Source organism: Pseudomonas sp. URIL14HWK12:I6 (assembly GCF_000514195.1).
Classification (GTDB): Bacteria; Pseudomonadota; Gammaproteobacteria; order Pseudomonadales; family Pseudomonadaceae; genus Aquipseudomonas; species Aquipseudomonas putida_A.
The window spans coordinates 112327-169997 of the sequence record NZ_AZVL01000011.1; the positions used below are offsets into that span (position 1 = coordinate 112327).

At 59.0% G+C, this 57671-nt stretch carries 47 protein-coding genes and 1 pseudogene (2 of these 48 only partly in view); 17 read left to right on the top strand and 31 right to left on the bottom strand.

From position 1 onward, the window contains the following. The 3 genes in view from H043_RS0116250 to H043_RS0116260 are tightly spaced (at most 33 nt apart) and all read right to left on the bottom strand, a layout consistent with a single transcriptional unit that may run on beyond the window. Positions 1-680, bottom strand: partial view of a hypothetical protein gene (locus H043_RS0116250; RefSeq protein ID WP_256214252.1) — the start only. 2611 nt of this gene lie to the left of the window's left edge; the window shows 680 of its 3291 coding nt (coding positions 1-680); its start codon is at positions 678-680; its stop codon lies off the left edge, out of view. A gap of 33 nt (positions 681-713) precedes the next feature. Beyond that, on the bottom strand, positions 714-1577 hold the full coding sequence (locus H043_RS0116255) for a DUF4123 domain-containing protein (protein ID WP_027612731.1): 864 nt from the start codon (positions 1575-1577) through the stop codon (positions 714-716). Next, positions 1568-3622, bottom strand: coding sequence for a type VI secretion system tip protein VgrG (locus tag H043_RS0116260; protein ID WP_027612732.1), 2055 nt, complete (start codon positions 3620-3622; stop codon positions 1568-1570). Before H043_RS0116260 ends, H043_RS0116255 begins: the two co-directional genes overlap by 10 nt. Before the next feature lie 374 nt (positions 3623-3996). On the opposite strand from H043_RS0116260, the gene H043_RS0116265 reads away from it, so the two are divergent. After that, positions 3997-5298, top strand: coding sequence for an OprD family porin (locus tag H043_RS0116265; protein WP_027612733.1), 1302 nt, complete (start codon positions 3997-3999; stop codon positions 5296-5298). 142 nt (positions 5299-5440) lie between these two features. On the opposite strand, the gene H043_RS0116270 is transcribed toward H043_RS0116265, so the two are convergent. The 12 genes from H043_RS0116270 to H043_RS0116325 all read right to left on the bottom strand — a co-directional run bounded on the left by H043_RS0116270 (position 5441) and on the right by H043_RS0116325 (position 18742). Beyond that, complete coding sequence (locus tag H043_RS0116270) at positions 5441-6061, bottom strand: hypothetical protein (RefSeq protein WP_027612734.1); 621 nt, start codon at positions 6059-6061, stop codon at positions 5441-5443. Between the two features lie 43 nt (positions 6062-6104). Beyond that, positions 6105-7043 (bottom strand): carbohydrate kinase, encoded by a 939-nt coding sequence (locus H043_RS0116275; protein WP_027612735.1) that lies wholly within the window; start codon positions 7041-7043, stop codon positions 6105-6107. A gap of 13 nt (positions 7044-7056) precedes the next feature. Further along, entirely contained in the window at positions 7057-8553 is a 1497-nt protein-coding gene (gene xylB, locus H043_RS0116280) for a xylulokinase (RefSeq protein WP_027612736.1), read from the bottom strand. A 131-nt stretch (positions 8554-8684) separates the two neighbouring features. After that, a complete protein-coding gene (locus H043_RS0116285) occupies positions 8685-10160 on the bottom strand; it encodes a mannitol dehydrogenase family protein (RefSeq protein ID WP_027612737.1) in 1476 nt (491 codons plus the stop codon). A 17-nt stretch (positions 10161-10177) separates the two neighbouring features. Beyond that, positions 10178-11281 carry an ABC transporter ATP-binding protein gene (locus H043_RS0116290; RefSeq protein WP_027612738.1) on the bottom strand — a complete coding sequence of 368 codons (1104 nt, stop codon included), beginning with the start codon at positions 11279-11281 and terminating at the stop codon, positions 10178-10180. Positions 11282-11445: 164 nt separating this feature from the next. Further along, on the bottom strand, positions 11446-12276 hold the full coding sequence (locus H043_RS0116295) for a carbohydrate ABC transporter permease (protein ID WP_003225143.1): 831 nt from the start codon (positions 12274-12276) through the stop codon (positions 11446-11448). An 8-nt stretch (positions 12277-12284) separates the two neighbouring features. After that, on the bottom strand, positions 12285-13211 hold the full coding sequence (locus H043_RS0116300; RefSeq protein ID WP_003225141.1) for a carbohydrate ABC transporter permease: 927 nt from the start codon (positions 13209-13211) through the stop codon (positions 12285-12287). Between the two features lie 153 nt (positions 13212-13364). Further along, positions 13365-14675 (bottom strand): sugar ABC transporter substrate-binding protein, encoded by a 1311-nt coding sequence (locus H043_RS0116305; protein ID WP_027612739.1) that lies wholly within the window; start codon positions 14673-14675, stop codon positions 13365-13367. A 341-nt stretch (positions 14676-15016) separates the two neighbouring features. Beyond that, positions 15017-15922 carry an AraC family transcriptional regulator gene (locus tag H043_RS0116310; RefSeq protein ID WP_027612740.1) on the bottom strand — a complete coding sequence of 302 codons (906 nt, stop codon included), beginning with the start codon at positions 15920-15922 and terminating at the stop codon, positions 15017-15019. Between the two features lie 68 nt (positions 15923-15990). Then, positions 15991-16860: a phosphatidylinositol-specific phospholipase C domain-containing protein gene (locus tag H043_RS0116315; RefSeq protein WP_027612741.1), complete on the bottom strand. Its 870-nt coding sequence runs from the start codon at positions 16858-16860 to the stop codon at positions 15991-15993. 144 nt (positions 16861-17004) lie between these two features. Beyond that, positions 17005-18297, bottom strand: a complete 1293-nt coding sequence (locus tag H043_RS0116320) for a glycosyltransferase (RefSeq protein ID WP_027612742.1) — start codon at positions 18295-18297, stop codon at positions 17005-17007. A gap of 82 nt (positions 18298-18379) precedes the next feature. Further along, the gene (locus tag H043_RS0116325; RefSeq protein WP_027612743.1) at positions 18380-18742 is read right to left on the bottom strand and encodes a response regulator; all 363 of its coding nucleotides are present in this window, start codon (positions 18740-18742) and stop codon (positions 18380-18382) included. Between the two features lie 262 nt (positions 18743-19004). Here H043_RS0116325 and H043_RS0116330 point away from each other — a divergent pair, with 262 nt between their 5' ends. The 5 genes from H043_RS0116330 to H043_RS0116350 are packed head-to-tail and all read left to right on the top strand — an operon-like array spanning position 19005 to position 25558. Continuing rightward, on the top strand, positions 19005-22505 hold the full coding sequence (locus H043_RS0116330) for a response regulator (RefSeq protein WP_027612744.1): 3501 nt from the start codon (positions 19005-19007) through the stop codon (positions 22503-22505). After that, complete coding sequence (locus tag H043_RS0116335) at positions 22505-23338, top strand: protein-glutamate O-methyltransferase CheR (RefSeq protein ID WP_027612745.1); 834 nt, start codon at positions 22505-22507, stop codon at positions 23336-23338. Before H043_RS0116330 ends, H043_RS0116335 begins: the two co-directional genes overlap by 1 nt. Next, positions 23335-23928: a chemotaxis protein CheB gene (locus H043_RS0116340; RefSeq protein ID WP_027612746.1), complete on the top strand. Its 594-nt coding sequence runs from the start codon at positions 23335-23337 to the stop codon at positions 23926-23928. Before H043_RS0116335 ends, H043_RS0116340 begins: the two co-directional genes overlap by 4 nt. Continuing rightward, entirely contained in the window at positions 23922-25136 is a 1215-nt protein-coding gene (locus tag H043_RS0116345) for a hybrid sensor histidine kinase/response regulator (protein ID WP_027612747.1), read from the top strand. Before H043_RS0116340 ends, H043_RS0116345 begins: the two co-directional genes overlap by 7 nt. A 44-nt stretch (positions 25137-25180) precedes the next feature. Beyond that, positions 25181-25558: a response regulator gene (locus tag H043_RS0116350; protein WP_003225116.1), complete on the top strand. Its 378-nt coding sequence runs from the start codon at positions 25181-25183 to the stop codon at positions 25556-25558. Between the two features lie 116 nt (positions 25559-25674). Here H043_RS0116350 and H043_RS0116355 read toward each other — a convergent pair whose 3' ends face one another. From H043_RS0116355 to H043_RS0116365, 3 genes are all read right to left on the bottom strand, one after another. Next, positions 25675-27345, bottom strand: coding sequence for an ATP-binding protein (locus tag H043_RS0116355; RefSeq protein ID WP_027612748.1), 1671 nt, complete (start codon positions 27343-27345; stop codon positions 25675-25677). After that, a complete protein-coding gene (locus H043_RS0116360) occupies positions 27342-28844 on the bottom strand; it encodes an ATPase domain-containing protein (protein WP_027612749.1) in 1503 nt (500 codons plus the stop codon). The genes H043_RS0116355 and H043_RS0116360 overlap by 4 nt, the downstream gene beginning before the upstream one ends. A gap of 140 nt (positions 28845-28984) precedes the next feature. Then, positions 28985-30040, bottom strand: a complete 1056-nt coding sequence (locus H043_RS0116365) for a tetratricopeptide repeat protein (protein ID WP_027612750.1) — start codon at positions 30038-30040, stop codon at positions 28985-28987. A 160-nt stretch (positions 30041-30200) separates the two neighbouring features. Between H043_RS0116365 and H043_RS0116370 the strand changes: the two genes are divergently transcribed. The 3 genes from H043_RS0116370 to H043_RS0116380 are packed head-to-tail and all read left to right on the top strand — an operon-like array spanning position 30201 to position 33523. Further along, on the top strand, positions 30201-32348 hold the full coding sequence (locus H043_RS0116370) for an FUSC family protein (protein ID WP_223849587.1): 2148 nt from the start codon (positions 30201-30203) through the stop codon (positions 32346-32348). Continuing rightward, positions 32338-32538, top strand: a complete 201-nt coding sequence (locus H043_RS0116375) for a DUF1656 domain-containing protein (RefSeq protein WP_027612752.1) — start codon at positions 32338-32340, stop codon at positions 32536-32538. The genes H043_RS0116370 and H043_RS0116375 overlap by 11 nt, the downstream gene beginning before the upstream one ends. A gap of 4 nt (positions 32539-32542) precedes the next feature. Further along, positions 32543-33523: an HlyD family secretion protein gene (locus tag H043_RS0116380; protein WP_027612753.1), complete on the top strand. Its 981-nt coding sequence runs from the start codon at positions 32543-32545 to the stop codon at positions 33521-33523. Between the two features lie 58 nt (positions 33524-33581). Here H043_RS0116380 and H043_RS0116385 read toward each other — a convergent pair whose 3' ends face one another. Genes H043_RS0116385 through mexE form a run of 3 tightly spaced genes read right to left on the bottom strand, consistent with a single transcriptional unit; the run spans position 33582 to position 39460 of the window. Further along, on the bottom strand, positions 33582-35003 hold the full coding sequence (locus H043_RS0116385) for an efflux transporter outer membrane subunit (RefSeq protein ID WP_027612754.1): 1422 nt from the start codon (positions 35001-35003) through the stop codon (positions 33582-33584). Beyond that, positions 35003-38191 (bottom strand): efflux RND transporter permease subunit, encoded by a 3189-nt coding sequence (locus H043_RS0116390; protein ID WP_027612755.1) that lies wholly within the window; start codon positions 38189-38191, stop codon positions 35003-35005. Before H043_RS0116390 ends, H043_RS0116385 begins: the two co-directional genes overlap by 1 nt. Positions 38192-38206: 15 nt before the next feature. After that, entirely contained in the window at positions 38207-39460 is a 1254-nt protein-coding gene (mexE, locus tag H043_RS0116395) for a multidrug efflux RND transporter periplasmic adaptor subunit MexE (protein WP_027612756.1), read from the bottom strand. Positions 39461-39755: 295 nt separating this feature from the next. Between mexE and H043_RS29165 the strand changes: the two genes are divergently transcribed. The 3 genes from H043_RS29165 to H043_RS0116410 all read left to right on the top strand — a co-directional run bounded on the left by H043_RS29165 (position 39756) and on the right by H043_RS0116410 (position 43917). Next, positions 39756-41162, top strand: coding sequence for an McrB family protein (locus H043_RS29165; protein WP_049827894.1), 1407 nt, complete (start codon positions 39756-39758; stop codon positions 41160-41162). A 2-nt stretch (positions 41163-41164) separates the two neighbouring features. After that, entirely contained in the window at positions 41165-42493 is a 1329-nt protein-coding gene (locus H043_RS0116405; protein WP_027612757.1) for a hypothetical protein, read from the top strand. A 245-nt stretch (positions 42494-42738) separates the two neighbouring features. Next, a complete protein-coding gene (locus H043_RS0116410; RefSeq protein ID WP_027612758.1) occupies positions 42739-43917 on the top strand; it encodes a sugar transporter in 1179 nt (392 codons plus the stop codon). Between the two features lie 276 nt (positions 43918-44193). Here the strand turns inward: H043_RS0116410 and H043_RS29170 are convergent, their stop codons facing one another. Continuing rightward, on the bottom strand, positions 44194-44694 hold the full coding sequence (locus tag H043_RS29170) for a helix-turn-helix domain-containing protein (protein ID WP_256214264.1): 501 nt from the start codon (positions 44692-44694) through the stop codon (positions 44194-44196). 23 nt (positions 44695-44717) lie between these two features. On the opposite strand from H043_RS29170, the pseudogene H043_RS29175 reads away from it, so the two are divergent. Continuing rightward, positions 44718-45017: pseudogene (locus H043_RS29175) on the top strand (hypothetical protein); the annotation flags it as partial. Positions 45018-45145: 128 nt separating this feature from the next. Here H043_RS29175 and H043_RS0116425 read toward each other — a convergent pair. The 4 genes from H043_RS0116425 to H043_RS0116440 form a co-directional block, all read right to left on the bottom strand. Continuing rightward, positions 45146-46168, bottom strand: coding sequence for a transketolase family protein (locus tag H043_RS0116425; RefSeq protein WP_027612759.1), 1023 nt, complete (start codon positions 46166-46168; stop codon positions 45146-45148). Next, positions 46165-47013, bottom strand: coding sequence for a transketolase (locus H043_RS0116430; protein ID WP_027612760.1), 849 nt, complete (start codon positions 47011-47013; stop codon positions 46165-46167). The genes H043_RS0116425 and H043_RS0116430 overlap by 4 nt, the downstream gene beginning before the upstream one ends. Before the next feature lie 17 nt (positions 47014-47030). Beyond that, entirely contained in the window at positions 47031-48329 is a 1299-nt protein-coding gene (locus tag H043_RS0116435; protein ID WP_256214265.1) for an MFS transporter, read from the bottom strand. 99 nt (positions 48330-48428) lie between these two features. Beyond that, positions 48429-49178 carry an SDR family NAD(P)-dependent oxidoreductase gene (locus H043_RS0116440; protein WP_027612762.1) on the bottom strand — a complete coding sequence of 250 codons (750 nt, stop codon included), beginning with the start codon at positions 49176-49178 and terminating at the stop codon, positions 48429-48431. Between the two features lie 190 nt (positions 49179-49368). On the opposite strand from H043_RS0116440, the gene H043_RS0116445 reads away from it, so the two are divergent. Continuing rightward, positions 49369-50286 carry a LysR substrate-binding domain-containing protein gene (locus tag H043_RS0116445; protein ID WP_027612763.1) on the top strand — a complete coding sequence of 306 codons (918 nt, stop codon included), beginning with the start codon at positions 49369-49371 and terminating at the stop codon, positions 50284-50286. 62 nt (positions 50287-50348) lie between these two features. On the opposite strand, the gene H043_RS0116450 is transcribed toward H043_RS0116445, so the two are convergent. From H043_RS0116450 to H043_RS0116465, 4 genes are all read right to left on the bottom strand, one after another. Beyond that, positions 50349-50981 carry a LysE family translocator gene (locus tag H043_RS0116450; protein WP_027612764.1) on the bottom strand — a complete coding sequence of 211 codons (633 nt, stop codon included), beginning with the start codon at positions 50979-50981 and terminating at the stop codon, positions 50349-50351. 183 nt (positions 50982-51164) lie between these two features. After that, the gene (locus tag H043_RS0116455; RefSeq protein ID WP_027612765.1) at positions 51165-51473 is read right to left on the bottom strand and encodes a YciI family protein; all 309 of its coding nucleotides are present in this window, start codon (positions 51471-51473) and stop codon (positions 51165-51167) included. A 27-nt stretch (positions 51474-51500) separates the two neighbouring features. Continuing rightward, entirely contained in the window at positions 51501-52130 is a 630-nt protein-coding gene (locus H043_RS0116460) for an FMN-dependent NADH-azoreductase (protein ID WP_027612766.1), read from the bottom strand. A gap of 58 nt (positions 52131-52188) precedes the next feature. Then, positions 52189-52893 carry an alpha/beta fold hydrolase gene (locus H043_RS0116465; protein WP_256214256.1) on the bottom strand — a complete coding sequence of 235 codons (705 nt, stop codon included), beginning with the start codon at positions 52891-52893 and terminating at the stop codon, positions 52189-52191. Positions 52894-53136: 243 nt separating this feature from the next. On the opposite strand from H043_RS0116465, the gene H043_RS0116470 reads away from it, so the two are divergent. After that, on the top strand, positions 53137-54162 hold the full coding sequence (locus tag H043_RS0116470; protein ID WP_027612768.1) for a GlxA family transcriptional regulator: 1026 nt from the start codon (positions 53137-53139) through the stop codon (positions 54160-54162). Between the two features lie 279 nt (positions 54163-54441). On the opposite strand, the gene H043_RS0116475 is transcribed toward H043_RS0116470, so the two are convergent. Further along, on the bottom strand, positions 54442-55356 hold the full coding sequence (locus H043_RS0116475; protein WP_027612769.1) for a LysR family transcriptional regulator: 915 nt from the start codon (positions 55354-55356) through the stop codon (positions 54442-54444). A gap of 269 nt (positions 55357-55625) precedes the next feature. On the opposite strand from H043_RS0116475, the gene H043_RS0116480 reads away from it, so the two are divergent. Together H043_RS0116480 and H043_RS0116485 are read left to right on the top strand one after the other, a co-directional pair. Further along, on the top strand, positions 55626-56648 hold the full coding sequence (locus H043_RS0116480) for a zinc-dependent alcohol dehydrogenase family protein (protein WP_027612770.1): 1023 nt from the start codon (positions 55626-55628) through the stop codon (positions 56646-56648). A 548-nt stretch (positions 56649-57196) separates the two neighbouring features. After that, a protein-coding gene (locus H043_RS0116485) for a hypothetical protein (RefSeq protein ID WP_027612771.1) crosses the window boundary here: on the top strand, positions 57197-57671 show its start. Its footprint extends 995 nt past the window's final position; 475 of the gene's 1470 nt are visible here — the first part of the coding sequence; the start codon lies at positions 57197-57199; its stop codon lies off the right edge, out of view.

Here is a 57671-nt window from a genome sequence, read left to right on the forward strand (position 1 = left end):
TTGCCGCTTTCGTAGGTGTAGCCAGCAATTTTTGCCTGTGCAACTGCAATCGCTTTCAGCTTCTTCCATTCGTTGTAGAGGCGCTGCAGTTTCTGGCCGTCAGAGTTGGCTTCAAGCAGGCTCGCTTGCTGTTGATTGGCAAGCTCCCGATTGCGAGCGTATTCGCTTTGGTCTGGCAGTTTGTCCAAAGCAGCGGAGTTTCGGGCCTCTCGGCTGACAGCCTTCAATCGCATAGCCATGGTGGGCTGCGCGATATCGGGTTCCTGAGCCTCGATTTCGAGCATTCGGCTTTTTTGCTCGCCTTGCAGGAAATTACTCAGTTTGGGCTCCAGAAAGTACTCTAGAAGCCCTGCGGTGTTCATACCTTTGAGTCGTTCTTCCGGAGACTTGCTGGCGCTGATGTGTTGCTCGAGTTCATTCATCGCCTCTTTGATCGAGCTGGCCGCTCGTTTAGGCAACAGGTAGAACATTTTTTCCTTGGTGGCGTAGATCACTTCGCCATATTCCGTCGAGCAAGGCGTCTTCACGTTGTCGAACGCGTTAGAGCAACTGTCAGGCGCTTCAGGCTGGGGATCAAGTTCCAAAGCTGGCTTGCTTTCTACCGGTACCGCTGAAGTCGATACGTTCGCACTTGGTCCGTTGAGATCTACCTTGGGTGCTTCTGAAATTTCAGTTTCCATTTCGCTTCCATTCATTCTTTACGGACGGGCTCATCAAGCAGCGCTGTTAGCGAGTTTCTGCAACTGCTGCACTTTGATGAACGACTCTTCCCTGGATTGCAGGATGGCCATTGCCTGTGGCTGCGTTTCGAGCAGCGGGCCGTTGGTGATTTGGCCCAGTTTCAGTAAATGACGCCCTTCGTAAATGTTGTGGGCAACCAGCACATTGAGGTTTTCCACGAGGTTGGGCAGTTGTTCGTCGGTAGGTTCACCGTAGGCAGCGTATTGCTCGTCTGCCCAGTAAACCCATCCAAGATGCTCCTGAACCTTTGGCGCTGCCGGTGGCAGGTTGAACGCTGAAACGTCGCCCAGCCATTCAAGTTCCGAAAGGGCTCGCCAACTGAGCCAGCGACTGCGATTGCGCCCGAAGTGAACCGGTGCCGGGCTGTATACGTCTTGCCAAGGGCCGAAGAGCTGATGCGAACTTTCACCGGCGGTGTAGGCCAGCGCGGCCCACAGACTTGGCTTGTGATAACTCAACAGACTTTGACCGCCGGAGCCATCGTTGGCACGCAGGAGCCAGCGGGCGTGTGCAAGTGCTTTGACTGGATCTGCTGTGGTGAGTGCGATGCCGGCAAAGTTCTCTTCGCAGAGACCTGCCGCTTCTGCAGCGAGGCGACTGCCCCACGGTGCGACCAGCCAGAGAGGGCCGTCAGCGGCGATTTCGGCGAAGTCGGTGTTGAGGAACAGGCCTTGAGTGTCGACGGGTTCGCCGACACGGTAGAGGCGGCTCATGGCTTCTGGCTGACGGACGCGATCAATGATGAAACACAGGCTCAGGTCGGAGCTTTCTTTCGGCAAATCCTCGAAGGCGTAGCGTGGTGCTTCGAGGAGGGCGCTGAGCGTTTTTACATGCATGTGCAATCCTTACGGCTGCAAGCGCCGTTGCTTTGTTTGCCGCACAACGGCGTGATACCGGACTCGTTGAGGCGTTTGGGCAGCGGGATGAGCACTTTGCCCGCCTTATCCGCATCCGCCACCTTCATCGGCCCTGGCAGCAACGGCGCGGCCGGCGTACCTACACCCGGTGCACCGCCGGTATTGACCTTCACCTCGGCACCGCTGATGGTCACGCCACCGGCGTCGACCTTGACGAAGCTGCCGCCGGCTTTGGCGGTCAGTTCCATTGCGCCTTCGACGACGACTTTCTGGCCGGCGTAGTAATGGATTTCGCTGCCGGCTTCGACGAATTGCGCTGTGCCTACTTTGAGGTGCTGGGTGACTGCGACGGTCAGGTGATCATCTGCGCGCATTTCACTGACACGATTCAAATGGGTGATGCGGTGCTCTTCGACTTTGAATTCGCTGTAGGTGTTGGCCTCAACCGTGTCATGCCGCTCATTGCCCACGCGGATCTTCTGGTCGTGCTCGATGTTCTCGTCCCAATCCCGCTGCGCATGGATGTAGATCTGCTCCACACCCTTTTTGTCTTCAATCCGAAACTCGTTGTAGCCCTTGCCGCCCGGGGAGCTGAGGGTTTTGAAGGTGCTGCGGGTTTTGTTTGCCGGCAGCTCGTAGGGGACGACGTTTTCCTTGTGGTACAGGCAGCCGGTGACGAGGGGCTGGTCGGGGTCGCCTTCGAGGAAGGTGACGAGGACTTCCATGCCGATGCGCGGGATGGCGATGCCGCCGTAGGCGGCGCCGGCCCAGCCGCTGGCGACGCGCAGCCAGCAGGTGGTTTTGTCGTCGGACTGGCCGTCGCGATCCCAGTGGAACTGGACTTTGATGCGGCCGTACTGGTCGCAGTGGATTTCTTCACCGGCCGGGCCGGTGACGACCGCGGTCTGGCTGCCGAGGACTTTTGGTTTCGGGTGTTCGAGGGCAGGGCGGTAGTGCGCGTCCCACGGGGTGGCGAGGAAGCTGTTGCGGTAGCCCTGGTGGAAATCGCTTTTGTTGTCGGTGACGTCGCTGGTGACGTTTTCACCGAGCACTTGCGGTTGTTTGCCTTCGTGGAAGACTTCCAGCAGCAGCCACAGGTCGTTCCATTCAGCGCGCGGGTGTTCGGCCAGGGTCAGGAAGTGGCCGCTGGTCAGGGTCGGTTCGTCACCTTTGCCTTCGGCGAGTTTGTAGTCGCTGCGATGACGTTCGAGGGCGCGGGTCGAGAGGAATTTGCCGCGCTCGCGGGTGGTGAAACGACCGGGGTAATCGTAGTCCTCAAGATCCGGGGCGAACTCGGATTTGACTGCACCTTCGGGCAGGATCTTCGGTTTTTCGAAGTCGTAGTCGCGGCGGCTGACGCGGGTGGTGCGGGTTTCCAGGCGCAGGTTGAAGCGCTTGATCACCGGTTTGTCGGCGCTCATGCCGGAGTCTTGCTGGTAGCTCACGGCCTTGAGTTTGCGGAACACCGTCTGATCATCGCCGAACACCAGTTTGTGCCCGCTGCTGCTGTGCTGGAAGTGGAAGTGAATGCCTTCCTCTTCGCACAGGCGCTGGATGAAATGCAGGTCGGACTCGTCGTACTGCACGCAGTAGTCGCGCTGCGGGTGCTCGGCGTTGAGCTGGAAGCTGTAGGCGTCGGCCAGAATGCCGCGATCTTCCAGCACCTGGGCGATGATCTTCGGCACCGTGAGGTTCTGAAAAATCTGCTGGTCATGGTTGTGCCGCAGATAGGCCAGTTGCGGTACCAGGCTGATGCTGTAGCGGGTCAGGGTCTTGCCGGAATCGCCTTGTTCGATGCGATACACCAGGCCATGAATCTTGCCTTCGCCGGTGGCGCCGAAGGTCAGGACCCCGGGCTTGTGCAGCAGCTCTTCGAGTTTCAGGTCGGGGCGGGCGCTGACCAGTTCGAGGTCGAAACGGAAAGGCTCGTTGAGGGCTTCGCGACCAGTGAAGCTCAGCACTTGCAGGTCGGCGGAGGCGCCTTCGAGGGTAAGGGTAATGTGGGTAGCGTTGGCGTCCAGCATGCCTTGAATTCCGTCCATTGAATAAGCAGGTGACGGATGATGGAGGATTAGACCGCCTCGTTCAAGGCGCAAATGCCGTAGGGACGGGGCCCGTGGGGTATAGGGAAAACCCCTATGCCGGCGTTTTCACCCAATGAAACCGGGGATTTCGCAGTCGTGAGCCACTGGCCAGCACCTGGTTTGAGCCCATCGCAGGCCGAAGAATCGCCAGTCAGTTTCAGACTAAAGTCGCCTTCAGACCGTCAAAGCCATCTGCCATCATTGCCCCTCACCCCTGCGTGTCCACTTCTTCCCGGCTGTTTTTGACCCGGGACGGGAGCTATTTTTCTGGCTGACTGCGCCCCGGCGCAAACGCTGTACTGTTGGAGTTTTTCATGCGTCCCCCATTCCTTCTCATCACCCCGCGCCAGTCGTTTGGCTTCGGAGCCGTTGTGCTGTGCGCCGGTTTTGCTGCGCAGGTTCAGGCCAGCGGTTTTCTCGAAGACACCACGGCGAAAATCGAATCGCGCACGGTGTATTTCAACCGCGATTTCCGTGATGGGCACACCTCCAGCGACCAGGGTGCTTCCAAGCGTGAAGAGTCGGCGCAAGGCTTTATTCTCAATCTGCAATCGGGTTACACCGAGGGCACGGTCGGCTTCGGTATCGATGCGCTGGGCATGCTCGGCTTTCAGCTCGACTCCAGCCCTGATCGCAGCAACAGCGGCTTGCTGCCGTCCAGCGGCGACAATCCGCGCGGCTCGAAGGGTCAGTATGCAAAAATGGGCCTGACCGCCAAGGTCAAGGTCTCGGACACGGTGTTGAAGTACGGCGCGCTGCTGCCGGATCTGCCGTTGCTCAAGTACAACGACGGCCGCTTGCTGCCGACCATGTTCAACGGCGCCATGCTGACCTCCAGGGAGGTGAAGGATTTGACCTTCATGGCCGCGCGTCTGGACAAGTACACCGCGCGCGACTCCACCGATTCGCAAGACATCCGCGTGCACTGCAAGAACAAGCGCTACGCCTGTAACACCACCGCCGATCATTTCGACATGTACGGCATCGACTACAAGATCAACGATCGCCTGACCGCGCAGTATCACTACGCCGAGCTGGAAGACATCTATCGCCAGCACTTCATTGGTTTGCTCGGCAATCAGCCACTGGGCGATGGCGTGCTGAAGGCCGATCTGCGTTTGCTGAAAAGCGCCGACAGCGGTGATGCCAAGGCCGGCTCCATCGACAACCGCGCCTTGAGCGGCATGCTCTCGTACGGCATCAGCGGCCACACCTTCAGCGCCGGCTGGCAGCGCATGAACGGCGACAATTCGATGCCGTACCTCGATGGCAGCAATCCGTATCTGGTCAACTACGTGCAGGTCAACGACTTCGCCGCAGCGCAGGAACGTTCCTGGCAGCTGCGTTATGACTATGACTTCAAGGCCATCGGCATCAACGGCCTGAGCTTCCTGACCCGCTATGTCAACGGTGATCACATCAAGGTCCCGGGCAGTGATCAGGAGGGCAAAGAGTGGGAGCGCGACAGCGAGTTGAAGTACGTGATCCAGACGGGCACGTTCAAGGATGTCAGCCTGCGCCTGCGCAATGCGACTTACCGCACCAACTATGAAAAGTTTGCCCGGGATGTGGATGAGACCCGGTTGATTGTGAGTTACAACTTTTCGGTGTTGTAACCCTGAGAACTATGGCGCCTGGATGACCGCTATCGCGAGCAGGCTCACTCCTACAAAGGGATTTTGGTAGACGGGGATAGCGTGTTCGCCATCGATCCCTTGTAGGAGTGAGCCTGCTCGCGATTGGGCCTGATAGTCATCCCTACAACCAATGCCAGAACCGGCTCCAGAAGCCGCGATTCAGATCCTCTTTGCACCCGGCATACTGCCGCGCATACACATCGGAACGCGTCTGCACTTTGCGCGCAGTCGGCATCAGCCAGGCCTTGCTGGCGTAGGTCTTGTTGCGGAAACCGCCCCAGCCTTCGTGGTAGTTCAGGTACTGGTTATAGGCGTCGTATTTGTACACGCCGTTGATCGAGGTGGTCTTGTCCATGTACCAGCCGACGAAGTCGATGGCGTCATCGAAGTCTTCGCGGTCGGCCCAGTTGCGCCCGGTACTTTTCTGGTAATCGGCCCAGACTTCATCCTTGGCCTGGGCATAGCCGGAGGCCGTCGACACCCGGCCCCACGGAATCACCCACAACAGGTATTTACGCGGCGTCTTGGCGTCGTAGCGGTAGCCGGACTCCTGATACATGATCGCGAAGGGCACCTGGATCGGTACGCCCCAGCGCTTTTGCGTGACTTGCGCCGCGTCGTACCAGTCGCTCTTCTCGCGGAAGATCTCGCAGATGTCTTCCGGCGAACGCGGCGGCGAGGTGCCGCAGCCGCTGAGTAGTCCCGCCAGTATCAAAAGTCCCGCCGTCCGCCCCGACATCAAACCGTCATCCCCATGCGCGCAAAAAGGCCGACAGTCTACGCGCTCAGCTCAACTGGTGACGATAGGGCAAATCCGGACCGGTCTTGCTGCACGTAAGGGCGGCCGCCTGTACGGCAAACCTGAGCATCGCGTCGATCTGCTCGCGGCTGAGTGCTTGAACCCCTTCGACCGAGTCCAGTTCTTGCTCGGTCAGCCAGGTGATCAGTGCCGCCTGGAAGGTATCGCCGGCGCCGACGGTATCGGCGATCTTCACCGAGCACGCCGGTACTGACCACGAACCATGAGCGCGGCTGAACACCGTTGCGCCTTCGCCGCCACGGGTCAGAAATACCAACTGGCAGCGATGCTGCAGCCAGCCTTCGATCACGCGTTGTGGATCCTGTTCGGGATACAGCAGGCTCAGGTCTTCGTCGCTGACCTTGATCATGTCGGCCAGTTGCACCAGGGTCGCCACGCGCTCGCGCCACAGGTCGATGTTCGGTTCCGGGTTGAGGCGCACGTTGGGATCCAGGGTGATCAGGCGCTTGCCGCTTTCGCGCTGCACCAGGGTCAGCAGGGTGTCGGCGATCGGTTGCACCACCAGCGAGAACGAGCCGATGTGCAGACCACGGACTTCAGCGCCCAGTTGCGGCAAATGTGCAACGCTCAACTGGCGATCAGCGCAGCCCTCGCCGCGAAAACTGTAATGCGGCGAACCGTTGGCACCGACCGCGACCATCGCCAGCGTGGTTGGCGCGGCGAAGTCGATCAGGTAGTCCGCACGCACGCCTTCATCCTGCAGCACTTGCTGCAAACGCCGGCCGAGATAGTCGGTAGACAGCCCGGCAAACAGCGCCGAATCCACGCCCAAACGGCGCAAGCCGACCGCGACGTTGAACGGCGAGCCGCCGGCAATCGCCTTGAAATTGACCTTCGACGCCAGACCGCTGGCATCGTCTTCGCTGAAGAAATCGAACAGGGCTTCGCCACACACCAAATACATAATTGTTTGCTCTTTATAGGGTTGCGACATGCTGTTGATAGCGTTCATAGGCCTGCTGGAACGCCGCAACATTGGCGGTGACCGGCAGGGTTTCACTGTGCAGATCGAGCTTCACGCAGCGCTGGCACAGATCGGCCAAAGTGTCTTCGTGGCCGTTCGACCATGACTTGCACCACGCCGCCTGAATCGCCGCGCCAAGGGCTGCGGCTTCGCTGTGTTCGGTGCAGATCACCGGGGTGTTCATGATGTCGGCTACGATCTGCCGCCACACTGCACTTTTCGAACCGCCGCCGATCAGGCAAATGCTGCGGCTTTGTAAACCATTGTGGCGTAACAGATCCAGCCCATAACGCAAACCGAAGGTGGTGCCTTCGACCACGGCGCGACACAGGTTGGCCTGGGTCAGGTTGCTCAGGGTCAGGCCGTGCAGGCTGCCGGTGGCATGGGGCAGGGCGGGGACGCGCTCGCCGTTGAGGAATGGCAGCATGCTCACGCCTTCGGCCCCGATCGGCGCCTCGGCCACGAGCTGATTGAACTGCTGCAGATCGAGGTCGAACAGCTCGCGGATGGCACCGGTGGCGTTGGTCAGGTTCATGGTGCAGATCAGCGGCAGCCAGCCGCCACTGGACGAGCAGAACGTCGCAACCGACGCATCCGCGCTAACCTGCGGTGCCTCGGCGTACGCGTACACCGTGCCGGAGGAGCCGAGGCTCATGGTGATCGCTCCCGGCTGAATGTTGCCGGTGCCGATGGCGCCCATCATGTTGTCGCCACCGCCGCTGGCGACCAGCGCATTCGGGCTGAGGCCGAGCTGTTCGGCAATCGCCGGCAGCAGGGTGCCGACCGCTTGATGCGCGTCGATCAGCTCCGGTAACGCGGCTTGCAGGCGACCCGTGGCGTCGATATCGCGCAGCAGTTGCAAGTCCCACTGGCGGCTGCGCACGTTGAAATAGCCGGTGCCGGAGGCGTCGCCGTATTCGCTGCAGGCGCGGCCGGTGAGCCAGAAGTTCAGGTAGTCGTGGGGCAGAAGGATGCGCGCAATACGCGAGAACACCTCCGGGTGCTGTTCCTTGGTCCACAGCAGTTTGGACACGGTGTAGCCCGGCGCGATGACCACGCCCAGGCGCTCCAGCGAACCTTTTTCACCGCCCAGGTGTTGGAGCAGACGGTCGTTTTCATCCGTGGTTTCGGTGTCGCACCACAGCTTGGCCGGGCGCAGCACCTGGCCCTGATCGTCGAGCAGTACCAGACCGTGTTGCTGGCCGGAAACGCCGATGCCGAGGATCGCCTGACCGTCAACATTGGCTGCGAGCAAGGCGCGGCGGGTGGCGAGGGCGAAGGCGTCGAGCCACTGTTGGGTGTCCTGCTCGCGCCGGCCGTTGGCGCCGCTGATCATCGTGTGCGTGGCCGCGCCTTCGCCGAGCACCTGACCGCTGGTGGCATCGAGGATGATCGCCTTGGTGCCCTGGGTGCCGCAGTCGATGCCGAGGAAGAGTTGTCGGGTGGTCACAGTGAGGTCCTCAGGGTGTCAGGTTTGCCAGGGTGAGGCTGCCATTCGCGAGCAGGCTCGCTCCCACATTTTGAAATGCGTTCACCTGTGGGAGCGAGCCTGCTCGCGAAGGCGGCAGTAAAGTCACCGCATCATTCAGTCAAGACCCGCTCCAAAGTGCGCGTCACACCCACCTCACGCAAGCTGTTGCAGCACCATTCAAATGCCGCCACAAACGCCGCCGAACGCGGTATCGCCGTGCCGAAGATCTCCTCAACCGCCAACAACCGCTGAGTGATCAACGCATCATCCGCTACCAGTCCCTGACAAAACTCTGCCCGTGGATCGGGAATCGTATAAGTGTCGCCATTCTCATCCACGCCCTTCAAATACAACGCCCAGGCCGCCACCACCAACGCGGCACGCTTGGTTTCCTTGCCGTCGGCAATCAAGCGATTGATCGTCGGAATGGTGAACTTGGGAAACTTCGACGAGCCATCCGAGCACACCCGCTCCAGCTGGTCGGCAATCGCCTGATTGGAGAACCGCGCCACCAGCGTGTTTTTGTAGTCGGTCAGGTCGATGCCCGGCACCGGCGCCAGTTGCGGGGTGACGTCGAGGTCCATGTAGGCGCGCATGTAGCGCACGAACAGCGGGTCGTTCATGGTCTCGTGGACGAAACGATAGCCCTTCAAAAAGCCCAGATACGTCAGCGCCAGATGGCTGCCGTTGAGCAGTTTGATCTTCATTTCTTCGTAGGGCGAAACGTCATCGGTGAACTGCACGCCAACCTGTTCCCAGGCCGGGCGCCCATTGACGAACTTGTCTTCCAGCACCCATTGCACAAAAGGCTCGCAGACCACTGGCCAGTTGTCGTCCACACCGTGTTTGTCGGCCAGTTGCAGACGATGCGCGGTGCTGGTCATCGGCGTGATGCGATCGACCATGGCGTTGGGGAAACTGACGTTCTGCGCGATCCAGTCGCGCAGCCCCGGGTCACGCAGGGTGGCGAAGGCCAGCAGTGCCTTGCGGGTCACCGCGCCGTTATGCGGCAGGTTATCGCAGGACATGATCGTGAACGCCGGTGTGCCCGAGCCACGGCGTTTTTCCAGCGCCGCGCAGAGGAAGCCGAACACGGTTTTCGGCGTTTGCGGATGTGCCAGATCGTGTTGAATCTGCGGCAGGTGCGCCATGAATTCGCCGTTGCTGTCGTCGATGCAGTAGCCGCCTTCAGTGATGGTCAGCGAGACGATGCGGATCTGCGGATCGGCAAGTTTGTCGATCAGCGCCTGCGCGCCATCCTCGGCCAGGAGCATGTCGCGGATCGCACCGATCACCCGCACTTCGGTGTCGTCGTTATCGCCGAGTTCGAACAGGGTAAACAGGTAATCCTGCTCCTTGAGGTCGTCACGGGCGCGGCGGTCTTCCGCGCGCAGGCCGACCCCACAGATCGCCCAGTCCAGCGCCTGGCCGGTGTTCATCAGCGCATCGGTGTAATACGCCTGATGCGCGCGGTGGAAGCCGCCGACGCCAATGTGCGCGATGCCCTGACGGGTGTCGCTGAGGTTGTAGGCCGGCAGTTGCACCTCGGGGGCGAGGCGATGCAGGTTTTGTTCATTCAGTTTCATCGGGCAGGTCTCGAAATTCAGGCCGCGGCGCGAAGCGGGCGGGTCAGCGCCACGCCATCGGCGTCGAACAGGTGGCAATGGCTGGCGTCCAGGTGCAGGTTCAGTTGCTCGCCGTAGCGGCTCGCCAGGTCACCGCGCACGCGCATGGTCAGGGCTTCGCCGGCGTTGGTGGTGACGTGGCAGAAGGTGTCGCTGCCCAGGCGTTCGCTGACGTCGGCGGTGACTTGCAGGGTGCAGTCGCCCGGTTGTGTCAGCTCCAGATGTTCCGGGCGAATGCCCAGGGTCACGGTGCTGCCGACGCTCAGGTTGGCGGCATTGAACGGCAGGGTGATGCGCGTGCCGGCGTCCAGCGAGACTTCGCAGCTCTGGCCGTCGATGCGGGCGATCTTGCCTTTGAGGAAACCCATTTTCGGCGTGCCGAGAAAACCGGCGACGAACAGGTTGGCCGGGTTGTGATAGAGGTCCAGCGGCGAGCCGACCTGCTCGATTTTGCCGCCGTTGAGCACCACCACTTTGTCGGCCATGGTCATGGCTTCGACCTGATCGTGGGTCACGTAGATCATCGTGGCTTGCAGGTCCTTGTGCAGACGCAGCAGCTCCAGACGCATCTGCACGCGCAGCGCGGCGTCGAGGTTGGACAGCGGTTCGTCGAACAGGAAAATTTTCGGATTGCGCACGATGGCGCGGCCGATGGCGACCCGTTGCCGTTGGCCGCCGGACAGCTGTTTCGGCTTGCGCTCGAGCATCGGCCCGAGTTCGAGAATGCGCGCCGCTTCGCCGACCTTTTTCTCGACTTCGGCTTTCGGTACACCGGCCAGGTCGAGGGCGAACGACATGTTTTTCTTCACGGTCATGTGCGGGTACAGCGCGTAGGTCTGGAACACCATCGCCAGATCGCGCTTGGCCGGGCTGACTTCGGTGATGTCGCGGCCATCGAGTTCGATGGTGCCGCCGCTGACCTCTTCCAGCCCGGCGATCAGTCGGAGCAGGGTGGATTTGCCGCAACCGGACGGGCCGACGAAGACCACGAATTCCTTGTCATTCACCTCAAGGTCGATGCCCTTGATGATGGAGAAACCTTCGAAGCCTTTTTGCAGATTCTTGATTTTCAGGTTGGCCATTTTGATGGGCCTCCACTTAAGTTAATTCAATGGCGCCGGGCATGCTTTTGGTGGGAGCGGGCTTGCTCGCGAAGGGGCCGTGTCAGTCACCATCATTGTTGGATGACCCACCGCTTTCGCGAGCAAGCCCGCTCCCACAGGGGAAGGTGTTGGTTCTGGAATATTCATTTCACGGCACCGAATGACAGGCCGCGCACCAGTTGTTTCTGGCTGATCCAGCCGAAGATCAGGATCGGCGCGCAGGCCAGGGTCGAGACCGCCGACAACTTGGCCCAGAACAAGCCTTCGGGACTCGAGTAGGAGGCGATCAGCGCGGTCAGCGGCGCGGCTTTCGACGAGGTCAGGTTCAGCGACCAGAACGCCTCGTTCCAGCACAGAATCAGCGACAGCAACACGGTTGAGGCGAGGCCACCCTTGGCAATCGGTAGCAGCACGCGAACCATTTCCTGCCACAAGGTGGCGCCATCCAGGCGGGCGGCTTCGAGGATGTCTTTGGGGATGTCCTTGAAGTAGGTGTAAATCATCCACACCACGATCGGCAGGTTGATCAGCGTGTAGATCACGATCAACGCGATGCGCGTGTCGAGCAGACCGAAACTCTTGGCCAGCAGGTAGATTGGCATCAGCACGCCCACCGGCGGCAGCATCTTGGTCGAGAGCATCCACAGCAGCGTGCCCTTGGTGCGCTGGGTTTCGTAGAACGCCATCGAGTAGGCGGCGGGCACCGCGATCAGCAGGCACAGCGCCGTGGCACTGAAGGAAATCACCACCGAGTTCCAGGCAAAACTGAAGTAGTCGCTGCGCTCGTTGATGTGCAGGTAGTTCTCCAGCGTTGGCGTGAAGATGAACTGCGGCGGCGTGGCGAAGGCGTCGATTTCAGTCTTGAAACTGGTCATCACCATCCAGAAGATCGGGAAGAAAATCACGATCGCGATGGCCCAGGCCAGGGTGCCGAGCAGCAGGCTTTGCAGCCGGCGGGATTGTTGAAGAGTCATGGCGGGCCTCAGGCTTTGTCAGTCAGGTTTTTGCCGATCATCCGCACCAGAATGATCGCGGCGATGTTGGCGATGACCACGGCAATCAAGCCGCCCGCCGAGGCCATGCCGACGTCGAACTGCACCAGCGCCTGGTTGTAGATCAGGTAGGCGAGGTTGGTCGAGGCGTAGCCGGGGCCGCCGTTGGTGGTGGTGAAAATCTCGGCGAACACCGACAGCAGGAAGATCGTTTCGATCATCACCACCACCGCAATCGGCCGCGCCAGGTGTGGCAGGGTCAGGTGCCAGAAGATCGCCACCGGACCGGCACCATCGAGGCGCGCTGCTTCTTTCTGTTCCTGGTCGAGGGACTGCATGGCGGTCATCAGGATCAGGATCGCGAAGGGCAGCCATTGCCACGAAACAATGATGATGATCGACAGCAGCGGATAGTGCGCCAGCCAGTCCACCGGCTCGGCACCGAACAGCCGCCAGACGTAGGCGAGAATCCCCGACACTGGATGGAAAATCAGGTTCTTCCAGATCAGCGCACCGACGGTGGGCATGATGAAGAACGGCGAGATCAGCATCACCCGCACGATGCCGCGGCCGAGAAATTCGCTGGCCTCGAGCAACGCGCTGATCAGCACACCGAACACCACGCTGATCAACAGCACGCTGCCCACCAGCAACAGGGTGTTGGTGGCGCCGGGCAGGAACCCGGAGTCGGTCAGAAAGTAAGTGAAGTTCTCCAGCCCGACGAATTCGTTGACGCCCGGATCGAGCAGGTTGTAGCGAATCATCGAGAAGTAAATGGTCATGCCCAACGGCACGATCATCCACAGCAGCAACAGGGCCACCGAAGGGCTGACCAGAAACCAGCCGGGATTGCGTACGCGGACTTTGCGCTGGGGTTGCGACAAGTCGAGGTGGGCTTTGGCAGTTGAAGTATTCATGGTGATCACAACCGAGTCATACAGACCTATGGAGATCTAATGTAGGAGTGAGCCTGCTCGCGATAGCGGTGTGTCAGCCACCAATGGGGTTTGATGGAAAACCGCCATCGCGAGCAGGCTCACTCCTACAAAAGGCAGGAGCGAGCAGTGTGGTTACTTGGGATAACCGGCGCGCTTCATCTCGCGTTCGGTGGTTTGCTGCGCGGCAGCCAGGGCTTGATCCACCGTGGTCTGGCCGATCAGCGCCGCCGAGAACAGCTTGCCGACCTGGGTACCCACGCCCTGGAATTCAGGAATGGTCACCAGTTGAATGCCGATGTAAGGCACCGGTTTCAGCGTCGGTTTGCTCGGATCTGCCGCTTTCAGCGATTCCAGCGTGACCTTGGCGAACGGCGCGGCGCTCATGTACGCATCGCTGTAGGTCGAGGCGCGGGTGCCCGGCGGCACGTTGGCGATGCCGTCAGTCTTGGCCACCAGCTCGCCGTATTCCTTCGAGGTGGCCCAGGCGCTGAACGCTTTGGCGGCGTCCTTAGCCTTGGAACTGGTCGGAATCGCCAGTGCCCACGAATACAGCCACGCCGAACCTTTGTCAGTGACCTGATGCGGGGCGAAGGTGAAGCCGACGTGATCGGCAACCTTGCTCTGGGTCTTGTCGGTGACGAACGAGCCGGCGACGGAAGCGTCCACCCAGATCGCGCACTTGCCGCTGTTGAACAGCGCGAGGTTCTCGTTGAAACCGTTACTGGAGGCGCCCGGCGGGCCGGACTTCTTCATGGTGTTGACGTAGAAATTCAGCGCGTTTTTCCATTCCGGCCCGCTGAACTCAGGTTTCCACTGCTCATCGAACCAGCGTGCGCCGTAAGCGTTGGCGACGGTGGTGATCAACGCCATGTTTTCGCCCCAGCCGGCCTTGCCACGCAGGCAGATGCCGTACTGTTCTTTGTCTTTATTAGTGAGTTTTTCGGCGAAACCGGCGATCTGTTCCCAGGTCGGGCGCTCGGGCATGCTCAGGCCGGCGTCCTTGAACAGGTCGGTGCGGTAATAGGTGATCGAGCTTTCGGCGTAGAACGGCAGGGCATACAGCGAACCCTTGACTGACAGGCCTTCACGCACCGACGGGAACACGTCGTCGAGGGCGTAAGAAGCCGGCAGATCCTTCATCGGTTCGAGCCAGCCCTTGGCGCCCCAGAGTGCCGCTTCGTACATGCCGATGGTCAACACATCGAACTGCCCGCCCTGGGTGGCGATGTCGGTAGTGAGACGCTGGCGCAGGACGTTTTCTTCCAGCACCACCCAGTTGAGCTTGATCTCCGGATGCTCGGACTCGAAAGTTTTCGAGAGCTTCTGCATGCGGATCATGTCGCTGTTGTTGACGGTGGCGATGGTCAGGGTCTGGGCGCCAAGGCTGACGCTGCTGAGGGTCATGCAGGTGAGGGCTAGCAGAGCTTTTGCAGTGGGTTGCATCGTGCACTCCTTTTCTGCGTCCGTTGGGAGGCAGAAGGACAGTTATTGTTTTTGTGTCTTCCGGTGCAGGAAGAATGTGCGCTGATTACAGCCCTCAATCGACGGGCTGACAAATCATCCGTCGCACTCAAATCAATACTTTTTTGCACTGGTGTTTGTTGCAGTAGACGCAGGGAAGGGCTTTTCAGTGGGAAGGGGCTATCGAATCAGTACAGGTTTCATCGCATCAGATGCTCTTTGTGGGAGCGGGCTTGCTCGCGAAAGCGCTGTGTCAATTTGCAGATCAGTTGACTGATATCACGCTTTCGCGAGCAGGCTCACTCCTACAAGGGGCGGTAATATCAGCCGAGGTTTTGTTCGGTCAGACGCTGTACAGCGAGGCGTCGATAGTGCGACGGCGTCATGCCCTTGAGTTGCTGGAAGCGCCGGTTGAAGTTGGAAATGTTGTTGAACCCCGACTCGAAACACACCTCGGTCACCGGTTTGTCGCCGTCAGCGAGCAGTTCGCAGGATTTACTGATGCGCAGCCGATTGACGAACTCGATGAAGTTGCGCCCGGTGGCCTGTTTGAACACGCGGCTGAAATAGGTCGGCTTCATCCCCAGATGCTCGGCGACTTCTTCCAGAGTCAATTCGCGGGCGTAATGGTCGAAGATGAAGTCGACCGCTCGGTTGGTGCGGTCGATGTTGTGCTCGTCGGCCAGTTGCGTGTTAGTGGCGCCGGACAGCAATTGATAATCGTCAGTCGCCGCCAGCAGCTCCATCAAAATGAAAAAGTGTCCGAGACGGGTAACGCCGCGCGTGTCGGCAATTCGCTGCATCAACGTCATGGCCTGACGGATCGTATCCTTGTCGCGAAATTCGATGCCGTATTGCGCACGCTCCAGCAGCGGCGCCAGGGTCTTGAGTTCGGCGAACACCTGGTGCCCGCTGTCGAACAACTCATCGGTGAAGTTCACCAGCATGTCGCGCTTTTCCACCACCTCGTCGTCGGCCACCTGGCTGATCCAGTTGTGCGGCAGATTGGGCCCGGTGAGGAACAGTGTTTGCGGATAAAAGTTGCCGATGTAGTCGCCGATGAAGACCTTGCCGGAACTGGCGACGATCAGGTGCAGTTCGTATTCCTTGTGAAAATGCCAGCGCACTAACGGGCACGGAAAACCATGCTGACGGTAGATGATGGACAACCCGTTATGGTCGTCCATCAGTTCGTAGGAGGGATCAGTGATTCTGGTTGCCCGAGTCATGTCCGATGCGTCTTGTTGTGGTGTTCAGGTGCCCATCATGCACGCGCGCCACGGACAGTTCCAGCGCCTCAGCCCCGGGCCTTGCGTAGACCTTTGGACTGGTTGACCTGCTGGCAATGGCTGATCAGTGGAGTGCCACCGATGAAGTCGGCATTGATAATGCTGCACTTCGGCGCCCATCCCGAGTCTGGGCCAAACCATTGATCGAGTTCGTCGGTGATCCGCTTGACGCCGGCCAGTTCGCCGTAGCTGGTGGCCGACAATGACCAGAGGCTGCCGGGTACCGGCGGGTTGGCGAGGGTTCGGGTGATGTGTTGCTTGAGTTGCTCTGGCGAGGTGATGTCCGAGCCGCTCCATTCATGGCGGATTTTCGGCCAGTACAGGGGCGAATTGAAATCCGGGTGCGAGTCGCTTGCCAACACCACGCGTTGTAGCGAGCTGGCCCTTTTAAGTTGTTCAAGGGTCAGATGACCGTTGTTTCGGGGAATAAGCCGCGAAGCCAGCTCCGTGGTGATGACTTCATGGAAACCCTTGTAATCGAATGGCTGATCGTTGGTGCCCTTGAGTTCATGTAAGTCCAATACGATGAATTCGTTCGGATTTTCATTGAGGAAAAAATTGAGACTTTTTACCAACTCGCTCAAGGAGCGTCCCTGGAGCAGTTTCACGCCATGAAAGGTATGAAACTTCCTGATGCCCAGCCAGTGTTCATCGGCGTGCAGACGCAAGTCGAAGGCACGCACGCCTTCATTAAGTTGCTGAATGAACGGACCGTCCTGACAGACAAACCAGTTCTGGGCGGGTTGGAGATAAGCCGGGTACGGAAAATCAAAATCCAGCCCGGAGTTATGCGCGCCGGGCCAGACCACTTCGCCAAGGGTCAGTCGGTCCATATCCGGTGTAGCCGCCATCCAGTTTTTGAAAGGGTAATTACTCATGGTGCATTCCGTTGCAGATAAAGTTTAATTTCCGACCAGTCAACTTGTTTGGTCAGTTCGGAAGTTATTCTTTGGTGCAAACGGAAAAAGTACAAGCCAGCACTCTTTGCAAAGTATTGGCAATGTGGTTTTGCACTTTAATTATCAACTTTTCTGGTTCTTTGCTTCGATCCACTGCGCCATGTATTGAGTGCTTTTATGCAAGTGGTGACGCAACATGCTGCCAGTAAAGTTGGCGCGACGTAATGCTGACAAGTTGTCGCGGCAATTTTGCAGGCGAGCGATCAGCGCCGGGCCGTGATCAGTCTGCCGATAGCGCGCATTCAACAACGCGACGCCGGCCTGCTGTGCATCAGCCCAGCGCAGTCTGTCTTCGTGCAGCGCCACAGCGGCGTCGGCCAGGGCCTGGGCCGACTGAGCCATCGCACCGGGCCAGGGCAATGCGCCGCCCATGCCTTCGGCGCCGATGGGCGTCGTGACATTGGGCGTGCCGCAGAGCATCGCATCGACGATCTTGCCCTTGATCCCAGCGCCGAAACGCAAAGGCGCCAGGCAAACCCGGGCTTGCGACATCACTTGCAGCGCATCTTCTGCCCAGTTCATCACATGAAACCCCTGCGCCGCGTTGTGCAGGGCTGTGGCCTTGGGCGGCGTATAGGCACCGTAGATATGCAGTTGGGCGCCGGGCAATTGCTGGCGGATCAGCGGCCAGATGGCGGTCTTCATCCACAGCACGGCGTCCCAGTTGGGCGCGTGACGGAAGTTGCCAATACTCAGAAAGTGCGCCCGCTCTTCAAAGGGGACGAACGAATCGCGCGGCGGTTCGAGCATCAGCGGGCACCAGTGCAGCAGGTCGCCAGGGACTTGAAACTGTTCGACCAGCAACTGAATTTCAACTTCGGAAATCATCAGATTCAGATCGCAGCGATACAACGCGGCGATTTCCCGTTTGGCCAGGTCCGTATCGGCCATCAACTCGAACTCTTCGCGCAGCGCCGGCGCGAACAGTGCGCTGAAGTCCTGATTGTCCGGGTCGTCTTTCAAACGTTCCTTGAGCCGTTGGTGGCGGGCGTGGCGCAGGCTCTGCAGGTCGGACGTCTCCAGTACGCGCAAGGCATTCGGGCATTGCTTTTCGACGCGCCAGCCGAACTGCTCTTCCATCATGAACTGGTCGAACAGCACGATATCCGGGGCCAGTTCACTGATGAAACTATCGAAGCTGCTGTTGTTCAGTTCGATCGGCACTTCGCGGATGCCCAGCGCGGTCAGGTCAGCCTTGTGCTCGCCCGGACCGGCCGGGCTGCTGAAGGTGATGTCCCAGCCTTGCTGCAAAAACGTCTCGAGGATCTGCATCACATGCCCGCTGGCTGCCGAAGAGCGCGGTTCGGGCCAGACGTAACCGATGACCAGAACTTTGGTGGCGGGTGATGCAGTCATTGACGGGTAATCCTTGCAGGCAGGCGGCTGAAAATGGCGCGCAATTAGAGCACATCTGCAGCCGCTGCCGGATCAAAGCCAATCACTCGGTCAGAATGCCCTTGACCTTGTCACGCAGTTGATCGATCGAGAAGGGTTTGCCGATCACGTGCATGCCGGCGGGAACGTCGATGTTTTCGGCGTAACCGCTGGCGAACAGAACGGGCAGGGTGGAGCGCAGTTCACGTGCCTTGCCGGCCAGTTCACTGCCTGTCATGCCCGGCAGGCCGTAGTCAGTCATCATCAAGTCGATAGCCTTGCTCTGATCCCCGAGAATCTCCAGCGCAGACTCGCCGTCATCGGCCTCCAACACACTGAATTCCAGCTCCTCGAGCACATCGACGATGAGCATGCGTACGATGTCGTCGTCTTCTACTACAAGGATGGTGGACGCTGGGGTGGACATAGGGATAGCTCTCAAGAAATGAAATCGGAACGGCGACCGGTCGAAAATGCCGGGCTCTTGCATGAGTAAGTGGCGCATGGCCACAAGTTCCCGAGCGGATACGAAAAAGATTAGCTGCAAATCGGGGCGGCAAGGATACCCGTTGCCTGATCGGGAAGTGCAGCAAATGTAGGAAATTGCCATCATGGCGGTGAGAAAAATGGATCCATAGTACCGTTTTGGGGCAAACTCCCGGGTTTCGACAGTTCGACAAGGCTGCCCCATGTCCACTCGGTCTACAGTTGACGAAACACGGTTCCGTAAACTCCTGACGCGCAACATCAGTCTGCCTTTGGGCGTCGGCGCGATCAGTGCAGTGTTTTTCATTTCGCTGATCACCTATTTGCTCTCGGTGATCCAGTGGGTGGAACACACCGACCGGGTGATCAATAACGCCAACGAAGCGGTGAAACTCACCGTTGATCTGGAAACCGGCATGCGCGGCTTCCTGCTCAGTGGCGACGAGCACTTCCTCGACCCGTACGAGACCGCCAAGCCGCGGATCAACGTGGCGCTCAATACCTTGCTCGAACTGACCGCCGACAACCCGGTGCAGACCGATCGTCTGCGTCGTTTGCAGGCATTGCAGACCGAATGGAGCAATTACGCGCAATCGATGATTGACCTGCAGCGCTCCAGCGGCGACTACCGGGGCGCGGTCAAGGCCGGGCGCGGCAAGCGCCTGACCGATGAGATCCGCAAGCAGTTCGAAGACGTGATCGACATGGAGCAGCAGTTGCGCACCACGCGCAACGAAGAGGTGCGCCGTACCACGATCTGGAGCATCACTCTGTACCTGCTGTTCATCGCCGCGATCAGCGGTTTGCTCGCGTATGTCGGTCGCCGCGATCTGGTCAGCCTTTCGGACAGCTACAGCGCCAACCTTGCGGCGCAGCAAGCCAGCGCCGAGCGTCTGGAGCGCCAGGCGTGGATGCGTAGCGGCCAGACCGAACTGGCGGAACAGGTGCTGGGGCAACTGACGCTTAACCTGCTGGGGCGCAACATCCTGCAGTTCTGCGCACAATATCTGGGCACTGCGGTGGCAGCGCTGTACGTACGCGAAGAACACGGCGGCCTCAAACGCGTGGCGTCCTATGGGTTCTCCCGCGAACAGGAAGAAAAAGATCAGCAGATCTACAGCGGCGAAGGCATCGTCGGCCAGGTTGCCCAGCAGGGGCAACTGATTCGCCTGGATTCGGTTCCGGCCGACTACTTCAAAGTCAGCTCCGGCCTGGGCGCAGGTCTGCCGCACAGTGTGCTGGTGGTGCCGACCAGTGATGATGACCGGGTCAACGGGGTGATCGAACTGGGCTTCCTGCGCCCGCTCACCGACCGCGATATCGATTTGCTGGAACTGATTGCCGGCAACATCGGCACCTCGATCGAAGCGGCACGTTATCGCCAGCGCCTGCAGGAAGTGCTGGCCGAAACCCAGCAGCTCAACGAAGAGTTGCAGGTGCAGCAGGAAGAGCTGAAAACCGCCAACGAGGAGTTGGAAGAACAGTCGCGGATTCTCAAGGAGTCCCAGGCGCATCTGGAAACCCAGCAAGTCGAGCTGGAGCAGACCAACGAGCAGCTGGCCGAACAGGCGCAGACTCTGGCCGAGCAGCGCGACGCCATGGACCAGAAGAACACCGAACTCAATCAGGCTCAGGTGCAGCTCGAAGAACGCGCCGAAGAACTGCAGCGTTCGAGCAAGTACAAGTCCGAATTCCTCGCCAACATGTCCCACGAACTGCGCACGCCGCTGAACAGTTCGCTGATCCTCGCCAAGTTGCTGGCCGAGAACCCGCAGGACAATCTGACGGCCGAACAGGTCAAGTTCGCCGAGTCGATCTATTCGGCGGGCAACGATCTGCTGAACCTGATCAACGACATTCTCGACATTTCCAAGGTCGAGGCCGGCAAGCTGGAAGTGATCCCGGAAAACACCAGCGTCGCGCGTCTGGCCGACGGCCTGCGCAGCGTGTTCGAACCGCTGGCGGCGGACAAGCAACTGACGTTCAGCGTCGAGTTGCAGCCGGATGCGCCAATCATGCTGTACACCGATCGCCAGCGTCTGGAGCAGGTGATCAAGAACCTGCTGTCCAACGCCGTGAAGTTCACCGAACACGGCGCGGTCAGCCTGACCATCGCCGGCCAGCCGAACGAGCGCATTGCGTTCATCGTGCGCGATTCGGGGATCGGTATCGCCGCAGATCAGCAGGAAAGCATCTTCGAAGCGTTCCGTCAGGCTGACGGCACCACCAACCGCAAGTACGGTGGCACCGGTCTGGGCTTGTCGATCTCGCGCGATCTGGCAGCCTTGCTCGGCGGCTCGATCAGCGTCAGCAGCGCGCCGGGGCAGGGCAGTGTGTTTACCCTGGTGCTGCCGCAGCAATACAGCGAGCCGGGTGACAGCCCCGCGATCCCGCTGACCTTCACGCCGCCGGTATCGGCCCCGGCCCCGGTGGTGCAGCCGCCATCGATCGCGGTGTCGCCGCTGGCGCCGGTGCACATCCCGCGCTTTGCCGACGACCGTGGCAAGGCGCCATTCGCCACGCGCTGCATTCTGGTGGTGGAAGACGAGCCGAATTTCGCCCACATCCTTTACGACCTGGCCCACGAACTGGGTTATCAGTGTCTGGTGGCGCACGGAGCGGATGAAGGTTATGACCTGGCCCGCGAGTTCGTGCCGGACGCGATTCTGCTCGACATGCGTCTGCCGGATCACTCCGGTCTGACCGTGCTGCAACGCCTGAAAGAACACGCCGAAACCCGGCACATCCCGGTGCACGTGATCTCGGTCGAAGACCGCGTTGAAGCGGCGATGCACATGGGCGCGATCGGTTACGCAGTCAAACCGACCACCCGCGAAGAGCTCAAGGACGTGTTCGCCCGTCTCGAAGCCAAGCTGACCCAGAAGGTCAAGCGCGTGTTGCTGGTCGAAGATGACGATCTGCAACGCGAAAGTATTGCCCGCCTGATCGGTGACGAGGACATCGAAATTACCGCCGTCGGTCTGGCGCAAGACGCGCTGGAGAAACTGCGCACGACGATTTACGACTGCATGGTGATCGACCTGAAATTGCCGGACATGCTCGGCAACGATCTGCTCAAGCGCATGTCGACCGAGGACATCTGCTCGTTCCCGCCGGTGATCGTCTACACCGGACGCAACCTGACCCGCGATGAAGAGGCCGAGCTGCGCAAGTATTCGCGCTCGATCATCATCAAGGGCGCGCGCTCGCCGGAACGCCTGCTGGATGAGGTGACACTCTTTCTGCACAAAGTCGAATCGCAGTTGTCCCATGAACGGCAGAAGATGCTCAAGACCGCCCGCAGCCGCGACAAGGTCTTCGAAGGCCGCAAGGTGCTGCTGGTGGACGACGATGTGCGCAACATCTTCGCCCTGACCAGTGCGTTGGAGCACAAGGGCGCAGTCGTGGTGATCGGCCGTAACGGTCGCGAAGCGATTGATAAGTTGAATGAAATCGAGGACATCGACCTGGTGCTGATGGACGTGATGATGCCGGAGATGGATGGTTTTGAAGCCACCATTGAAATCCGCAAGGATCCGCGCTGGCGCAAACTGCCGATCATCGCAGTGACGGCCAAGGCCATGAAAGACGATCAGGAGCGCTGCCTGCAGGCGGGCGCCAACGATTATCTGGCCAAGCCGATCGATCTGGATCGCCTGTTCTCGTTGATTCGCGTGTGGTTACCGAAGATGGAACGCATTTAGTGGATAGCAGTCACTCCGCGGAGCGCAACAGCGAAATCGAATTACGCCTGTTGATTGAGGCCATCTACCTCAAGTACAGCTACGATTTTCGTGATTACTCGGGCGCTTCGATCAAGCGCCGGGTGCAGCACGCCTTGAGTCAGTTCGAATGCGCAACGATCTCGGCGTTGCAGGAGAAAGTCCTGCACGATCCCACGGCGTTCATGCAGTTGCTGCAGTTGCTGACGATCCCGGTCAGCGAGATGTTCCGCGATCCGTCGCACTTTCTGGCGATCCGCAAGGAAGTGGTGCCGCTGCTGCGCACTTATCCGTCGCTGAAGATCTGGATCGCCGGGTGCAGCACTGGCGAGGAGGTTTATTCGATGGCGATCCTGCTGCGCGAAGAAGGCCTGCTCGACCGCACGATCATCTACGCAACCGACATCAACCCGCGCTCGCTGGACAAGGCCAAGCAGGGCATTTTCTCGATGGAGAACGTGCGCGCCTATACCGCCAATTACCAGCAGGCCGGCGGTCAGCGTTCCTTTGCCGATTACTACACCGCAGCCTATGGCTACGCGATCTTCGACAAGAGCCTGTGTGAGAACGTGACCTTCGCCGACCACAGCCTGGCGACGGACAGCGTGTTCTCCGAAACGCAGTTGATTTCCTGCCGCAACGTACTGATTTACTTCAACAAGAAACTTCAGGACCGTGCCTTCGGTCTGTTTCACGAATCGCTATGCCACCGTGGCTTTCTGGTGCTGGGCAGCAAGGAAACGCTGGATTTTTCCGGTTACTCGAATCAGTTCGAACCGTTGGTCAAACAAGAACGGATCTACCGCAAATTATGAACGATGCCGTGGATTTGCCTCGTGTCGAGGCTGTCGTGGTGGGCGCTTCGGCCGGCGGGGTCGAAGCGTTGCTGACCTTGCTGGCGCCGCTGCGCCAGGGTTACGTGCTGCCGATCATTGTGGTGTTGCACCTGCCGGAGGAGCGGCGCAGCCAGTTGGCCGAAGTGTTCTCCCGGCGCCTGATGCTGCCGGTGGCAGAGGCGACCGACAAGCAAGACATCATGCCCGGCACGGTTTATTTCGCCACGCCCGGATATCACCTGTCGGTGGAGCAGGATCGCAGTCTGTCGCTGAGTCTTGAAGACCGCGTGCACCATTCCCGTCCGGCCATTGATTACTTGTTTGAATCCGCCGCTGATGTTTACGGCGAAACCCTGGCTGCCGTGTTGCTGACCGGCGCCAATCACGATGGCGCTCGCGGCCTGGCGCAAGTCAAGCAGCGTGGCGGACTGACCATCGTTCAAGACCCGCAGGACGCACAGGTCGCCACCATGCCTCTGGCTGCGCTGAAAATTCAGCAGCCTGACCATGTCCTACCCATTCACGGCATCGGCCGTCTGCTTGTCGAGCTGGAACGAATCGCATGCTGAGTAATATCCAGGCCAAATTGCTGATCGTCGACGATCTGCCGGAGAACCTGCTGGCCCTCGAAGCGCTGATCAAGCGCGAGGACCGCACGGTGTACAAGGCGCTTTCGGCGGACGAGGCACTTTCGCTGCTGCTGCAACACGAGTTCGCCATGGCCATCCTCGACGTGCAGATGCCGGGGATGAACGGCTTCGAGCTCGCCGAGTTGATGCGCGGCACCGAGAAAACCAAGAACATTCCGATCATTTTCGTCAGCGCCGCCGGCCGTGAACTGAACTACGCGTTCAAGGGCTACGAGAGCGGGGCGGTGGACTTCCTGCACAAGCCGCTGGATATCCACGCGGTGAAGAGCAAGGTCAACGTATTCGTCGACCTGTACCGCCAGAGCAAGGCCATGAAACAACAGGTCGAAGCCCTGGAGCAGGCGCGTCGCGAGCAGGAAGCGCTGCTGCAACAGCTGCAGAGCACTCAGTTGGAACTGGAGCAGGCGGTGCGTATGCGCGATGACTTCATGTCAATCGTCGCCCACGAAGTGCGCACGCCGCTCAATGGCCTGATACTCGAAACCCAGTTGCGCAAGATGCACCTGGCGCGGGACAACGCCGCGGCGTTCACCCTCGACAAGATGCACGCGATGGTCGATCGCGACGAGCGCCAGATCAAAAGTCTGATCCGGCTGATCGAAGACATGCTCGACGTTTCGCGTATCCGCACGGGCAAGCTGTCGATCCGGCCGAATCGTTTCGACCTGACGCAACTGGTGAGCAACCTGCTGCAGAATTTCGCCCAGCAGATAGAGGCGGCGGAGACCGAAGTGTCGTTCACCGCGCCGCAGCCGGTGGAAGGTTACTGGGACGAATTCCGCATCGAGCAGGTGGTCTCCAACCTGCTGACCAATGCCTTGCGCTACGGTGGCCGCAGCCCGATTCAGGTGCGCGTGTACCGTGAAGGCGACGAGGCGCGGGTTGAGGTTCAGGACCGTGGCATCGGCATCAGCGAAGAGAACCAGAAGCGCATTTTCCAACAGTTCGAACGGGTTTCCGCCAAGACGGTAGTGGCTGGTCTCGGGCTGGGTCTGTTCATTTCCGAGCAGATCGTCGCCGCCCATGGCGGTTCCATCGTCGTCGAGAGTCAAATCAACGAAGGCGCCCTGTTTCGCGTTTGTCTGCCAATCCAGGAAAACGGCATATCCGACGCAACCTCTGAGTGACCGCACGGTCGTATCAGCAGCTATTGACCGAACAAAGGCTTCCCATGAGCGTAGATGCACAAGATGTAGTACTCGTCGTCGAGGACGAACCGGTTATCTTGATGGTGCTGACAGATTACCTGTCGGGGCAGGGGTACCGCGTGTTGCAGGCCGAAAACGGCGAGCAGGCGTTCGAGATCCTCGCGAGCAAGCCGCATCTGGACATGCTGATCACTGACTTCCGCCTGCCGGGCGGGATCTCCGGCGTGCAGATCGCGGAGCCGGCAGTAAAACTGCGCCCGGATCTGAAGGTGATCTTCATCAGCGGCTATCCGCAGGAAATCCGCGAGACCGGCAGCCCGATCACGCGCAAGGCGCCGATCCTGGAAAAGCCGTTCGATCTGGACGTATTGCAGGAAAAGATTCAGGAATTGCTGGCCTGATCCATAGCGGCTGATGCTCCCCCTGTAGGAGCTGCCGCAGGCTGCGATCTTTTGATCTTAAAAAACAAGATCAAAAGATCGCAGCCTGCGGCAGCTCCTACAGTCGTTTTGGGGGATCAGTTCTGGATCATCTCGCGGACTTTGGCGGTCAGCAGATCGAAAGTGAACGGTTTGGTGATCATCTGCATGCCCGGGTCGAGGAAACCACCGCGCACTGCCGCGTGCTCGGCATACCCAGTGATGAATAACACCTTCAGCCCCGGCCGATACTGCCGGCCGATTTCCGCCAGTTGCCGGCCGTTCATGCCTGGCAGGCCGACGTCACTGATCAGCAGGTCGATGCGCTGCGTCGAGTTGAGGATCGGCACGGCGCCGTCGGCATCGCCGGCTTCGACAAACGCATAACCCAACTCACTGAGCACCGCGCTGACCAGTACGCGTACGGCAGGGTCGTCCTCGACGATCAACACGGTTTCGCCATCCATTGCTTCCGGGGCCTGCTGAACATCGGACACCGGATGCTCCAGCTCTTCACCGCGAAAACGCGGCAGGTACAGTTTGACCGTGGTGCCCTGATCGATTTCGCTGTCGATCGAGACGTGACCACGGGACTGCTTGCTGAAGCCGTAAATCATCGACAGACCCAGTCCGGTGCCCTGGCCGATCGGCTTGGTGGTGAAGAACGGATCGAACGCGCGGCTGACCACGCTCTGCGCCATGCCACTGCCGTTATCGGTGACGCTGAGCATCACATAGTCGCCGGGTTCCAGGTTCGGGTAGGCCTCGGTGAATTCCGGCTTAAGCACCTGATTGCTGGTTTCGACCACCAGTTTGCCGCCCTCGGGCATTGCATCGCGGGCGTTGAGTACCAGGTTGAGCAGGGCGCTTTCCAGTTGATTGGGATCCGCTTCGGCGATCCACAACTGGTCGTTGAGGCGCATCTCCAGCTGGATACTTTCGTTGAGGCTGCGCTGCAGCAGCTCGCCCATCGACAGCACCAGTGTGTTCATCTGCACGGCTTTGGAGTCCAGCGATTGCCGGCGGGAAAACGCCAGCAAACGGTGGGTCAGGCCGGCCGCGCGGTTGGCTGAAGTAACACCGAGATCGATCAGGCTGTCGAGGTCATCAAGACGCCCGCGAGCCAGCCGTCGGCGCAGCAGTTCAAGGCTGCCGATAATCCCGGTGAGCATGTTGTTGAAGTCGTGAGCGATGCCGCCGGTCAACTGACCGACCGCTTCCATTTTCTGTGACTGGCGCAGGGCTTCTTCGTTGTGGCGCAGTTGCGCGGTGCGTTCCTCGACCTGTTGCTCAAGGGTTTCCAGGGTCGATTGCAGTCGGCGTTCGCTTTCACTCAAATCGATCAGGCGGTCGCGGGCTTCGTACTGTCGTCGTCGCCCGCGCAGGGCGGTGGAGACCAGACTGACCAGAGTCGCGGGATGAAACGGGCGCTCAAGAAAAGTGACGTTGCCCAACAGTTTGCTCATGCGCGAGGAGGGGCCGGGTTCCGGGCCGCCGTGGTGGGTCAACAAGACGATCGGCAGATCCGACCAGGCCGGTTGCTGTTCGAGAAAATGCAGAAGACTTTCCAGCTCGGGGCCGCGCAGCGCTTCGGTGGCAATCAACAAAAGTCCGGCGCCAGGCTCCAGCTCTGCGCACAGTGCACCCAGATCCGGGGTGATGACTCCGCCGTAACCGGCCTCATTGAGGATCATCAGCGCCACTTGGCTGTCCCGACCCATGGGCGCCAGGATCAGCGCCCGTTCCGGCAGTGATACGGAGGCTGTCACAAGGTTTCTTCCCGCAACAGCGGATTGCTCGCGCCGAGGTAAGTCGGCACGCCGCGCAGCACGCCCTGGAACGCTTCCAGCGGTTCGCCGATGGTCATGCCCTGGCCCGAAATGCGGTATTCACGAATGGTCGACTCGTGGCTGCCGGTACGTTTCTTGATGATGGAAATGGCTCGGCGAACTTTGCCGATGGCTTCGAAGTAGCGCAGCAGGATCACCGTGTCGGCCAGGTAAGTGATGTCGACCGGCGCCTGCATGTCGCCGACCAGGCCATGCTGGGCAACGGTCATGAAGGTTGCCGCGCCTTTGCGGTTGAGGTACAGCAGCAGCTCGTGCATGTGCAGCACCAGCGCGTTTTCTTCCGGCATCGCGGCCTGATAGCCGTTGATGCTGTCGATCACCACGGTCTTGATATTGCCTTCATCTACGCAGCGACGCACCCGATGCGAGAACTCGCCGGGGGACAGCTCGGCGGCATCCACTTGATCGATCAGCAGGTTGCCGGTGGCTTGCAAGGCCTTGAGGTCGATGCCGATATTTTTCATGCGCTCGAACAGCAAGCCCAGCTCTTCATCAAAAATGAACAGCGCCGCTTTTTCGCCGCGTGCTACGGCAGCGGCGGCGAAGATCATCGAAATCAGCGATTTGCCGGTACCGGCCGGGCCGAGAATCAGCGTGCTGGAACCGGTCTCGATGCCGCCGCCGAGCAGGGCGTCCATTTCCTTGATGCCGCTGGTCAATTGCAGGCGCGGGTAGTCGCTGCGGTGTTCGGCGGCGACCAGTCGTGGGAACACATGGACGCCGTCGCCCATGATGGTGAAGTCGTGGTAACCGCCACGGTATTTCTGGCCGCGATACTTGACGATGCGCACGCGGCGGCGCTCGGCACCGTAATTTGGCGTCAGTTCTTCGAGGCGGATCACCCCGTGGGCGACGCTGTGCACGGTCTTGTCGAGGGACTCGGTGGTCAGGTCGTCAAGCAGCAGGACGGTGGCGTCGTAACGCACGAAGTAATGTTTGATCGCCAGAATCTGCCGGCGGTAGCGCAGCGAACTCTGCGCCAGCAGGCGGATCTCCGACAGGCTGTCGAGCACCACGCGGGTGGGCTTGAAGCGCTCGACCACTTCGAAAATCTGCTTGGTGGCTTCGCCCAGCTCAAGGTCGGACGAGTACAGCAGGCTTTGCTGATGCTCGGCGTTGAGCAGGCTCTCGGGCGGCGTCAGCTCGAAGATTTCAATGTTCTCGTTCAGCTCCCAGCCGTGGGAGGCCGCGCCTTGACGCAATTCACGCTCGGTTTCCGACAGCGTGATGTACAGACAGCGTTCGCCGGCACGGGCGCCCGCCATCAGGAAATGCAACGCGACGGTGGTTTTGCCTGTACCGGGTTCACCTTCGAGCAAAAACACATGCCCTCGGGACAGACCACCGGCGAGGATGTCATCCAGGCCAATGATGCCGGTGGCGGCTTTTGCACTGATCAACTCGTTGGACGTAGACAAAGAATGCCCTCTCATGACTAGGGGAATCGAGGCAGCAGGCTGTATCAGCCGTTGTGCTCTACCTGATTACTTGACCGCTGCCAGTCATGACGGTTCCGATGTTTCGATATCAAAATGTCATTGAATCAGCGGGTAAAGGCTCAGAGTCCCTGCTGTAACGCCGGGTCATCAGGGTTCATCTGCTCCAGTTGCGCGAGCAGAATCTGCACGTTCTGCAACTGGCCGCTTTCCTTCCAGTAATTGATCAGCAGCACTCGCGCCTTGCGGTCGGCTGGGTGACGCTGGACGACTTCCTGCAACTGCTTTTGCGCCGCTTCCAGCTCTTCGGCAGCGTGCAGGGTGGTGGCGAGGTCGTAGCGGTAATCCTTGTTGTCAGGCTCAAGTTCCACCGCTTTGGACAAGCCGAGCAGGGCGAATTCACGCTGGCCGTGGTGCAACAGCCACAGTCCGAGCGCGTGTTGCAGGTAGGCGGAATCCGGTTGCGCCTGCAACTGTTTGGCGAGCAACTGGCGGGCGGCGTCGCTCTGACCCTGGCGGTCGAGGACATCGATCTGCATCACCAGTGCCGGCAGGTTGCCCGGTTCCAGCCGCAGGGTGTTGTCCAGCGCTTGTTGGGCCTGTTTGAGTTCGGCGTTGTGCAGATACAGGCGTGCCAGTTGCGCATAGGTGGCGGCGCTTTCCGGCTGTCCCTTGAGCGCTTGTTCCCAGCCATCGATCGCCTGCTGCAGCGGGGCGAAATACAGCCCCAGTTCATCCGGCGTCAGACCGAGCAGGGCGTTGATCGCGGCGAACCGTACGTTTTGGTCCTCATCGTCGAGCATCGGCCCGAGCAGCAGACTGCGTTGCCCGCCGGGCACCAGTCCGACCACACTTTGAATCGCTGCCAGCCGTACTTCGGGGGCTTCGTTTTGCAGATGGGCGTCGGCCAGTTTCAGCGCTTGCGGGCTCGGATAGTTGGGCAGCTCGGCCAGCAGCCAGACACTGCGTTTGACCGACAGGTCCGGGCGACCCAATTGCTGATACAACTGCCGCGCGGCTCCCGGCTGACCGGAACGGGCGGCCGTCAGGGCTTCGCTGTAGCCGCGCTTGATCGCTTCCGGCACCACCGGGGCGGTGGAGCGCAGGGATAACCAGGCGATGACGACGAGCAGCACAAGGCCAAGGCTGATAAGCAGGTAGCGGCGGGACTGAGGCATGCAGATTTCCGTGAACTGGCGTTCTATAGCAGAACGGCAAGCTTCGACCAGCGAGGGCCGTGAGTCAAACCCCGTGCATGCGAATCGCCCTACAACATCTGTCGATTCAGTTACCCATCAGGCATTCGATGCAGAGTCTACGCTTGCAGGAGTCGCTTCGATGAGAGCCCCCATGCAAGCCCTGCGCAATTATTTCCAGGTCGTGATCCATCCCGGTCAGGCTGTCCTGCTGTTCGCCCTGCGCACCATTGCCGCCGGGCTGTTGACGCTGTATCTGGCGTTTTTGTTCGATCTCGACCAACCCAAGTGGTCGATCATGGCCGTCGTGATTGTCAGCCAGCCGTTGGCCGGCATGGCGCTGGCGCGTAGTTTCGGTCAAGTGATTGGCACAACGCTGGGTGCTGCGGTGGCGGTGTTGATCATGGCGATATTCCCGCAGGCGCCGCTTCCGTTCATCACAACGCTGGCACTGTGGCTGGCGCTCTGCACCGCGGGCGGCACGTTGCTGCGCTATACCAGTTCTCAGGCGTTTGTGCTCAGTGGTTATACCGCCGTGGTGGTGGCATTGCTGGCCATTCCCGACCAGGATGGCACCTTCCTGCTGGCTGTCACCCGCGTTACCGAAACCTTGCTGGCCGTAGCGTGCGTCTGCGTGGTCAGCCTGCTCACTGCGCGTCCGGAAGCAGTTGCCAAAGGTTACTTCGCCAAGGTCGATCAGGTGATCAAACTGGCTGCCAGTCACTCCGCTGCGGTGATTCGAACAGAAGAAAGTGAAGCCGACTTTCAGCGCCGTCAGATGCAGTTGCTCGGTGAAATCAGCGCGCTCGAAGGGTTGCGCCGCCATCTGTATTTCGATGCCCCACGGTTGCGCGGTGCCGACAATCTGGTGCTGCTGTTGGGTAATCAACTGATGTTGCTGACCTCGCGTTTGACTGCATTACGTCATCAGCGCGAATTGCTCACCGAACGTTGGGAGGGCGATCTTCCTCTGGATGTACAGCGCTTGCGTGCAGAAGAGCTCGCACTTCTCGACCAGTTGGCGCAATTGGGTCGAGCGCTGCCCGCCGAGCGGCGGCATCAATTCATCACGCTGCAGCAGCAGTTTGAAGCCTTGGCGTATGAGGCCGAACAACTGACCGAAGACATGAGCGCTATCCTGCGCTCGCTGGCGTGGGCGTTACGCTGGGAGCAGGCGCGGCTGTTGCAGCAACTGGAGCAGATTCTGGAGTTGAGTGATGCCATTCAGGAAGGGCGCGAAGCCAGTTGTCTGTATCGCGGTCAGGCCAGCCCGCTGCATCTTGATTTCACACTGGCTTCAATGAACGCCATCCGCGCCTTTACCGCATTACTGGTAGCCGGGTTGATCTGGATCGAAACCGCCTGGGATGGCGCGCGGGGCGGGATGATTCTGGTGGGGATTCTCTGTTCGCTGATGGCGACATTCCCGCGGCCGCTGATGGCCGCGCAGAGTTACGCGCGTGGGTTGGGACTGGCACTGGTGGTCTCGGCGTTCTATCAATTCATGCTGGTGCCGACCATCAGTGATTTTGAGCCATTGGCGTTGATGCTGGCACCGCTGCTGTACGTGATCGCTGTCGGTTTGGCGAGCCCGACGACCGCGGGCATTGGTATGGGCCTGGGGTTGTCGAGTTTCCTCCTGCTCGGCCCACAGAATGTCGGCACCGGGCAGAACACTGCAATTCAATGGTTCGAATTCGCCGGCGCCTATGTCAGCGCGGCGATGCTCGCTTTGATGGTCTACGCATGGATTTTCCCGTTCCGTCCGGCATTGCGCATTCGCCGCTTTTATAACGAGGCGCGTGAGCAGGTTTATGAACTGACCAAAAAACCGGCCACCGATGAACAGCAATTCGCTTTCGAAAGCCGTATGGTCGACCGACTGACAAGCATGCTTGGCTTGCTGCCGGCCGTGAGCGAGCGCGCCATGCAGCAGCTCTATGAAATCAGTCTGGCGTGCGTCGCATTGGGCGTAGCAATGCATCAACTCCGGCAGCAGGCACAGAACAACGCACTGCTGACGGACGCGTTCAGCCAGCAATTGGCTTCGGCGCTGCGCAAGACCGGCCGTTTTGTGGCCGGGCGCCAGGACGTGCAATTGCAAGCGTTGTTGACCTCGCTCCAGCTATTGGGTGATGAGCTGGACGAGTTGCACGTCGCCAGCCACGAACATTTGTGGTCGGTGTTTCGCATGCGCGTGGCGCTGTTGATCGTCGTGTCTTTCCTGAAACGCCACGGCGAATACCTGCAACGTAACGTCTCGGAAGGAGAACCGGCCCTTGCCCATTGATTTCGAAATGGGTGGCGTTTATCTGCCACCCATTGCCCAGGCCCTATTGCTGGCGATACCGATATTTATGCTCCTGGACTGGTGTTTGCGACGTCTGGGTGTGTTGCGACTGGTCTGGCACGAGGCGCTGTTTGAGGGCGCCTTGTATGCATGCGTTTGTGCCTCGCTGATTTTGCTGATGGGAGCCTGATGCCTTGAAAGTGTTACTCGCTCGAACAACGACATTAGCGGTGGTGTTGCTGGCCATCGTGCTTGGCTGGTTTGCCTGGGAGCATTACACCCGTGCGCCTTGGACGCGGGATGCGCGGGTGAGGGCGGATGTGGTGACGCTATCAGCCGATGTTTCCGGGCGTATCGTCAGCCTCGTGGTGCAGGACAACCAGCATGTCGACAAGGGGCAATTGCTCATGGAGATCGATCCGGCGCGCTATAGCCTGGCAGTCGAGCATGCGCGGCGTTCGGTCGAGGTGGCGAAGGCGACGCTGGGGCAATCACAGGCATCCATCGTCGCCAGTGAAGCGCTGCTCAAACAACGCCAGAGCGAAGAGCGGCGCCGGCGTACGCTCAAGCAGGGTTTTGCAATTTCCGGGGAAGAATGGGAGAAGTCCAATACCGATGTGGCGGTGGCTCAGGCTGATCTGTTGCGCAATCAGGCCAATCTCGGGCTGGCCGAGGCCAATGTGCAATTGGCGATTGCTGCACTGACTCAGGCGGAACTGGACTTGCAGCGTACTCGTGTCGAATCGCCGGTCAGCGGTTACGTCACTAATCTGCTAACTCGACAGGGTGATTACGCGGTTGCGGGTGGTGCACTGCTGGCACTGGTCGACAGCGATTCGTTCTACGTCAGCGGTTACTTTGAAGAGACCAAATTGCCGCGAATCGAGGAGGGGGACCGCGTGCGCGTGCAGTTGATGAGCGGAGAAACCTTTGGTGGCACGGTCCAGAGCATCGCCTTTGCCATCGCCGACCGGGAAAACGCCACGGGTGGCCGACTGCTGGCCAATATCAATCCGAGTTACACCTGGGTGAAGCTGGCGCAGCGGGTGCCGGTGCGCATCGGCATTGATGGTGACTATGCCGGCAAGAATCGATTAAGGGCCGGTACGACAGCCACTGTCACTGTTCTGGAAGCGCAAAACCATCAGGCCAAAAAAAGCCCCGCGACCGAATGATACGCGGGGCAAAAAAATTGGTTGGTTGCGGCCAACCAAAGGAGCTCTTTAACAACTATTACTTACTGGCGACGGTTTCCGGCTGCCAGCCACCACCCAAGGCCTTGTAGATCGCGACGATGCCGCGATACAGATCAACTTCGGCCTGTGCCTGGCTGTCTTCGGCATTCAGGCGTTCGCGCTGAGCATCGAGCAGCACGAGGAAGTCGGTGGTGCCTTCGCGGTAGCGGATTTCCGCCAGATCGGCAGCCTTGCGGCTCGATTCACTCTGACGAATCAGCGAGATCAGCCGTTGCTGACGCTTGCCGTAATCGCTGAAGGCGTTTTCCGATTCTTCCAGCGCCAGCAACACCTGTTGCTCGTAGGTGGCGAGTGCGCCTTCGGCGTCGGCATCGGCGCCGCGCAGACGCGCGCGCACGCTGCCCAGATCGAACGCCGCCCAGGTGATGCTCGGGCCGAGTGCCCAGGCGTTGGCCGCCGAGGAGCCGATCTGCGAACCACGCCCGGCCGTCCAGCCTAGGAACCCGCTGAGGCTGACCCGTGGAAACAGATCAGCCTTCGCCACACCGATTCGCGCGGTGGCCGAGGCCAGTTTGCGTTCGGCGCTGAGGATGTCCGGCCGGCGTTGCAGCAGTTCACCTGGATCGCCGATCGGCAGGGCCTTGGCAATCGCCGGCAAGTCTTTCGGGCTCAGATCCACGGTCAGTTTGTCCGGACGTTCACCCAACAGAGTGGCGATGCGGTTTTTCTGCCGAACCTGTTCCGCCTGCAATTGCGGCACGCTGGCTTCGACCGAGGCCAGACGCGCATCGGCACGTTCGACGTCGAGCTGATCGCCCACGCCGGCGTCACGCAGGCTGATGGTGATCTTGCGCGACTCCTGCTGGTTTTCCAGGTTGGCCACGGCGATCTTCTCGCGCAATTGCGCACCGCGCAGTTGACCGTAGGCGTCCACCAGTTCGGCAATCATGGTGACTTGCAGTTGGTACAGATCGGCTTCGGCCGCCTGCTGGTCTGCGTCGCTGGCTTCCAGATTGCGCTGGATCCGGCCGAACAGGTCCAGTTCCCAGGCCATGTCCAGGCCCAGATCGTAGCGTTCGCTGTTGACCCGTTTGGTGGTCTGGCCGGGGATTTGCCCCTTGGCCAGATCACTGCTCGCACGGCTGGTGATGGTCGGCATCGCATCGTTGCTGACGTCGTCGCGGATCGCCCGGGCGGCTTTCCAGCGGGCGAACGCCACGCGCAGTTCACGGTTGCCTTGCAGCGATTGCGTCACCAACTGGTTGAGGGTCGGGTCGTCGAATTGCTGCCACCAGATGCCTTCGAATTTCGAACGGTCAAAGTTCTTCTGACCGGCAGCGCCGTCGGTGGCGGTCGTGATATTGGCCGCCTCCGTGGCTGGGGTCTTGTAGTCGGGGCCGACAGCGCAGGCGCTCAACGCCAGCACCAGCAGACTCGGCAGGAAGACTTTCAGACTCATTATTGCGCCTCCAGTGGCTTTTGAAGAACTTGCGCCTTGGCCGCTTTGCGGGCTTCGCCACGCTCGACGAAATTACGGATCAACACGTAGAACACTGGCGTCAGCAACAGACCGAAGAAGGTTACCCCGAGCATCCCGGAGAACACCGCCACACCCATCGCGTGACGCATCTCGGCACCGGCACCGCTGGAGAACACCAGTGGCACCACACCCATGATGAACGCGAAGGAGGTCATCAGGATCGGCCGCAGACGCAGGCGGCAGGCTTCCAGTACCGCAGCCAGCGGATCGAGACCTTCCAGCTGTTTATCCTTGGCGAATTCGACGATCAGAATCGCGTTCTTGCACGCCAGGCCCACCAGTACGATCAGGCCGATCTGGGTGAAGATGTTGTTGTCGCCGCCGGAGACAATCACCCCGGTGATGGCCGACAGCAGGGTCATCGGTACGATCAGGATCACCGCCAGTGGCAGGCTCCAGCTTTCGTACTGCGCCGCGAGCACCAGGAACGCCAGCAATACGCAGAGCGGGAACACGAACAGCGCGGTGTTACCGGACAAAATCTGCTGGTAGGTCAGGTCGGTCCACTCGTAGGTCATGCCGTTCGGCAATTCATCCTTGAGCAGTTTCTCGATGGCTTTTTCGGCCTGGCCGGAGCTGTAGCCGGGGGCTGCCGCACCGTTGATTTCCGCAGTGATGAAGCCGTTGTAGTGCATCACGCGATCCGGACCCGAGGTGTCGCTGACCTTGATGAAGGTCGCCAGCGGGATCATTTCGCCCTTGTTGTTGCGCACTTTCAGTTGACCGATCTGGTCGGATTCGAGGCGGAACTGTTGCTCAGCCTGAACGTTGACTTGATAGGTGCGTCCGAAACGGTTGAAGTCGTTGGCATACAGCGAACCCAGGTAAATCTGCAGGGTGTCGAAGATGTCGCTGACGGCCACGCCGTGGGTCTTGGCTTTTTCGCGGTCGATGGCGGCATCGACCTGGGGTACGTTCACGGTGTAGCTGGTGAACAGCCCCGCAAGCTCAGGCACGCTGTGGCTCTTGGTGATGATGTTCATCGTCTCTTTGTACAGCTCGTCGTAGCCCAGGTTGCCCCGGTCTTCGATTTGCAGGCGGAAACCGCCAATGGTGCCCAGACCTTGTACCGGCGGTGGCGGGAAGATCGCCATGTACGCTTCCTGAATGTTCGCGTACTGACCGTTCAAGGCTCCGGCGATCGCACCGGCGGACATGCTCGGGTCTTTACGTTCGTCGAACGGTTTCAGGGTCACGAACACGATGCCGGCGTTCGGGCTGTTGGTGAAGCCGTTGATCGACAGGCCCGGGAACGCTACGGCGCTTTCCACGCCCGGCTGTTTCAGCGCCAGGTCGGACATGCGCTTGATCACGTCTTCGGTGCGATCCAGGCTCGCGGCGTCCGGCAGTTGCGCGAAGGCCACCAGGTATTGCTTGTCCTGGCCAGGTACGAAACCGGTCGGTGTGCTGGAGAATCCGAAGAACGTCAGCACCATCAGGCCTGCATACAACAGCAGGGCGATGCCGCTGCCACGGATGACCCGGCGCACTGTACCGACGTAACCGTGACTGGCCTTTTCAAAGAAGCGGTTGAACGGACGGAACAACCAGCCACCAAAGATCTTGTCGAGCACTTTGGAGAAGCGGTCTTTCGGCGCGTCATGACTTTTCAGCAACACAGCGGCCAGCGCTGGCGACAGGGTCAGCGAGTTGAACGCGGAGATCACGGTGGAGATCGCAATGGTCAACGCAAACTGCTTGTAGAACTGCCCGGTGAGGCCGGAGATGAACGCCGCCGGAACAAACACCGCACACAGCACCAGCGCGGTTGCGATGATCGGGCCGGTCACTTCACCCATGGCCTTTTTGGTCGCATCGAACGGGTTGAGCCCCAGTTCAATATTACGCTCGACGTTCTCCACCACCACGATGGCGTCGTCGACCACGATACCGATCGCCAGTACCAGGCCGAACAGCGACAGGGCGTTGAGCGAGAAGCCGAACAGGTGCATGACAGCAAACGTACCGATCAACGATACCGGCACCGCCACCAATGGAATGATCGAGGCGCGCCAGGTCTGCAGGAACAGGATCACCACCAGCACCACGAGGATCAGCGCTTCGAAGAGGGTGTGAACCACCGCCTCGATCGAGCCGCGTACGAAGATCGTCGGGTCATAGACGATGCTGTAGTCCATGCCTTGCGGGAAGCCTTTCTTCAGCTCTTCCATCTTGCCGCGAACTTCGTTCGAGATATCGATGGCGTTGGAGCCTGGACGCTGGAAGATCGGGATCGCTACAGCGGGCTGGTTGTTCAGCAGCGAACGCAGGGCGTACTGGCTGGAACCGAGTTCAACGCGTGCGATGTCCTTGAGACGAGTGATTTCACCGTTGTCGCCGGAGCGAATGATGATGTTCTCGAACTCTTCTTCAGTAACCAGACGGCCCTGAGTGTTGACCGACAGCTGGAAGCTCTGGGCATTCGGGGCAGGGGGCGCACCGAGTTGACCGGCAGCGACCTGACGGTTCTGCTCACGGATCGCGGTCACCACGTCAGTGGCGGTCAGGTTGCGCGAAGCAGTCTTGTTCGGATCGAGCCAGACCCGCAGCGAGTAGTCGCCCATACCGAACAGCTGCACGTCACCGACGCCGCCCAGACGCGCCAGCTCATCCTTGATGTTGAGGATCGCGTAGTTGGACAGGTAGAGCATGTCGTAACGTTTGTCCGGCGAGGTCAAGTGCACAACCATGGTAAGGTCGGGCGAGGCCTTGTCGACGGTGATACCGATGCGCGTCACTTCTTCGGGAAGTTTCGGCTCGGTCCGGGTCACCCGGTTCTGCACCTGCACCTGCGCGTTGTCCAGGTCGGTGCCCAGGGCGAAGGTGATGGTCAGGGTGATCTTGCCGTCAGCGGTGGACTGCGAGGACATGTACAGCATGTTCTCGACGCCGGTGATGGCTTGCTCCAGCGGAGCGGCCACGGTTTCACCGATGACTTTGGGGTTGGCGCCCGGGAAGTTGGCACGCACCACCACGGTCGGTGGCACGACTTCCGGGTATTCGCTGATCGGCAGCTGGAACAGCGAGATCGCACCGGCGATCAGGATCAACAGCGAGAGCACCGCTGCGAAGATCGGCCGTGAAATGAAGAATTGGGAAAAATTCATCGGAGTTGTCGTCCCTTAACCGCGTGGGGTCGTAGCGGCCAGCTTCACAGCCGTACCCTGTGCACCTTTGGCGGGTGCGACTTTGGGCAGGTTGCTGGCTTCCAGCGCTTGACGTTGTTGAGCCAGAGCGGCAATGGTCTGCTCGCTGGCCATCGGGATCACTTCAGGCGTCACCGGCGAACCCGGACGCACCCGTTGCAGACCCTTGACGATGATCGTGTCGTCCTTGTTCAGACCTGTGCGCACAATGCGCAGGCCTTCGATCTTCGGCCCCAGTTCGACGGCGCGGTAAGCGGTCTTGTTGTCCGCATCCATCACCAGCACAAACTTCTTGCCGAGGTCGGTACCGACCGCTTCGTCGTTGATCAGCATGGCGTTGTAGGTGCCGCTGCCGACCAGTTTCAGACGTGCATACAGGCCAGGGGTGTAGGTGCCGTCGCTGTTGTCGAACACCGCACGACCACGGATGGTGCCGGTTTTCGGGTTGACCTGGTTGTCGACGAAGTTCATCTGACCGAGGTGCGGATTGCCGTCCTCATTGGACAGGCCCATGTACACCGGGGTGGTGGCGCCACGTTGGCCGTTACGGGCGAGTTGGGTGTATTTGAGGAACACACGCTCGTCGGCGTCGAAGTAGGCGTAGACCTTGTCGGTGGAGACCACGCTAGTCAGCGGGGTGGTGTCGGCAGTCACCAGGTTACCGGCGGTGATCTCGGCACGGCTGACGCGACCGCTGATGGGCGCGGTGACGCGGGTGAAGCTCAGGTTCAGCTTGGCCAGGTCCAGTTGCGCCTGCAGGGCGCCGACGGCGGCGCGGGCTTCCTGGGCAGCGCTGGTGCGCGAGTCGGCCAGCTCAGCGGAAATCGCGTTGCTCGCACGCAGACGTTCGCCACGCCCGGCTTCGTTTTCACTGCGAGTGGCATTGGCGCGGGCCTGGGCTACCAAGGCTTCGAGGCGGCGCACCTCAGCCTGGAAAGGACGCGGATCGATCTGGAACAGCAGGTCACCTTTCTTGACCAGCGCACCTTCGGTGAACGCCACCTCGTCGATCTGGCCAGAGACCCGAGGACGAATTTCAACAGTTTCCGGCGCTTCGAGGCGCCCGGTGAATTCGTCCCACTCGTTGACCGGTTGTTCCAGCACCTTGGCCACGCTGACTTTGGCAGCGGGCAGGGTGGCGGCAGTCTCCGGAGTCTTGCCGCAAGCGCTCATCACCAGCACGGCCAGCATGGCCAAGGGGAAGCGCAAATGTTTGAGTGACTGTTCCATGGAATCATCCGCCAATGTATTGAAGATGGGCGGATGATGCTCGGCAGGCTGTGATGGCACGAATCGAATGAAGCAAAGGTAACTATCATTCGGAATGATATAAGACCGATTCGAGCCCTCTAGCATGCACCTTTCGTTAGGGTGCTATCAATTGGTTTGATGACAAATGTTTGTTGCGTCGAGTGCAAAGGTCGCTTGGCCAAGTAAAAGCGGTATTCCATTTGAATAGTGGCTTTATGATGCTATTTTTCGCGAACTTTATTCTGTTTCATTGGCTCAAGGAGAAAGAGCACTCATGGTTGAGCATCAGTTGATCCTTTTCGGCCCGCCCGGCACCAGCAAGAGCCATCGGGCCCGGACAACAAAGGCCAGGGTTCTGGGCGTTAACAGTACCCAGATCGTTCCTGTGGCTTTCCACCCGGATTACAGTTATGGCGAGTTTGTCGCGCGGTTGATGCCAAGAACCCGGGAAAACCAGATCGAGTATCGCGTGCATGCCGGGCCATTACTGCGGGCGCTGGCACTGTCATACAGTCATCAGCCTCAGGAAGATAACGCTCAGGAAGCGCAGAACGTACTGCTGCTGGTCGATGAGATCAACCGTGGTAATTGCGCGGAAATTTTTGGCGATGTGTTTCAGTTGCTTGATCGTGATGACGAGGGTTGGTCCAGCTACGCGATCAGTGTTTCCGATCTGGTGATCGATGCCCTTGAGGCCGAGCTCGCGCTGCTTGGCCACATCAGCCCTTTTCCCGATCTGAATCGGCGACTGGCCGATGCGCTGAAGCAGCGTCAGTTATGCCTGCCACCTAACCTGTTCATGATTGGCACCATGAATACCAGCGACGAATCGGTGTTTTTCATGGATTCGGCGTTCAAGCGGCGCTGGCATTTCGAGTTTTGTGCGGAAGCGTTTAACGATGAGGTGCCGACCAGCCAGAGCAAGGCGTTGATGCCATCAACTCATCATTTGACCTGGGAGACATTCGTCACAGCGCTCAACCAGTTCATTCGTGATCGGTGCACAGCCCCGAGGCTCGATGACAAGCTGGTCGGGCCATGGTTTATCAAGGCCAGGCGGGAGCCTGACAAAACCCTGGCTGAAGTTTATCCGGGCGAATTGGCCAGACTCGTCGCCACTACCAGCATGATCGGAGATCCCGCCAGCGGTGTTAAACAAAGCAGGGCATTCGATGATGACCTGTTGGAATTGGCGACCAAAATGTCCAAAGCCAACCGCAAGCGACTGCTCGATGAGGGAGGGCATGAACCAGACGCCGAGCTCAAGTTCAAGCGAATCCGCTCTAATTCGGGCCACGCCAATCAATACTATTGCTCAAAGACCTCTCCCAAGAAGTTCAAGTCGGACACCAAGGGTCTCATTATCGAGGATTACCTGGAGCAGCTCGCCAAGTTCAAATTGCGCTTCGAAGTCCACCATATTCAGCGCGCCGATATCGTCGGCAAGTTGTTCCTGTATCTGTGGGACAACGTCTTTGATCGTGACCGAACCCCCCTGTGTTCGCTGCTTGAAATCGAACCGCGTGAGCTGCGCACCTTCGGTCAGTTTGCCAAACGCGCCGATGAATTCATTACTTGTCTGTGCCCGCCTCCTGATATTCACGAACTGCTGAGCGCCGCGTTTGCTGATGCCGCATTCAACTCGGAAGATGACGGACTGACGACATCCGGCGAGGCCTGATAATGCAGCTCGACGAAATCGAACGAGTAGAAAGCGACGGCGAGGTGGGACTGGTTCGTGAAGCGGATGGGCGTTACCTGTTGAAGGTGCCCTATGGCATGGGGGCAATGAGCGGTGCAGAAGCGTTGTCGCTGCTTTACCGGTGTTTCGTGGTATTTCGCCGGACACGACGCGAGCCTGAGGTGCTGACGGCCCGTGATGGCGTCGAGGCCCACGGCAAGGGCAAGGAGCGTGTTGGCGACGGACTTGCATTTCACGATGCGCTGGCGCTGGACGAGTTGTTCGACCGCGTCGACCCACGCAGTCTGCTTTCAATGTGTGAGCGTCGCGGTCGCAGTGTCGACGACCCCTATCGCCGTTTTGATCGACATCTGCATCGTGCGCTGTTTGATCAACGGGGCGCTGCTTACTTTGAGTCGGTCGCGCAGGATCGTCGGGTCGGTCAGTTTGGCAAGGCGGATATCGTAGGCCTCTATTGTTTTTTGGCAGTGGATTTCTATCGGGGTTTTCTGCAGGTAGATCCTCGATGTGCCTGGGGCAGCTTCGTGGGTGAAGGCGAAGCGCTGGCGCAAGACTTCCAGCATCGTTACCTCAGCGCTGAGGACTCGCTCTATTTTGGTAATGTCCAGTCGCGTCAGCGCAGCCTGAGCCATCTGCGGCACCTGCTGCAGAGTATCGACCGCTGTGCGGCCCCGCGCGACGCTCACTATTATCAGTTGCACGATGCTCTAGAGCGCTACCTGCATGCGGGTACACAAAGCGACCTGGACACGGGACTGATATGGGGCGTGGAGAAGTTCTGGGCTGTCTGGGAGTCAGTCTGTCTTTGTCATGGATTGAGCGAAGGCGAGGGAGGGTTGGAACGCTTCCAGACGTGCGACGACCAGCATCTGCCTCACGGGATAGCCAGCACGGCTATACAGTCTCGCTGGCAACAGCAGCGTCGAAAGATCTTTGCGCGCAACCACATCAAACGGCGCCCTGATCTGGTGAGGCAGGACGGTAAAAACTGGACGGTAGTGGATTTCAAATACTATGAGCGGGCGACTTTCCAGCGCCCCAAGTGGAGCAAGAATGCAGAAATCGCCAAGGAGGAACGGGACTTTCTGAATCTGGAAGCCTACGGGCTACTGCTGCATAACCATCTGGCCAAAGAGGGATTGAGCGAGCACAAGGTAGGACTGGAAATGTGGTTGCCGGGCGAGCGAGAGGCATGGTTCGAGTTCGTTGGCGAACCGGCATGGGATCCGCCTCTGCGAATGCGAACGCTGGTGACGACCGAGTTGATCAAGGCATATGCCGGTCGATACGAGTCCTCGGCAAGGCCCTGATTCCGTCACTGTGGGCGCTCTTGTTCTTTCGCCATGGCCGCACGCTACGCAGGTCTTTTGCTGCTTAATGAAACGGCAGATTGATTCATCAAGCCGACTGGACCAGATTAGTGTGGCCTGGCTCACTGATGGTACGTCCCCTGAACGTCGACACATTCGGCAATCGGTATCAAGACACCGACAGATGGGCACAGATCGCTTGCGTACATTCACGCACGATCATCGAAGAGTAATACGACGTTTAAATGAGTGATTCTACGGCGACAAACAACGGCAACTGGTACGCAGTCATTGCCTTGGCACTGGCTGCGTTCGTGTTCAACACCACCGAGTTCGTCCCGGTCGGTCTGTTGAGTTCGATTGGCAGCAGCTTCGACATGTCGACCGCGCAGGTCGGCCTCATGTTGACCATCTATGCGTGGGTGGTGTCTTTGACATCGCTGCCGATCATGCTGCTGACGCGCAACGTCGAGCGGCGGAAATTGCTGATTGTGCTGTTCGGGATGTTTATCGCCAGTCACATTCTGTCGAGTCTGGCGACCAGCTTCGGTGTACTGCTGGTGAGCCGGATCGGTGTGGCGTTGTCGCATGCGTTGTTCTGGTCGATCACCGCGTCTCTGGCCGTGCGCCTGGCACCGCCGGGCAAACAGGTTCAGGCCTTGGGCTTGCTGGCAACCGGTACTTCGCTGGCGATGGTGCTGGGGATTCCCCTCGGCCGCTTGCTGGGCGAGGCCATGGGCTGGCGCACCACGTTCATGGTGATTGCAGGCTTTGCCGCGGCGCTGGTGTTCTGCCTGGCGAAGGTACTGCCGCTGCTGCCCAGCCAGAACTCAGGCTCGCTCAAGAGTCTGCCGATATTGCTCAAGCGACCGGCGCTGGTGGCCGTCTATGTTCTGACGGCTCTGGTGGTGACGGCACAGTTCACCGCTTACAGCTACATCGAACCGTTCGTACTGACCGTGGCCAACATGAGCGGCGATGTGGTGACACTCCTGCTGTTGTTATTCGGCGGCGCCGGTATTTTCGGCTCTCTGCTGTTCAGTTACCTGCACAGCTATAACCCACAGCGCTTTCTGATCATCTGCGTATCGGTGCTCGCCTTGTGCCTGGCTTTGCTGTTGCCGTTGAGCGGCAACGTCTCCTACCTCGGCGTGCTGAGCGTGTTCTGGGGCATGGCGATCATGGGCTTCGGGCTGGCGTTACAGTCGAAAGTCCTGGTATTGGCGCCGGACGCCACCGACGTGGCGATGGCGCTGTTTTCCGGGATCTACAACATCGGTATCGGCGGCGGGGCACTGGTGGGCAGTTGGGTCGGCAGCCAGTTTGGTTTTGCTTACATCGGGGTGGTGGGCGGAATGCTGGCGGCTTCGGCGCTGGCGTTTTATTGTTTGTCGATTTGTCGCTATAGCCGGGCTGGGGCTTGAGTCGCTGACTGCCTGGTTAATGCGCAGGCAGCTCGAGGCTGTCCGGGTCGCCAAAAAACATTTTGACTTGGCTCTAGTACGGTGTTTTCAGGCAGAAAAATTTCAAATGTGCCCCCAATTTTGCCCCCGGTTGCATGTGATACACGAGCAATTGCGTATGCATGCCCTGGCGGTGATCCTGCGTGGGACTTGATGGCTTTCGGTGGCACCGCCTTTTTGAAATTGGATGGTTCGCCCACCTTGCAGATGTTCACTGGCTGCCAGCCCACCGGATATCTATTGATGCATCTCCGTCACGGACATGGTGAACACCAACTTGGATCTGCCGGCATTGGAATAGGAGTGAGGTACATCGGTTTTGGCCACTGCCGAATTCCCCGCAGGGATGACCAGCTCTGTTTCCCCTACCACGTATTTCAGCGTGCCTTTCTCCGCATGAAACAGCTCAAGCGTGCCCTGAGGATGCCCCTGTGAAGCGAAAGATTCGCCTGGATGCATTTGCCAGCGCCACAGCTCGATCATGTCAGGGCCGGACGTTCCCGCCAGGAGTCGCGCGGTCCCGCCCAGGTCCCCGGTCCAGAGCGTGGGGATGTCTTGCCTGTGGATGATATGGGCGGAGGGGGCTTCGGTCACATTGACGATGTCTGCAACGGAAAGGCCCAGCGCGGCGGCGATTTTGCACAAGATGCCGATACTGGGGTTCGCCGTACATTTCTCTATTTCGACGACCATGCCTTTGCTCACCCCTGAGCGGCGGGAAAGCTCATCCAACGTGATCTTCTGTGCTTTGCGCGCTCGTAGATGGCACCGAGCCTTTTGACACCATGAAAGAAGGGGCTCCTGCTATGGAGTATCCAGACGCCGGCGAGGTCGTCTGGCGCGATGACAAAGGCGTGACCTGCCGTCGTTGTAATTGGCGGCAAGGTGTCAGGACCCGTCTCGGTGCTGACGCGAAGTGCATGTGGTTCATTCTGGAAAGTTTGCCGGCGATGCCCCTTGAAGCCTTGATGGAAGCAGGGGACAAACTGATCGAAGGTTTGCAGTACATGATGCCTGGCGTCCAGATCGAAAGCTCGCTGATTGGGCCTGGGGCCAGATAGTTGGCAGGCCACGGCAAGGTGCGCAGATGCTCAACCGTGCGAGACATACGGGCGGTGCAGGCGCCAGCGTGTAGGAAGAGGAGGCCCTCCTGCCAGGGGACTCATTCAGTCCCCTGTAGGTTTAAACCCTATAGCCAACCCTTGACCTGTGCGCACACAGCCTGGGTGGAAAGACCGTAGCGATCATGCAACGTGGGAAGCGCACCCGCATCGAGAAACGCGTCCGGCAACGCTATTTGCCGGAACGTCGGGGTAACGCCATTGCGCAACAGCACGGTTGCCACCGCTTCGCCCAGTCCGCCAATGATGGAGTGGTTTTCGGCAGTCACTACCAGTCGCCCCGGCTTTCTGGCTTCAGCCAGAATGGTCTGCTCATCCAAAGGCTTGATGGTGGGCACGTGAAGCACCGCGACATCCACGCCATCGGCCTGTAGTTCCTTGGCTGCTTCCAGGGCTCGCATGGTCATCAAACCGGTGGAAATGATTAAAACCTCATTGCCCGTACGCAGGGTCTTGGCTTTGCCGATCTCGAATGTATAGCCATATTCGTCGAGCACCAGCGGTACGTTGCCGCGCAGTAACCGCATGTAGACCGGCCCTTGGTGCGCGGCAATCGCGGGCACGGCTTGTTCGATTTCCAGGGCATCGCAGGGGTCGACGATCATCAGGTTGGGCATGGCGCGGAAGATCGCCAGATCATCCGTTGCCTGGTGGCTGGGGCCGTACCCGGTGGTCAGGCCCGGCAGGCCACAGACGATTTTAACGTTAAGGTTTTCCTCGGCAATCGCCATGCAGATGAAGTCATAGGCCCGGCGCGACGCAAACACCGCGTAAGTGGTGGCGAAGGGCACGAACCCCTCCCGGGCCATGCCGGCTGCCGCGCTCATCAACAATTGCTCGGCCATGCCCATCTGGTAGAAACGCTCCGGGTGCGCCTTGGCAAAAATGTGCAGGTCGGTGTATTTGGACAAGTCAGCCGATAAACCCACGATGTCCTGGCGCTGGTCCGCGAGTGCGGCCAGTGCGTGACCGAATGGCGCTGGTTTTGTGGCCTGGCCTTCAGCGGCAATCGAGGCAATCATCGCCGAGGTGGTCAGCTTTTTCTTCGGCGCTGCGGGTGCCTGAACGTTAGTCTTGTGTGCGTTGCTCATACGGTTTTGCCTTCTTCGAGGTTGTTCAGGGCCACATCCCATTCATGCTCGTCGACGCGGATGAAGTGAGTCTTTTCGCGGGTTTCCAGGAACGGCACGCCTTTGCCCATTTTGGTATCGCAGATGATGACGCGCGGTTGTGCGCCGGGATGGCTGCGGGCCGTGTCGAACGCCTTGACCAAGGCGTCCAGGTCGTTACCGTCTACCCGCTGGGTGAACCAGCCAAAGGCTTGCCATCGGTCAACGATGGGTTCAAATGCCAGCACTTCACTGGAATGCCCGTCGGCTTGCTGGTTATTCACGTCGACAATGGCGATCAGGTTGTCGAGTTTCCAGTGCGAAGCGGACATGACCGCTTCCCAGGTGGATCCCTCATTCAGCTCGCCGTCCGACAGCAGGTTGTAGACGAATGAGGCGGACTGTTTGCGCTTCAAGCCCAGGCAGGCACCCACTGCGATGCCCAGCCCCTGGCCCAGCGAGCCACCGGTGATCTCCATGCCGGGGGTGTAGGCGGCCATGCCGGACATGGGCAGGCGGCTGTTATCCGAACCGTAGGTTTCAAGCTCATCCAGTGGGATGATTTGCGCTTCAATCAGCGCCGCATAAAGGGCGATCGCGTAGTGGCCGATGGAAAGGTAAAAGCGATCACGCTGTTCCCATTCGGGGGCTTCGGGCTTGTAGTTCAAGGCGTGGAAGTACGACACGGCCAGCAAGTCTGCCGCGCCCAGCGCCTGGCCGACATAGCCCTGGCCCTGGACTTGGCCCATGCGCAAGGCATGGCGGCGAATGTTATGGGCGCGCTGCACCAGCGTGGTGGAGGACGCGCGAGATAAAGTGGCAGTCATGGAAATTCTCCGTTAACTCAACGATTGACCGAAGCGGCAGGAATGCGCAGCACCAGGCAGGCGCCGATGCACAGCACACCGGTAATCAGGTACATGCCGATGGCGCTCGAACCGGTCGTGGTGGTGATCCAACCAATCAGGTAGGGCGAGCAGAAACCCGCCAGATTGGCAAAGCTGTTGATTCCAGCGATCCCGGCAGCGGCGGAGACGCCACCGAGCAAGGTGGTCGGCAGCATCCAGAACAGTGACGACGCCGACAGCACGCCTGCTGCTGCAAGGCACAGGCACAACACCGACAGCATCAGGTGGGTGCCGAACACCGCCGCCAACGTGAGGCCCAGCGCACCGGCAATCATCGGCGCCACCAGATGCCATCGGCGCTCCTGGTGCTTGTCGCCGCTGCGCCCCATCAGCACCATCGCGGCGATGGCGCACAGGTAGGGAAGGCTGGTGAGCAAGCCGATGTGCATCGGATCGGCAACACCGGCATTACGGATAAGGGTCGGCAGCCAGAATGTGATCGCGTACTGGCCCATGACCACGCAAAAGTAGATGCAGGCGAGAATCCACAGGCGGCGGTCGCGCAGGAATGCGCCGACCGATGCATGGGTGACTTTACGGCTGTTGTCCTCGGCCAGTTCTTTGCTGACCAGCGCTTTTTCTTCATCGGTGAGCCAGGTCGCCTGGTGCACACCGTCCTTGAGGTAAGCCAGCACCATCAGGCCAACGATGACGGTCGGAATGGCTTCGAGCACGAACATCCACTGCCAGCCCGCCCAGCCATGCACGCCGGCGAACTGGGTCATGATGTAGCCTGAGAGCGGCCCGCCGATCATGCCGGAGAGCGGGATGGCGATGAACCACAGCACGGTCATTTTGGCGCGTCGGTAGGAGGGGAACCAGTAGGTGAGGTAGAGCAGCAGGCCCGGTGCGAGCCCGGCTTCGGCGATACCGAGCAGGAAGCGCAGCGCATAGAACTGCCAGGCGGTTTCCACGAAGGCGAAGAGGGCGGAAATAATGCCCCACGAAATCATAATGCGCGCGATCCAGCGCCGGGCACCGACTTTGTGGAGGATGAGGTTGCTCGGCACTTCGCAGAGGAAATAACCAAGAAAGAACATGCCCGCGCCGAGCCCGTACACGGTTTCGCTCAGGGACAGGTCATTCATCATCTGCAGCTTTGCAAACCCGACATTTACCCGGTCCAGGTAGGCGCACAGGTAGCACAGCATCAGGAAAGGCATCAATCGCCAGGCAGTTTTGCGATACGCGCTTGCGCGCACTGTGGACACAGTGTCGAGCGTCATGGTGGTCATCATGATGGTCTGATCTCTTGTTTTTATAGAACGCCGGGCTTGAAGCCCGACGTATCTTCGATCCAGAACTTAATGGACAGCGGGTGCTGACACCTGTGGTCAGTGGATCAACATGCCGCCGTTAACATCCAGGGTGATGCCGGTGAGGTAAGAGGACAAGTCGCTGGCAAGAAACAGTGCCGCATTGGCAACATCCTGCGCTGCACCAAGCCGACCCAGCGGGATGCTTTCGATGATTGCGTGGCGGCGCTCATCCTGCATCAGGCCCCCTGTGATGTCGGTATGGATCAAGCCTGGCGCAATGGCGTTGACGCGAATGTTGTCCGCGCCGAATTCGCGGGCCATGGCTTTGCCCAGTCCGAGCACGCCGGCCTTGGCGGCGCTGTAGTGCGGGCCGCCGAAAATCCCGCCGCCGCGCTGGGCCGATACGGATGACATGCAGACGATGCTGCCCGAAGCCTGAGCGCGCATCACCGGAATCACCGCCTGGGACATCAACAGCGTGCCGCGCAGGCTGACATCCAGGACCTGGTCGTAATCGCTCGGGCGAATGTCCAGGGTCTTGATGGGCTGGGTGATGCCGGCATTGTTGACGAGTATGTCGATACGGCCGTAGTGCTCCACCACCTTGGCGACCGCTGCCTGGACTTGTTGCTCATCGGCCACGTTAGCAGCCAGGCCCAGGTGGCCTTCGCCGAGGGTGGCCGCGGCGTCACGGGCGGCGGACTCGTCAAGATCCAGGATTACAACGCGGGCGCCGTGTTGGGCGAAGGTGAGCGCGGTTGCGCGGCCGATGCCTCGTGCGGATGCGGCGCCAGTAATAATCGCGACTTTGCCTTGAAGAAGCATGAGGGATACCTCTGATTGTTTTTATGGTTCGATCCAGCGATCGATGGCTCAGAGTGGTCCCCGTCGACAGGCCGAGCAATAACGCAAACGTCACTGCCACATGAATAAAATTCAGCACTCGTCAATGCGAACCGCAAATGCTTGAATGGCACGATCCGCCCGCGACCCAAAAACAATAGGCTTAATACCGATGCGCCAGAACGATATGCCCACCTCCAATCTGCCACCGCTGAGAGCCATTCAGGCCTTCGAGCAGACAGCCCGTTTTGGCAACTTGGCAAGGGCCGCCGAAGTGCTCGACCTCACACCGTCAGCGATCAGCCATCAACTGGCCAAGCTGGAGGTGATGATTGGTCGACAGTTGTTTGTGCGGGCAGCGCGTGGGGTGACCCTGACGCCAGTGGGTGAGCAGTACTTGAAGGATATTTCCGGTCTGTTGCAGAGCCTTGAGGTCGCCACCGAGCGCGCCGCGAGTGACGTCAGCCTGGATTGCCTGCGGCTGCATTCGGCCCCCAGCTTTGGCTTACTCTGGCTGATGCCGCGGTTGGAGTCGTTTCGCTTGAGCAATCCGGACATCCAGATCAATTTGTCGTGTTCCTATGAGTCGCTGCACTTCAGCCAGGACAAGATCGATGTGGATATTCGTCACGGCCGGCCTAATTGGCCCAGCTATGAAGTACGCACCGTGCGCAACGAAAGTTTCGCGGTGCTGGCGTCGCCCAAGCTGATAGCGCGCTGCGCGGTAAAAAACGCACCAGATCTCCTGGCGCAAGAGCTGATCCTTTCCGAAGCAACCTTGCTCAGGTGGCCTGAGTGGTTCGCCCAGCATGGCCTGGCGCGCCCCGAAAAGCCCTATGCCTTGAGTTTCGACCGGTCCTACATGAGCCTGGAAGCCGCGAGCCACGGCCTGGGGTTCGCGCTTGAAAGCACGCTGCTGGCGCAAAAATACCTCGCCAACGGTTCGCTGGTTGAAGTCGCCCCCGAAGCCTTGAGCTCTGCGGTCGCCGCCCACCATTTAGTGTTCCCGAAGGCTCACTCCAGTTTTCCCAGGGTCAGGCGGTTCTTGGGTTGGATGGAGGTGGAGTTAGGGCATAGTTTCGTGTTCTAGCACTGTGGTTTTCCAAAGGGAACTACCGTTATTTGTCCAACGACTATCCTGGGCAGGGCGGTTTAGAAGACGTTAGAGAGTACAAGAAAAAAACCAATGGCTAGCAGCAACGCGCCCGCGACTCGGTTAATCCAGACGCCAATGCGTGGACTGCTACCTAACTTAAGGCCAATCTGTCGTCCACAGAGCGCAAGGGGCAGCTCTACTAAAATCATGACCACTACCAGGACGACACCAAGATAAAGCATCGAAAGTGCTTTATGACTTGCGTGCTGCGGAATGAATTGCGGCATGAATGAGATGGTGAACATCATCGCCTTCGGGTTGAGCAAGTTGGTCATCAACCCGCGTCGGTAGATGGGCCAGAAACTTGCCCTGACTCCGCCTTGGACCTGTGTCACCGATTGACGGGAGCGGAGCAGGCCCACACCCAGCCAGGAGAGGTATGCTGCTCCTGCTATTACCAACAGGCCATACAACATTGGAGACGCGGCGATCAGGGCCGCCACACCCGCTATCGCCAGAAGCACATAACAAAACGCGCCACTCGCCACGCCAAGAATCGCAGCAATTCCCCCGCGGGCACCATTACTGATCGAATTAGATAGGATGTAGATCATGTCCGCCCCGGGCGTGATCATTAGAATCGCCACTGACGTAGTAAATAGAACCAAGGTCGCGAAAGAAATATCCATGGGGAGTTCCAGATCAATCAGAGGTGAATGATGAGGAACTCTTCTACATAGCGTATAGAATCGGATTACTCATCGAATCGCGGTGGTGCAGGCAAGCCAAAGATTGCAGTGAAGAGTCGACAAAGTTGGTGTTTACGGACCCCTCGTCTAAAGCAGCCTGTTGTTTACAAACTCACCGGTCATTTATACAGACTGCGCATTCTCGGCCCAGCGTGCTGCGAAATCCGTCGAGCGAATTGCCGGATCGCACTCAATTATGTCGAGGCTTACAAGCCTGTGGGCAACAAAAGGATCCTCGTTCATTATTTTCTGAATGTCTGACAACTGATGGGCGTGGGCAAGAATGAATCCGCCACTCTTATCCATGAGAGGGCCGGCGAAAAGCACATTTGCCGATCCGATGTATTTGATCAGCCAGCCCTTGTGCGCATCCAGATGCTCCCGAATCTGTTCGGTAGAACTTATGTATGTCAACTTTATGGCGTAAAGCATCAGTTAATCTCCTGGCTTTAATGGTTGTTAATGGGCTGCTGACAAGTGTGCCACTGCCGACGTAATGGAGTTTTTGGCCAGCGTTACGCCTTTATCGCGAACCTGCTCGCCTTTAGAGGCGCCTTCGGCACGAACGAATTCGATATCGTCAATTCCCAGAAAGCCAAAAAACGCTTTCAGGTAACTTTCCTGAAAGTCCATGTTCTGAAAAGGGCCTTCATCGTAAAAACCTCCACGCGCCGATGCCACGAAGACGCGCTTCCCGCTGCATAAGCCAACAGGACCGCGTTCGGTATATTTGAACGTGCGCCCCACTTGCGCGACTCTGTCTAACCAAGCCTTCAACTGAGTCGAAACGCTGAAGTTGTACATCGGCGCACCGATTACGAGCACTTCGCTCGCGAGAAACTCGGTCACCAGCCTTTCCGAGAGTTGATGCTCCAATAAAATATCCGCCGAAAAATCACTGTTCCCCGTTTGCCGAAACCCTGCGGCAATTGAGCCACTCAGGTGTCTCACTTCTTGATCGGCGAGGTCGCGGCGCTTCACGTGGGCATCAGGATTACTGGCTTGAATGTGCGCAACGATGGAGGCGGTAAGATCCCGGGTAATGGAATCTTTGCCCATGATGCTGGAGTCAATATGGAGCAATTTCATTCTTGATTTCCTCGGGAGTGGAAAAGCGTTGTTATAAACGTTGTTTTTGGGCGCAGGCTCATCTTTCCGATTCGCTGGCAGCACGGTCGATGAATTTGGCTACCGCATCGGGCTGAGAAATCAATGACAGGTGGCTGGATCGAATAGACAAGGTCCTCGCGCCAATCTGGCGTGCAATGGTTTGCTGCACCGGGTAGGGAAGTGCCTGGTCATAGGTTGTTTGCAAGTACCAACTTGGCTTGTCGTGCCATGCTGCATGCTTGACCTTTGCGGCGAAACAGACGGCGGCAATGGGCTGCTGCACTGATGACAGAAACTGTGCGTTTGACATCGACAGGTCTGCGCCCATCACGTGATGAAATTGCGCTGGATCATCCAGCCAAAGCAGCCCATCCGCATCCGGGCTGAGGCCAGTCATTGGCGCCTTCAACCGCGCTAAGAGATCCGCCGCGGACTCACCACTGTCGGGCACGAGCGCGGATAGATAGACCAGGCCTTTTACATTGCTGGCGTTGCCAGCCTGTGTTATCACCGCGCCAGCCCACGAGTGTCCCACCAGCAGTACATCGCCCTTTTGCCTGCGCAGAACGCGCTCCGTGGCGATTACGTCATCACTCAATGAAGTCAATGGATTCTGAACGGCGGTGACGTGATAGCCCATTGCAGTCAATCGCTCCATCACTGCCGACCAACTCGAGCCATCTGCGAAAGCACCATGTACCAGCACGATATTAGGCACTGGGTGTGCGGTTGTTGCCGCCATGGCGGGGCATCCAGATATCAGCAAGAACGCTCCCACTGTGAAGGTGAGTCGACCTGACCACCTTAGAAAGGCCCACAAACGTTCTTTTGCGCAGTGAACATTTAGGTGCAATAGCTTTTTCATGCAGGCCGTCTCTACAGTTTGTGCTGCAAGTCTAGGGAGACTCTGCTAAAACCGTGAGGGCTCGGATCGGCCATATTTCATGCAAAACTCGCCATCTTGATCTTTAAACAGGGAATTACCATGCGCATTGCCATCGTTGCTTTAGAGGGCAGCTTGATGTCTGCGATTACCGGGCTGGCTGATTTGTTCTGGATGACCAATCAGGCGTTGAGGTCTCCACCGGCGGGGCTGCCATCTGCCTTAAAGACCCACGTCTGCGACGAGTTTGAGACGATCATAGTCAGTGCCGATGGCAACGCAGTGCGAGACCCGCAAGGGCGGGTGATCCCCGTTGATGCAACATTTGAAAATGTCGGGCCTTGCGACGCTGTACTTGTTACCGGGATGGCACTCGGGGCTGATCGGCTGCCACCTGGCTCTGAATCCCTCACGCGAGCTGCGCAGTGGATTAAAGCAAATCACCGACAGGGAGCACTGGTGGGTGCGGCTTGTGCCGGCACATTTGTGCTGGGCGAAGCAGGCCTGTTGAACCGTCGGCGTTGTACTACAACGTGGTGGCTCCACCATGTTTTCAAACAGCGATTTCCCAAGGCGCTGGTTGCATGGGGTTCCGCAGTAGAGTCCCAGGATCGCATCGTGACTACCGGCGGGCCTTTGTCGTGGATTGATTTGGCGCTTTATGTGATCAGGAGCCTGGCAGGAGCGGATGTAGCGAAATTAACGGCTGATATTTCTGTGACCGATAGTTTGCCATTGCCCCAGTCCGTCTACGCGCCCCGAGGATTCATTAACAATGCCGATCCACTGCTGCTGGAAACGGAGCAAATCATTCGACACGGAACTCCTGGCCTGACCGCTGCGGGGCTGGCCAAGGCGTTGAATGTCAGCGAGCGAACTTTACACAGACGCTTCAAGAACCTCACAAATGAATCGCCTAAAGAACTCATAACCCGCGTGAGAATAGAGACGGCCTGTGTACTGCTACAGATACCAGGGGCCAGCGTTAAACAGGTCGCCCTTAATTGTGGCTATAACGAGGAGACGTCATTTCGTCGTTCGTTTATACAACTGACGGGGATGACTCCCGCAGATTATAAACGTTGGTCGAAAGGGCGCGCTTTGGTCGATATCGAAGCTGAGAGCTGAATGGTCTATAAGAGGCGGCCTTTTCTTTAATTTATGTCAATACGCACCTCAATATAAAAGCTTGTGGCGGTTGAAGCGTGAACCGAGGCCACAATTTGGCTTGGGCCGGATTGATTTCGAGAAAAGGATTTTTGCGGCTCGGACTGGGGGCATCCTTCTCAAAGCACCCAAACGTGTCCTCAGCTGTGCCCCCACTGTAGCAATCCACTGGAAGTGAATGGAGCTCCATGGTTTGTGGAAAGGCAAAAATGATCAGCCGAACAGCCTGCCAGACGAAACCTAAAGACTCTCAGGGTCGCCAAAGAACATCTGAATCCGCGACCGCAACCAACGCTCCCCCGGATCGTTATCCTGCGATCCACGCCAAGCCATATGCAGCTCAAACGTGCGCGTCGGCAACGGTGGATCCTCCGCCCGCACACCGCCGGCAGCCGTCAGCGCATCCGCGGTGTAGTCCGGCACGGTCGCAACAATGTCAGTGCCGGCGAGCAACGTACTCAAGCCATTGAACTGCGGCACGGCCAGCACCACGTGGCGCTTGCGCCCGAGTTTCTCCAGCTCTTCATCAATAAAGCCACTGAGGTCACCGGCGAACGACACCAGTGCATGCGGACGCGCGCAGTAGTCATCCAGACTAAGCGGGCCGGGCACGGTGTCGGCGCGCAGCAGTTTCGGCTGGCTGCGGCGCAGCACCTTGCGCTTGGCGTTGGCCGGCAGGTCGGTGGTGTAGCTGACGCCGATGGAGATTTCGCCGGAGGCCAGCAGGCCCGGCATCAATATGTAGTTGACTCGGCGCACGACGAGGACGATGCCCGGTGCTTCGGCGCGCAGGCGTTTGAGCAGCATCGGCAACAGGGCGAATTCGACGTCGTCGGACAGGCCGATGCGAAATACCGAAGTGCTGGTGGCGGGGTCGAATTCCGCCGCGCGGCTGACAGCCGTTGAAATCGAGTCGAGCGCCGGGGAGAGCAGGGCGAAGATTTCCACCGCGCGGGCGGACGGTTCCATGCTGCGTCCGGTGCGCACGAACAACGGGTCATCGAACAGGCTGCGCAGGCGCGAGAGCGCCGCACTGATCGCCGGCTGGCCGAGAAACAGCTTCTCGGCGGCGCGGGTCACGCTGCGTTCGTGCATCAATGTTTCGAATACGATCAACAGGTTCAGGTCGACACGACGCAGGTCATTACGATTCATCTGGAGTCCTGGCAGAGTCATCAAGCTTGACGAGAGCGACCATATGAGAACAATGGCCGGCATGAATATTACGGGGAAAGGCTGGTACTCTGCACCGCTAAATTCAGCTTTACCGGGCCGGTGGCGGCATTTTTTCATCAATTTTGCCAATGCCGTTCATACTGCGGAATCAATGACAGGCATGTCGACTATTAATAGCCACTGATAGTCTTGGGTCAAAAGCCCAGATAGAGTTCAGGGCATTAGAGGTTACTTTGACGAGGTTTGCGATGTCCCGCACGATCCGTTTTCACAAGTTTGGTCCGGCCGAGGTGCTCAAATGCGAAGAGCATGCGGCCGCTCAGCCAGGTCCTGGCGAAGTGCAGGTGCGTGTCGAGGCGATCGGCATCAGCTGGTACGACATTCTCTGGCGTCAGAATCTGGCCTCGTCCCAGGCACGCCTGCCGTCCGGTCTCGGCCATGAAATGGCCGGTGTGGTGACCGCCGTCGGTGACGGTGTGGACGATCTGTCGGTCGGCGACAAGGTGGCCAGTTTCCCGGCCGAAAGCCCGAACGATTACCCGGTGTATGGCGAGCAGATCGTGCTGCCACGTACCGCGCTGACCCGTTATCCGGATGTGCTCAGCCCGGTTGAGGCCAGCGTGCATTACACGCCGTTGTTGATCGCCTATTTTGCCTATGCGGATCTGGCGCGGGTCAAACCAGGGCAGTTTGCTCTGGTCACTGACGCCAGCCATTGCGCCGGTCCGTCCTTTGTCCAGTTGGGCAAGGCCATGGGCGTGCGGGTGATTGCCGCGACAAAAACCGCTGATGAGCGTGAGTACCTGCTGTCGCTGGGTGCCGAGAAAGTCATCGTCACCGAGGAAGAAGACTTGTTGATGCGAATCAACAAGATCACCGACAACCGTGGTGTCGATGTGGTGTTCGACGGTCTTGGCGGCCCGCAGATGTCGTTGCTCGGCGATGTCCTCGCACCGCGTGGCAGTCTGGTCCTGTATGGTCTTCAGGGTGGCAACCAGACACCATTTCCGGCCTGTGCGGCGTTCCAGAAAAACATCCAGTTCTTTGTGCACTGCATCGGTAATTTCACCGGTAAACCCGAGTTGGGCATTGTTCAGGATCAAGTCGCCTTGCAGCGTGCCCTGCGTGATATCAATCAGCTGACGGCCGACCGTGTGCTGCTGCCACTCAAGACCCGGGTCTTCCCGTTCAACGAGTTCGTCGAAGCACATCGCTACATGGACGAATGCCCATGCCGCGAACGGGTCGCCCTGCAGGTCGAGCCCGCGTAACTCCCTCCGAACAGAGTCCGTGGCCCCACGGACTCTTGCGTTTTTACCTCTCGCAAATAATCAGACAGACCAAGCATGGTGCGTGGCCGGTTGTGCATCTGAACCGGTTTTTGTCTGCCATCTGTATCTTCTATTCGCCATATAAGCCCTGATAATTGAATGATTACTTTCATCTCAAGGAATGAGCCATGTCTGTGCATTCTGTTTTTCATTTCGCGTTTAACGTTTCCCCTCATGGGCGATATAGCGGTTTTTGTTTAATGACTGTAGGGCATTTCCTATTGTTGTTCTGCTTTTGTTGTACTCAATGTTCGTGGGACGCTGTAAGAAGTTTCCTCAGATATTTTCTGATCAGAAAAAATTCAATGCTGACAGTGGTTTACGTTGTCTGAGGCGGTGGGGTTGCTGACTTCATTGCGTCAAGTGTTTCAAATAACTTCAAAATCATAAGTGTTAGTATTTGATCGTCTATTACTTATTGATGAATTTATTGCGCCAGCGTCATCGCTGATGCGCGATATGAATTTTTTATGCCGGGTAAAGTACTGATGAGCACGATCCATGATCAGGCAATGAACTATGTCTACCAGCAAGTATTGCAACGCCTGCTGAGTTTCTTTTCCAGAGCCGAGCGCACAGCGCTGCAGTTGCTGATCCAGCGTCTGGTGGTCGCCGCCGGCGGAATGGAGCGCATGGGTGAATACAAGGTCATGGTGACGCCATCCGGTACCCGTGACAGTTGCTACATGCTGGCGCTGCTGCGCGCCGCCCAGTTGAGTATTGCCGGCCGCGCGCCCGCCACGTTCCAGTTACGTGTGGCCACCTTGCGCCGCAGCGAATCGGGGACGGCGGCGCTGAACAACATGCACCGCAGCTTCGCTGCCTTGTTTCTGTATGACGATCCCCGTGTCGAGTTGCTCATGGTGGAACATCGACAAGTGTTGCCGTTCAACCATCTGGCGCCACTCGGAATGGACAGTGCGGACGCCCATCGCACCAATCTGCTGATGATGGGGCATCGAC

Excerpts from the sequence above, each read along its gene's own strand:
- H043_RS0116255 (WP_027612731.1), bottom strand. The coding sequence starts at position 1,577 with ATGCATGTAAAAACGCTCAGCGCCCTCCTCGAAGCACCACGCTACGCC.
- H043_RS0116260 (WP_027612732.1), bottom strand. The coding sequence starts at position 3,622 with ATGCTGGACGCCAACGCTACCCACATTACCCTTACCCTCGAAGGCGCC.
- H043_RS0116265 (WP_027612733.1), top strand. The coding sequence starts at position 3,997 with ATGCGTCCCCCATTCCTTCTCATCACCCCGCGCCAGTCGTTTGGCTTC.
- H043_RS0116275 (WP_027612735.1), bottom strand. The coding sequence starts at position 7,043 with ATGTATTTGGTGTGTGGCGAAGCCCTGTTCGATTTCTTCAGCGAAGAC.
- H043_RS0116285 (WP_027612737.1), bottom strand. The coding sequence starts at position 10,160 with ATGAAACTGAATGAACAAAACCTGCATCGCCTCGCCCCCGAGGTGCAA.
- H043_RS0116290 (WP_027612738.1), bottom strand. The coding sequence starts at position 11,281 with ATGGCCAACCTGAAAATCAAGAATCTGCAAAAAGGCTTCGAAGGTTTC.
- H043_RS0116295 (WP_003225143.1), bottom strand. The coding sequence starts at position 12,276 with ATGACTCTTCAACAATCCCGCCGGCTGCAAAGCCTGCTGCTCGGCACC.
- H043_RS0116300 (WP_003225141.1), bottom strand. The coding sequence starts at position 13,211 with ATGAATACTTCAACTGCCAAAGCCCACCTCGACTTGTCGCAACCCCAG.
- H043_RS0116305 (WP_027612739.1), bottom strand. The coding sequence starts at position 14,675 with ATGCAACCCACTGCAAAAGCTCTGCTAGCCCTCACCTGCATGACCCTC.
- H043_RS0116310 (WP_027612740.1), bottom strand. The coding sequence starts at position 15,922 with ATGACTCGGGCAACCAGAATCACTGATCCCTCCTACGAACTGATGGAC.
- H043_RS0116315 (WP_027612741.1), bottom strand. The coding sequence starts at position 16,860 with ATGAGTAATTACCCTTTCAAAAACTGGATGGCGGCTACACCGGATATG.
- H043_RS0116320 (WP_027612742.1), bottom strand. The coding sequence starts at position 18,297 with ATGACTGCATCACCCGCCACCAAAGTTCTGGTCATCGGTTACGTCTGG.
- H043_RS0116325 (WP_027612743.1), bottom strand. The coding sequence starts at position 18,742 with ATGTCCACCCCAGCGTCCACCATCCTTGTAGTAGAAGACGACGACATC.
- H043_RS0116330 (WP_027612744.1), top strand. The coding sequence starts at position 19,005 with ATGTCCACTCGGTCTACAGTTGACGAAACACGGTTCCGTAAACTCCTG.
- H043_RS0116340 (WP_027612746.1), top strand. The coding sequence starts at position 23,335 with ATGAACGATGCCGTGGATTTGCCTCGTGTCGAGGCTGTCGTGGTGGGC.
- H043_RS0116345 (WP_027612747.1), top strand. The coding sequence starts at position 23,922 with ATGCTGAGTAATATCCAGGCCAAATTGCTGATCGTCGACGATCTGCCG.
- H043_RS0116350 (WP_003225116.1), top strand. The coding sequence starts at position 25,181 with ATGAGCGTAGATGCACAAGATGTAGTACTCGTCGTCGAGGACGAACCG.
- H043_RS0116365 (WP_027612750.1), bottom strand. The coding sequence starts at position 30,040 with ATGCCTCAGTCCCGCCGCTACCTGCTTATCAGCCTTGGCCTTGTGCTG.
- H043_RS0116370 (WP_223849587.1), top strand. The coding sequence starts at position 30,201 with ATGAGAGCCCCCATGCAAGCCCTGCGCAATTATTTCCAGGTCGTGATC.
- H043_RS0116385 (WP_027612754.1), bottom strand. The coding sequence starts at position 35,003 with ATGAGTCTGAAAGTCTTCCTGCCGAGTCTGCTGGTGCTGGCGTTGAGC.
- H043_RS0116390 (WP_027612755.1), bottom strand. The coding sequence starts at position 38,191 with ATGAATTTTTCCCAATTCTTCATTTCACGGCCGATCTTCGCAGCGGTG.
- mexE (WP_027612756.1), bottom strand. The coding sequence starts at position 39,460 with ATGGAACAGTCACTCAAACATTTGCGCTTCCCCTTGGCCATGCTGGCC.
- H043_RS29165 (WP_049827894.1), top strand. The coding sequence starts at position 39,756 with ATGGTTGAGCATCAGTTGATCCTTTTCGGCCCGCCCGGCACCAGCAAG.
- H043_RS0116405 (WP_027612757.1), top strand. The coding sequence starts at position 41,165 with ATGCAGCTCGACGAAATCGAACGAGTAGAAAGCGACGGCGAGGTGGGA.
- H043_RS0116410 (WP_027612758.1), top strand. The coding sequence starts at position 42,739 with ATGAGTGATTCTACGGCGACAAACAACGGCAACTGGTACGCAGTCATT.
- H043_RS0116425 (WP_027612759.1), bottom strand. The coding sequence starts at position 46,168 with ATGAGCAACGCACACAAGACTAACGTTCAGGCACCCGCAGCGCCGAAG.
- H043_RS0116430 (WP_027612760.1), bottom strand. The coding sequence starts at position 47,013 with ATGACTGCCACTTTATCTCGCGCGTCCTCCACCACGCTGGTGCAGCGC.
- H043_RS0116435 (WP_256214265.1), bottom strand. The coding sequence starts at position 48,329 with ATGACCACCATGACGCTCGACACTGTGTCCACAGTGCGCGCAAGCGCG.
- H043_RS0116440 (WP_027612762.1), bottom strand. The coding sequence starts at position 49,178 with ATGCTTCTTCAAGGCAAAGTCGCGATTATTACTGGCGCCGCATCCGCA.
- H043_RS0116445 (WP_027612763.1), top strand. The coding sequence starts at position 49,369 with ATGCGCCAGAACGATATGCCCACCTCCAATCTGCCACCGCTGAGAGCC.
- H043_RS0116450 (WP_027612764.1), bottom strand. The coding sequence starts at position 50,981 with ATGGATATTTCTTTCGCGACCTTGGTTCTATTTACTACGTCAGTGGCG.
- H043_RS0116455 (WP_027612765.1), bottom strand. The coding sequence starts at position 51,473 with ATGCTTTACGCCATAAAGTTGACATACATAAGTTCTACCGAACAGATT.
- H043_RS0116460 (WP_027612766.1), bottom strand. The coding sequence starts at position 52,130 with ATGAAATTGCTCCATATTGACTCCAGCATCATGGGCAAAGATTCCATT.
- H043_RS0116465 (WP_256214256.1), bottom strand. The coding sequence starts at position 52,893 with ATGGCGGCAACAACCGCACACCCAGTGCCTAATATCGTGCTGGTACAT.
- H043_RS0116470 (WP_027612768.1), top strand. The coding sequence starts at position 53,137 with ATGCGCATTGCCATCGTTGCTTTAGAGGGCAGCTTGATGTCTGCGATT.
- H043_RS0116475 (WP_027612769.1), bottom strand. The coding sequence starts at position 55,356 with ATGAATCGTAATGACCTGCGTCGTGTCGACCTGAACCTGTTGATCGTA.
- H043_RS0116480 (WP_027612770.1), top strand. The coding sequence starts at position 55,626 with ATGTCCCGCACGATCCGTTTTCACAAGTTTGGTCCGGCCGAGGTGCTC.